The 57671-nt window shown below is 32.5% G+C and carries 51 protein-coding genes and 1 pseudogene (2 of these 52 cut by a window edge); 35 read left to right on the top strand and 17 right to left on the bottom strand.

Features of this window, described 5'->3' with window-relative positions; genetic code table 11:
- The 8 genes from ACF91D_RS16845 to ACF91D_RS16810 form a co-directional block, all read left to right on the top strand.
- Positions 1–423, top strand: partial view of a nitrate reductase subunit alpha gene (locus ACF91D_RS16845; RefSeq protein WP_107526750.1) — the end only. The gene continues 3261 nt to the left of window position 1, outside the view; the window shows 423 of its 3684 coding nt (coding positions 3262–3684); its start codon lies beyond the left edge, outside the window; its stop codon occupies positions 421–423.
- The gene (narH, locus tag ACF91D_RS16840) at positions 413–1981 is read left to right on the top strand and encodes a nitrate reductase subunit beta (RefSeq protein ID WP_107526751.1); all 1569 of its coding nucleotides are present in this window, start codon (positions 413–415) and stop codon (positions 1979–1981) included. Before ACF91D_RS16845 ends, narH begins: the two co-directional genes overlap by 11 nt.
- Positions 1974–2546, top strand: coding sequence for a nitrate reductase molybdenum cofactor assembly chaperone (narJ, locus tag ACF91D_RS16835; RefSeq protein WP_182475613.1), 573 nt, complete (start codon positions 1974–1976; stop codon positions 2544–2546). Before narH ends, narJ begins: the two co-directional genes overlap by 8 nt.
- The gene (gene narI, locus ACF91D_RS16830) at positions 2547–3224 is read left to right on the top strand and encodes a respiratory nitrate reductase subunit gamma (RefSeq protein WP_042739280.1); all 678 of its coding nucleotides are present in this window, start codon (positions 2547–2549) and stop codon (positions 3222–3224) included.
- A 14-nt stretch (positions 3225–3238) separates the two neighbouring features.
- Positions 3239–3691 (top strand): nitrate respiration regulation accessory nitrate sensor NreA, encoded by a 453-nt coding sequence (gene nreA, locus ACF91D_RS16825; RefSeq protein WP_042739281.1) that lies wholly within the window; start codon positions 3239–3241, stop codon positions 3689–3691.
- Between the two features lie 9 nt (positions 3692–3700).
- The gene (locus ACF91D_RS16820) at positions 3701–4735 is read left to right on the top strand and encodes a sensor histidine kinase (RefSeq protein ID WP_232155403.1); all 1035 of its coding nucleotides are present in this window, start codon (positions 3701–3703) and stop codon (positions 4733–4735) included.
- Between the two features lie 20 nt (positions 4736–4755).
- Positions 4756–5409 (top strand): nitrate respiration regulation response regulator NreC, encoded by a 654-nt coding sequence (gene nreC / locus ACF91D_RS16815; RefSeq protein ID WP_042739282.1) that lies wholly within the window; start codon positions 4756–4758, stop codon positions 5407–5409.
- 327 nt (positions 5410–5736) lie between these two features.
- On the top strand, positions 5737–6900 hold the full coding sequence (locus tag ACF91D_RS16810) for a nitrate/nitrite transporter (protein WP_107526753.1): 1164 nt from the start codon (positions 5737–5739) through the stop codon (positions 6898–6900).
- A gap of 177 nt (positions 6901–7077) precedes the next feature.
- Here the strand turns inward: ACF91D_RS16810 and ACF91D_RS16805 are convergent, their stop codons facing one another.
- The 3 genes from ACF91D_RS16805 to ACF91D_RS16795 form a co-directional block, all read right to left on the bottom strand.
- Positions 7078–7512, bottom strand: a complete 435-nt coding sequence (locus tag ACF91D_RS16805; protein ID WP_107526754.1) for an Hsp20/alpha crystallin family protein — start codon at positions 7510–7512, stop codon at positions 7078–7080.
- A gap of 35 nt (positions 7513–7547) precedes the next feature.
- Positions 7548–7928 (bottom strand): Hsp20/alpha crystallin family protein, encoded by a 381-nt coding sequence (locus tag ACF91D_RS16800; RefSeq protein ID WP_042739285.1) that lies wholly within the window; start codon positions 7926–7928, stop codon positions 7548–7550.
- 246 nt (positions 7929–8174) lie between these two features.
- Positions 8175–8615 carry a MarR family winged helix-turn-helix transcriptional regulator gene (locus ACF91D_RS16795; RefSeq protein ID WP_042739286.1) on the bottom strand — a complete coding sequence of 147 codons (441 nt, stop codon included), beginning with the start codon at positions 8613–8615 and terminating at the stop codon, positions 8175–8177.
- A gap of 362 nt (positions 8616–8977) precedes the next feature.
- Here ACF91D_RS16795 and ACF91D_RS16790 point away from each other — a divergent pair, with 362 nt between their 5' ends.
- On the top strand, positions 8978–9334 hold the full coding sequence (locus ACF91D_RS16790; RefSeq protein ID WP_042739287.1) for a DUF3139 domain-containing protein: 357 nt from the start codon (positions 8978–8980) through the stop codon (positions 9332–9334).
- Positions 9335–9758: 424 nt separating this feature from the next.
- Positions 9759–11033 carry a cation:dicarboxylate symporter family transporter gene (locus tag ACF91D_RS16785; protein WP_107528011.1) on the top strand — a complete coding sequence of 425 codons (1275 nt, stop codon included), beginning with the start codon at positions 9759–9761 and terminating at the stop codon, positions 11031–11033.
- A 679-nt stretch (positions 11034–11712) separates the two neighbouring features.
- Here the strand turns inward: ACF91D_RS16785 and ACF91D_RS16780 are convergent.
- Both ACF91D_RS16780 and rsp read right to left on the bottom strand, forming a co-directional pair.
- A complete protein-coding gene (locus tag ACF91D_RS16780) occupies positions 11713–12060 on the bottom strand; it encodes a DUF4889 domain-containing protein (protein ID WP_107528120.1) in 348 nt (115 codons plus the stop codon).
- 145 nt (positions 12061–12205) lie between these two features.
- Positions 12206–14302 carry an AraC family transcriptional regulator Rsp gene (gene rsp, locus ACF91D_RS16775; protein WP_119624448.1) on the bottom strand — a complete coding sequence of 699 codons (2097 nt, stop codon included), beginning with the start codon at positions 14300–14302 and terminating at the stop codon, positions 12206–12208.
- A 399-nt stretch (positions 14303–14701) separates the two neighbouring features.
- On the opposite strand from rsp, the gene ACF91D_RS16770 reads away from it, so the two are divergent.
- Entirely contained in the window at positions 14702–16144 is a 1443-nt protein-coding gene (locus ACF91D_RS16770; protein ID WP_107527713.1) for a sucrose-specific PTS transporter subunit IIBC, read from the top strand.
- Positions 16145–16288: 144 nt separating this feature from the next.
- Here the strand turns inward: ACF91D_RS16770 and ACF91D_RS16765 are convergent, their stop codons facing one another.
- On the bottom strand, positions 16289–17227 hold the full coding sequence (locus ACF91D_RS16765; protein ID WP_107527712.1) for a magnesium transporter CorA family protein: 939 nt from the start codon (positions 17225–17227) through the stop codon (positions 16289–16291).
- Between the two features lie 76 nt (positions 17228–17303).
- Positions 17304–17915, bottom strand: a complete 612-nt coding sequence (locus ACF91D_RS16760; RefSeq protein WP_107512727.1) for a TetR/AcrR family transcriptional regulator — start codon at positions 17913–17915, stop codon at positions 17304–17306.
- A gap of 151 nt (positions 17916–18066) precedes the next feature.
- On the opposite strand from ACF91D_RS16760, the gene ACF91D_RS16755 reads away from it, so the two are divergent.
- The 5 genes from ACF91D_RS16755 (at position 18067) to ACF91D_RS16735 (ending at position 24965) form a co-directional block, all read left to right on the top strand.
- Positions 18067–19353, top strand: coding sequence for a YhgE/Pip domain-containing protein (locus tag ACF91D_RS16755; protein WP_119624449.1), 1287 nt, complete (start codon positions 18067–18069; stop codon positions 19351–19353).
- A gap of 670 nt (positions 19354–20023) precedes the next feature.
- Positions 20024–20803: an SDR family NAD(P)-dependent oxidoreductase gene (locus tag ACF91D_RS16750; protein WP_107527565.1), complete on the top strand. Its 780-nt coding sequence runs from the start codon at positions 20024–20026 to the stop codon at positions 20801–20803.
- Between the two features lie 183 nt (positions 20804–20986).
- On the top strand, positions 20987–22003 hold the full coding sequence (locus tag ACF91D_RS16745; protein WP_107589260.1) for an MsnO8 family LLM class oxidoreductase: 1017 nt from the start codon (positions 20987–20989) through the stop codon (positions 22001–22003).
- Complete coding sequence (locus ACF91D_RS16740) at positions 22000–23328, top strand: LLM class flavin-dependent oxidoreductase (RefSeq protein ID WP_107527567.1); 1329 nt, start codon at positions 22000–22002, stop codon at positions 23326–23328. Before ACF91D_RS16745 ends, ACF91D_RS16740 begins: the two co-directional genes overlap by 4 nt.
- A 149-nt stretch (positions 23329–23477) precedes the next feature.
- Positions 23478–24965 (top strand): Na+/H+ antiporter NhaC family protein, encoded by a 1488-nt coding sequence (locus ACF91D_RS16735; RefSeq protein ID WP_107527568.1) that lies wholly within the window; start codon positions 23478–23480, stop codon positions 24963–24965.
- Positions 24966–25057: 92 nt separating this feature from the next.
- On the opposite strand, the gene ACF91D_RS16730 is transcribed toward ACF91D_RS16735, so the two are convergent.
- Positions 25058–25825, bottom strand: a complete 768-nt coding sequence (locus ACF91D_RS16730) for a DeoR/GlpR family DNA-binding transcription regulator (protein WP_107512733.1) — start codon at positions 25823–25825, stop codon at positions 25058–25060.
- A 176-nt stretch (positions 25826–26001) separates the two neighbouring features.
- Between ACF91D_RS16730 and ACF91D_RS16725 the strand changes: the two genes are divergently transcribed.
- The 4 genes from ACF91D_RS16725 to rpiB are packed head-to-tail and all read left to right on the top strand — an operon-like array spanning position 26002 to position 29246.
- Entirely contained in the window at positions 26002–27084 is a 1083-nt protein-coding gene (locus ACF91D_RS16725) for an MDR/zinc-dependent alcohol dehydrogenase-like family protein (RefSeq protein ID WP_107527569.1), read from the top strand.
- A gap of 42 nt (positions 27085–27126) precedes the next feature.
- The gene (locus ACF91D_RS16720) at positions 27127–28125 is read left to right on the top strand and encodes a dihydroxyacetone kinase subunit DhaK (protein WP_107527570.1); all 999 of its coding nucleotides are present in this window, start codon (positions 27127–27129) and stop codon (positions 28123–28125) included.
- 13 nt (positions 28126–28138) lie between these two features.
- Positions 28139–28774 (top strand): dihydroxyacetone kinase subunit DhaL, encoded by a 636-nt coding sequence (dhaL, locus tag ACF91D_RS16715; protein WP_107527571.1) that lies wholly within the window; start codon positions 28139–28141, stop codon positions 28772–28774.
- 25 nt (positions 28775–28799) lie between these two features.
- Positions 28800–29246, top strand: a complete 447-nt coding sequence (rpiB, locus tag ACF91D_RS16710; protein ID WP_042739303.1) for a ribose 5-phosphate isomerase B — start codon at positions 28800–28802, stop codon at positions 29244–29246.
- Between the two features lie 69 nt (positions 29247–29315).
- On the opposite strand, the pseudogene ACF91D_RS16705 reads toward rpiB, so the two are convergent.
- Positions 29316–29808, bottom strand: a pseudogene (locus ACF91D_RS16705) (transposase); the annotation flags it as partial.
- A gap of 296 nt (positions 29809–30104) precedes the next feature.
- On the opposite strand from ACF91D_RS16705, the gene ACF91D_RS16700 reads away from it, so the two are divergent.
- The 5 genes from ACF91D_RS16700 (at position 30105) to ACF91D_RS16680 (ending at position 34465) form a co-directional block, all read left to right on the top strand.
- On the top strand, positions 30105–30518 hold the full coding sequence (locus tag ACF91D_RS16700; RefSeq protein ID WP_107512738.1) for a DUF2871 domain-containing protein: 414 nt from the start codon (positions 30105–30107) through the stop codon (positions 30516–30518).
- Between the two features lie 195 nt (positions 30519–30713).
- A complete protein-coding gene (locus tag ACF91D_RS16695) occupies positions 30714–31745 on the top strand; it encodes an NAD(P)/FAD-dependent oxidoreductase (protein WP_107527408.1) in 1032 nt (343 codons plus the stop codon).
- 51 nt (positions 31746–31796) lie between these two features.
- The gene (locus tag ACF91D_RS16690; protein ID WP_107512740.1) at positions 31797–32198 is read left to right on the top strand and encodes a GNAT family N-acetyltransferase; all 402 of its coding nucleotides are present in this window, start codon (positions 31797–31799) and stop codon (positions 32196–32198) included.
- A 436-nt stretch (positions 32199–32634) separates the two neighbouring features.
- The gene (locus ACF91D_RS16685) at positions 32635–34110 is read left to right on the top strand and encodes a catalase (RefSeq protein WP_107527409.1); all 1476 of its coding nucleotides are present in this window, start codon (positions 32635–32637) and stop codon (positions 34108–34110) included.
- A 22-nt stretch (positions 34111–34132) separates the two neighbouring features.
- Positions 34133–34465 carry a hypothetical protein gene (locus ACF91D_RS16680; RefSeq protein WP_107527410.1) on the top strand — a complete coding sequence of 111 codons (333 nt, stop codon included), beginning with the start codon at positions 34133–34135 and terminating at the stop codon, positions 34463–34465.
- Positions 34466–34923: 458 nt separating this feature from the next.
- Here the strand turns inward: ACF91D_RS16680 and glcP are convergent, their stop codons facing one another.
- The gene (gene glcP / locus ACF91D_RS16675) at positions 34924–36288 is read right to left on the bottom strand and encodes a glucose transporter GlcP (protein ID WP_107527412.1); all 1365 of its coding nucleotides are present in this window, start codon (positions 36286–36288) and stop codon (positions 34924–34926) included.
- A gap of 666 nt (positions 36289–36954) precedes the next feature.
- Complete coding sequence (locus ACF91D_RS16670) at positions 36955–37944, bottom strand: acrylyl-CoA reductase family protein (RefSeq protein WP_042739310.1); 990 nt, start codon at positions 37942–37944, stop codon at positions 36955–36957.
- A 284-nt stretch (positions 37945–38228) separates the two neighbouring features.
- Between ACF91D_RS16670 and ACF91D_RS16665 the strand changes: the two genes are divergently transcribed.
- The 3 genes from ACF91D_RS16665 (at position 38229) to ACF91D_RS16655 (ending at position 40389) form a co-directional block, all read left to right on the top strand.
- Positions 38229–38747, top strand: coding sequence for a GNAT family N-acetyltransferase (locus ACF91D_RS16665; RefSeq protein ID WP_107527413.1), 519 nt, complete (start codon positions 38229–38231; stop codon positions 38745–38747).
- A 282-nt stretch (positions 38748–39029) separates the two neighbouring features.
- Positions 39030–39488, top strand: a complete 459-nt coding sequence (locus ACF91D_RS16660) for a hypothetical protein (RefSeq protein ID WP_107527414.1) — start codon at positions 39030–39032, stop codon at positions 39486–39488.
- 97 nt (positions 39489–39585) lie between these two features.
- A complete protein-coding gene (locus ACF91D_RS16655) occupies positions 39586–40389 on the top strand; it encodes a hypothetical protein (protein ID WP_107527415.1) in 804 nt (267 codons plus the stop codon).
- 100 nt (positions 40390–40489) lie between these two features.
- On the opposite strand, the gene ACF91D_RS16650 is transcribed toward ACF91D_RS16655, so the two are convergent.
- Positions 40490–42178, bottom strand: a complete 1689-nt coding sequence (locus ACF91D_RS16650; protein ID WP_107513064.1) for a CDP-glycerol glycerophosphotransferase family protein — start codon at positions 42176–42178, stop codon at positions 40490–40492.
- 306 nt (positions 42179–42484) lie between these two features.
- Between ACF91D_RS16650 and ACF91D_RS16645 the strand changes: the two genes are divergently transcribed.
- Positions 42485–44086 carry an L-lactate permease gene (locus ACF91D_RS16645; protein WP_107527989.1) on the top strand — a complete coding sequence of 534 codons (1602 nt, stop codon included), beginning with the start codon at positions 42485–42487 and terminating at the stop codon, positions 44084–44086.
- 381 nt (positions 44087–44467) lie between these two features.
- Here the strand turns inward: ACF91D_RS16645 and ACF91D_RS16640 are convergent, their stop codons facing one another.
- Positions 44468–45619, bottom strand: coding sequence for a glycosyltransferase family 4 protein (locus ACF91D_RS16640; protein ID WP_119624450.1), 1152 nt, complete (start codon positions 45617–45619; stop codon positions 44468–44470).
- Positions 45620–46146: 527 nt separating this feature from the next.
- On the opposite strand from ACF91D_RS16640, the gene mqo reads away from it, so the two are divergent.
- Positions 46147–47625: a malate dehydrogenase (quinone) gene (mqo, locus tag ACF91D_RS16635; RefSeq protein WP_107512697.1), complete on the top strand. Its 1479-nt coding sequence runs from the start codon at positions 46147–46149 to the stop codon at positions 47623–47625.
- 831 nt (positions 47626–48456) lie between these two features.
- Here mqo and ACF91D_RS16630 read toward each other — a convergent pair.
- Both ACF91D_RS16630 and ACF91D_RS16625 read right to left on the bottom strand, forming a co-directional pair.
- The gene (locus ACF91D_RS16630; RefSeq protein WP_107527758.1) at positions 48457–49842 is read right to left on the bottom strand and encodes a sensor histidine kinase; all 1386 of its coding nucleotides are present in this window, start codon (positions 49840–49842) and stop codon (positions 48457–48459) included.
- Positions 49835–50509 carry a response regulator transcription factor gene (locus ACF91D_RS16625; RefSeq protein WP_107527757.1) on the bottom strand — a complete coding sequence of 225 codons (675 nt, stop codon included), beginning with the start codon at positions 50507–50509 and terminating at the stop codon, positions 49835–49837. Before ACF91D_RS16625 ends, ACF91D_RS16630 begins: the two co-directional genes overlap by 8 nt.
- Before the next feature lie 150 nt (positions 50510–50659).
- On the opposite strand from ACF91D_RS16625, the gene ACF91D_RS16620 reads away from it, so the two are divergent.
- Both ACF91D_RS16620 and ACF91D_RS16615 read left to right on the top strand, forming a co-directional pair.
- On the top strand, positions 50660–51712 hold the full coding sequence (locus ACF91D_RS16620) for an ABC transporter permease (protein ID WP_107527756.1): 1053 nt from the start codon (positions 50660–50662) through the stop codon (positions 51710–51712).
- Complete coding sequence (locus ACF91D_RS16615; protein ID WP_107527755.1) at positions 51712–52380, top strand: ABC transporter ATP-binding protein; 669 nt, start codon at positions 51712–51714, stop codon at positions 52378–52380. Before ACF91D_RS16620 ends, ACF91D_RS16615 begins: the two co-directional genes overlap by 1 nt.
- A gap of 94 nt (positions 52381–52474) precedes the next feature.
- Here the strand turns inward: ACF91D_RS16615 and ACF91D_RS16610 are convergent, their stop codons facing one another.
- Positions 52475–53446 (bottom strand): YdcF family protein, encoded by a 972-nt coding sequence (locus ACF91D_RS16610; protein ID WP_107527754.1) that lies wholly within the window; start codon positions 53444–53446, stop codon positions 52475–52477.
- A 204-nt stretch (positions 53447–53650) separates the two neighbouring features.
- Here ACF91D_RS16610 and tcaR point away from each other — a divergent pair, with 204 nt between their 5' ends.
- From tcaR to tcaB, 3 genes are all read left to right on the top strand, one after another.
- Entirely contained in the window at positions 53651–54115 is a 465-nt protein-coding gene (gene tcaR, locus ACF91D_RS16605; protein ID WP_107527753.1) for a MarR family transcriptional regulator TcaR, read from the top strand.
- A 304-nt stretch (positions 54116–54419) separates the two neighbouring features.
- Complete coding sequence (gene tcaA / locus ACF91D_RS16600; RefSeq protein ID WP_119624451.1) at positions 54420–55811, top strand: membrane-associated protein TcaA; 1392 nt, start codon at positions 54420–54422, stop codon at positions 55809–55811.
- A gap of 292 nt (positions 55812–56103) precedes the next feature.
- Complete coding sequence (gene tcaB / locus ACF91D_RS16595; protein ID WP_107527392.1) at positions 56104–57315, top strand: putative multidrug effflux MFS transporter TcaB; 1212 nt, start codon at positions 56104–56106, stop codon at positions 57313–57315.
- Between the two features lie 187 nt (positions 57316–57502).
- Here tcaB and ACF91D_RS16590 read toward each other — a convergent pair whose 3' ends face one another.
- A protein-coding gene (locus ACF91D_RS16590; protein ID WP_107527393.1) for a TetR/AcrR family transcriptional regulator crosses the window boundary here: on the bottom strand, positions 57503–57671 show its 3' portion. It continues 380 nt past the right edge of the window; the window shows 169 of its 549 coding nt (coding positions 381–549); the start codon falls outside the window, past its right edge; its stop codon occupies positions 57503–57505.

Below are 57671 nucleotides of genomic sequence, written 5' to 3'. Positions count from 1 at the left end.
AATATCCATTCGACTTATCAAGATAATCAACACATGCTGACACTCTTTAGAGGTGGGCCTACTGTTTGGATTTCAAATGAAGATGCTGCGGCACATCATATTGCCGATAATGAGTGGCTAGAAGTATATAACAGAAACGGTGTAGTAACTGCTAGAGCTGTCGTCTCTCACAGAATGCCTAAAGGTACTATGTTTATGTATCATGCACAAGATAAGCATATCGAAACACCCGCTTCACATATTACTGACACTAGAGGTGGATCACATAATGCGCCAACACGTATTCACCTTAAACCAACTCAACTCGTGGGTGGTTATGCTCAAATTAGTTATCACTTTAACTACTATGGACCAATTGGAAACCAAAGAGATGTGTACGTAGCAGTAAGAAAACTTAAGGAGGTTGATTGGCTTGAAGATTAAAGCACAAATTGCAATGGTATTAAATTTAGATAAATGTATTGGTTGTCACACGTGTAGCGTTACTTGTAAAAGTACATGGACCAATCGACCTGGTGCAGAATATATGTGGTTTAACAACGTTGAAACAAAACCAGGTATTGGCTATCCGAAACGCTGGGAAGATCAGGAACAATACAAAGGTGGATGGTACCTAAATAAAAAAGGGAAATTAGAATTAAAATCAGGTAGTAGATGGTCAAAAATTGCATTAGGGAAAATATTTTATAATCCAGATATGCCAGTTATTAAAGATTATTATGAGCCGTGGACATACAATTATGAACATCTTACTAATGCAAAAGCAGGAAATCATTCACCTGTAGCTAAGGCACACTCACTATTATCAGGCAATAAATTAGATTTAGAATGGGGGCCAAACTGGGAAGATGATTTAGCTGGTGGGCATGTTACAGGACCAGAAGATCCCAATATTCAACGTATAGAAGAAGATATTAAGTTTAAATTTGATGAAACATTTATGATGTATTTACCTAGACTTTGTGAACATTGCTTGAACCCAAGTTGTGTGGCATCTTGCCCTTCTGGCGCAATGTATAAACGAGATGAAGATGGCATTGTGCTAGTAGACCAAGAGGAATGTAGAGGTTGGAGATACTGTATGACAGGTTGTCCATATAAGAAGGTTTACTTCAACTGGAAAACAAATAAAGCTGAAAAATGTACATTCTGTTTTCCAAGAATAGAGGCAGGTTTACCAACTGTATGTTCTGAAACATGTACAGGACGTATGCGTTATTTAGGCGTACTACTGTATGATGCCGATAGAGTTGAAGAGGCCGCTAGTGCAGAGAATGAACAGGAGCTATATGAAAAGCAATTGGATTTATTCTTAAATCCATATGACGAAGCGGTAATTGAACAAGCCCAAAAAGATGGTCTTTCAATGGAATGGATCGAAGCAGCACAAAATTCACCTGTCTATAAATTAGCCATTGAATATAAATTAGCATTTCCATTGCACCCTGAATATCGAACAATGCCAATGGTATGGTATTGCCCACCACTGAGTCCGATAATGAGTTACTTTGAAGGTAAACAGGCACAAGCGGGTAATAGAAATCCAGATATGATATTCCCTGCAATTGAAGAAATGCGTTTACCTATTCAATATTTAGCTAGCCTATTTACTGCTGGCGACACTGAACCTGTTAAACTTGCCTTGCAAAAAATGGCAATGATGAGAAGTTATATGCGTTCAGAAATTACAAATAAAGACTTTGATCATTCAAGGTTAACGAGACTAGGTTTAACAGAACGCCAAACTAAAGATATGTATCGTTTGCTAGCTATTGCTAAACATGAAGATAGATTTGTAATTCCGACATCACATAAAGAAGCATATATGGATACGTATCGTGCTCAAGGTAGTCAAGGGTATGGTGGAGAGTACTTCGGTTCAAATTGTGATGGTTGTGGTGTTCCAGTAGCCGTTGAATCTGGAAAATCAGGTCAAGAAATCTATAATGAACAGTTTTATGGGGGAATATTCCGTGATTAACTTTAAGCTATTTGAACAATATCAAACCTTACTTGGTTACCATGCACAGTTGTTAGATTTTCCAAATAAACAAACGTTTAAAAGTGAAACGTTTAAACAAATTGTAGATGAAACACAGCCGTCATATGAGGAACTAAAAGCTTTCAAAGCAGAGATAGAACAATATTCACTCATTGAAGTACAACAATTATATTCAGATACGTTTGATTTTAATAAAAAAGCACCGTTGTATATGACTTATAATAAATTTGATACTCAAAAGGAACGTGGTCAATTACTAGCGAAACTAAAAGTATTATATGAAATGTTTGGTTTAAAGATGGTAGATCAAGAGTTATCGGATTTTCTTCCATTGATGCTTGAATTCTTATCTGTTGCAAATTGGAATGACGATGATCGGGCAATTGATAATATTGAATTTGTCATCATGATTATAGAAGATGGTACGTTTGCAATTTCTGAGCAATTAGCGGAATCGCAAAATCCATACTATTATTTAATACGTTCGTTACGTAAAACGCTTAAGGCTTGTATTGAACTAGAACAGATGAATGAGGTGAAGTAAATGTTGAATCAATTTTTGTGGGTTATCTTACCTTATATCTGTATGGCTACATTTATAATTGGACATATTGCACGTTATAGATTTGATAAATTATCTTGGACTGCAAAATCTAGTGAATTTATTGAAAAAAAACAACTTAAATGGGGAAGTATCTTATTTCATTTAGGTATTGTTCCTGTTATTATGGGTCACTTTGTCGGTTTAGTGATACCAGCATCTTGGTTAGAGGCACTAGGTGTCAATGATCATTTATATCATATAGGTGCAGTGTATATTGGCAGTGTATTTGGTATAATAACGTTGATAGGTATGTTGCTATTAACGGCACGACGACTTTCTATTAAGAACGTTAGAAGGTTAAGCTCTGCATTAGATATAATTGTTAACATTTTCTTATTACTTATTGTATTTATGGGCTGTTACGCAACGATTGTCACTAATGCAGTTACGCCAACTTTTGATTATAGAGAAACAATTTCAATTTGGTTTAGAAATTTATTTGTATTCTCTCCTAATGCCGATTTGATGGTACAAGTACCTATTGCATTCAAAATGCATATTCTATTAGGCTTTGCGATCTTTGCACTTTGGCCGTTTACTAGACTGGTACATGTATGGAGTGTTCCTTTCACATATGCGAGTCGTAGTTATATTGTTTACCGTAAACATAAAGTGTGAATGGAGGAAATAATTTGAATTTAGTCACATTAAATGAACATTTAGATTATCAATCAGCTTTAGATAAGTTAAGGATTGATGAGGACTTTGATTTTGCGGGATTAGCATTTTACGAAAATGAAAAGCAAGTTTCACCAATAAAATGGCACTATGTCTCCGGAAATTTAAATGATCGTTATAAGTTAATTGTACTAAGAAAAGGTAAAGGATTGGCTGGTACAGTCATGAAAACAGGTAAACGTATGATTATTGAAGACGTGAACCATGATGACATTATATTTGAAAAGCATAAGTATCCAATTATTATGAGTGAATCACTGACAGCTATGATAGCTATTCCATTATGGTATGAGCACTATGTTTATGGCGTATTGTTGTTAGGCCAACGTGACAATAAACCTTTACCATTGCAACATAATCAAATTTCTATAATTAATAAATTTGGAATCTTTAAAGAAGAAGATTAGGTGATAACGTTGATTTCAAAAAATAAAGATTCATTAACTCAGTTATTATTTCAGTATTTTAATCACACTAACGAGATGATTGTTTTTGTTGATGCTTCTGGAAGTGTAATTGCAAAGAATGATGCAGCAAAGGAAATCATTGCAGAAGATAATGATTATCAAGGAATGACACATGCGATTTGTAATCGTTGTGACGGCTATACGAATGAATATGATTTACAATCATGTGTAAATTGTTTTTTAGAAGCAAAGGAAATTGGTAATTCTAGCTTTCAAGTATTTATGAAAACAACACATGGGACTATTGAGCCTTTCACAGCGACGTATCAAACTATAGATGAAGCTACAGGAGTCAAAGCATTTACATTACAAAATGTGTCACCACAAATTGAAAGACACGATAAAATGTATCAAAGACAAATGATGCAAAAGACAATACATGCACAAGAAAATGAACGCAAGCGTATTTCACGAGAATTACACGACAGCGTCATTCAAGAAATGATGAATGTGGACATTGAATTGAGATTAATGAAATATCAAAAGGATGTCGATAGCCTAATTCACAATTCGTCAAAGATAGAAGGACTTGTTACCAAATTGATTGATGATATTCGGAATTTATCAGTGGAATTGCGTCCATCTTCTTTAGACGACTTAGGATTAGATGCAGCATTTAAATCATATTTTAAACAAGTCGAAGAAAATTACGGTATACATGTGATTTATCATTGTAATTTATTAACACAACGCTTTGATAATGAAATAGAAACGGTGATATATAGAATTGTGCAAGAAGCTGTGTTTAACGCTATAAAATATGCAGAAATTGATTTCGTGGATGTTGATATAGAGGTCACTGATGAGCGATTAGTAGCTAAAGTCGTCGATAAAGGAAAGGGATTCGACAAATCAGCACAACCTAAAGGCACAGGTTTAGGATTATATGGAATGAATGAACGCGCGGAGTTAATAAATGCGAAAGTTAATATAGATACAGATATTGGGAAGGGAACAAGTGTAACAGTTGAAGTTCCATTATAAGTATATAAGGAGATTTTAAGTTGAGAATTGTAATTGCAGATGATCATGCCGTAGTACGAACTGGATTTTCTATGATTTTAAATTATCAGGAAGATATGGAAGTTGTGGGGACAGCAGCAGATGGGGTGGAAGCATATCAGAAAGTAATGCAACATAAACCAGATGTACTCATCATGGATTTAAGTATGCCACCAGGAGAATCAGGTTTAATAGCTACGAGTAAGATTAGTGACAGTTTTCCTGAAACTAAGATACTCATATTAACGATGTATGATGATGAAGAATATCTCTTTCATGTATTGAGAAACGGCGCGAAAGGTTATATCTTAAAAAATGCGCCAGATGAACAGTTATTACTAGCGGTGAGAACGATTTATCAAGGTGAAACATATATTGATGCAAAATTAACAACTTCATTAGTAAAAGAGTTCGTCAATCATTCAAATAAAGATATTAAAGATAGCACGGATCCATTTTTAATATTATCAAAACGAGAATTGGAAATCTTACCACTTATTGCCAAAGGATATGGAAATAAAGATATTGCTGAAAAGTTATACGTATCTGTAAAGACAGTGGAGGCGCATAAAACGCACATTATGCAAAAGTTAAATTTAAAATCCAAACCAGAATTAGTTGAATATGCAATGAAGAAAAAGTTAATAGACTTTTAATAGTGATACGTTTTAATCTTATGAAAGCCATATAACAATATGATTGTAGTTAATTGTATTGTTGTGTGGCTTTTAATATTGCTTACTAAATTAATGTGATACTCAGGTTGATTCGTATAGGGAATTTATATATTTACTCAAGGGAAATTCCTTATGTTCATTTTTTCACAAAGATTCTAAAATTATAGTTAAAGATATACTACTAGGTTACTCACTAGTACGAGAGTTGATTTGTTATTAGCAATACATGACTAACAAGTAATTGTGTGTAGCATTTTGACTAGAAATTAGACTTTAAATTATTGTTAAGGATGAAGGTGAATATGAATGCGAAAGTCAACGGGTAGTTTTCAATTGGTCTTGCAGACATTAAGTTTAGTGGCTGGATTTATGGCGTGGAGTATCATTGCGCCATTAATGCCGTTTATTAAAGAGGATATACAAATTAGTGGAAGTCAATTATCTATTATATTAGCTATTCCAGTTATTCTAGGTTCTGTTTTAAGGGTGCCTTTTGGTTATTTAACTAATATCATAGGGGCCAAATGGGTATTCTTTAGTAGCTTTATAATTTTATTGTTTCCAATTTACTTCTTAAGTTATGCACAATCACCTATAATGTTGATGGTTGCAGGTTTCTTTTTAGGTGTAGGTGGCGCAGTATTTTCTGTGGGAGTAACTTCAGTACCTAAATATTTTCCAAGAGCTAAAGTAGGATTAGCAAATGGAATTTATGGTATGGGGAATATCGGAACTGCCATTTCTTCTTTTTTAGCCCCTCCTATTGCCGGTATAATTGGCTGGCAATCAACAGTGAGATGTTATCTAGTCATCATCGCAATTTTTGCATTATTAATGTTCTTGTTAGGTGATGCCAATGAACAAAAAATTAAAGTTCCGTTACTACAACAATCTAAAATTTTATTTAAAGATTTGAAATTATATTACATGAGCTTTTGGTATTTTATTACATTCGGAGCATTTGTTGCATTTGGCTTGTTTTTACCAAATTACCTGGTTCAAAATTTTGAGATTTCAAGTGTTGATGCTGGTATTAGATCAGGTATATTTATTGCTTTGGCGACATTTTTACGACCTTTGGGAGGCGTATTAGGTGATAAATGGAATGCAGTTATCCTATTAATTATAGATTTTATTTTTATGATTATAGGTGCATTAATCTTAAGTTTTTCAGCACATATTATTCTATTTACAATAGGGTGTTTGTTAATTAGTCTATGTGCTGGATTAGGGAATGGTTTAGTATTTAAATTAGTGCCATTTTACTTTGCCAAAGAGTCTGGTGCAGCGAATGGTATTGTTTCCATGATGGGAGGCTTAGGTGGATTCTTCCCACCTATTGTCATTGCTTACGTTACATCAATCACTGGTACGAGCCATCTGGCATTTGTATTCTTAGCATTATTTGGTGTGATCGCAATAATAACTATGTATCATATTGTAAAACGTGATAAATTAACTTTTAAATAATAAAAAATAGGCGTCCACAGTGCAATTACATTGTGGACGTCTATTTGATAGGCTGATATATTTAAATCACTGTTCAAGTGATGGATAAGATCAAGAATATTAAATGAATATCGTTACACTTCACACCATCGTCAAATTCACTATAGTGCTACTTATAAAGTACTGTCTATTTAAATGTTAATTAATTTCAATGCGTGTTGCTTTATTTTCTTCAGCAGGTAATTTTGGCAGTGTTACACGTAAAATACCGTTATCATGCGCTGCAGTAATACCTTGTTCATTGACATTGTCAAAGTTAAATTGTCGTTTTAAATCGCTATAACTGCGCTCTTGGTGAATGATTTTGCCAGCTGAGTCTTCATCGGTATTCAATTGAGCTTGTTTTGCTTCAATAGTTAAAATGTTTTTATCGAATGCTAAACTGATATTTTCCTTTTTAATACCTGGTAATTCTGCTTCAATTAGGTAATAATCTTCAAGTTCTGTAACATCAGATTTGATTTGTGCTTGATTTGGGAATTGATCAAATATTTGCTTGCCGAAATCTTTAAATAAGTCGCTAGGGTTTACATCAAAAATTGAATTGTTAAATGGTTTCTTTTCAAAAGCCATGAGCAATCACTCCTTAATTTGTATAAAGTATTATATTAATCAATGTTAATTTGTGTTTTACTTTGTTTCATTGGTAAGTTAACGATTAGCATACCATCTTCCATTGTGGCGTTAATATTTGTAGTATCGATGTGTTTAAAAATAAATTGTCTACTTTGTTTTTTAGTATTTCTTTCACGAATCAAGTACTGTTGTTCATTTTCAGTCGCTTCATTGTCAGAACGCTCTGCTGATATTGTTAAAATGTTGTTGTCGTATTCAATGTTAATATCTTCTTTATTAAAACCAGGGAGTTCTGCGGTAATTGTATAGTTATTACTTTGTTGATAAACATTTACTTTGAAATTTGAATTTCCAAGTAGCATATTATCAAATAAATCAGTTGGTAAATGACGTGTTTGTCTATATTGAATCATCTCTAAAACACCTCTCCTTTAACTTTATGATTACATTATAAAACTATAGTCAAAGAAAGTCAAAGTCAAAGGCTTATACGTTTGAAAATTTTATTATATTGATATTGTAGTAGGTGACTAGAAGGCATTGATTAAATAAATTGAGCGCTGATAGATAAAGTTAAATATAAAAAAGAGGCAACTAAAAGATATAGAACGTCAACGTTAATGCAACTTCCTACTTTTAATCTACCTCGTAAGTATATATTAAATTTCTTTTGTAAAATGTTTATTTACAAATTTTTGTAATGTTTCCTTTAAGTCGATAGCTTCTTCTTTGTCCATATCAAATTCACTAAAGACTTTTTTAGAGATACCTAATAACGGCTCTTTTACGTTTATTCCTTTTTCAGTTAACGCAATTTGTAAATTACGTTCATCATCAAGTTCACGTGTTCTTGTTACGTAACCTTTTTTCTCAAGTTTTTTTAATAAAGGTGTTAGTGTACCTGAATCTAAGAATACACGTTCTCCAAGTGTTTTGATATTAATCTTGTCTTCTACTTCAATTGCGAGTAGAACGATATAACCTGTATAAGTTAAATCAAATTCTTTTAAATATGAAGTATATTTTTTAATTATTTCCTTTGAAGAAACATAGAATAGAAAACAAAGTTGTCTTTCTAGGTTACTATCTTTTTCCTTCATTTAATCACCCCTTTTGAATGTTAACCTTATTATGAAGTGTAGGCGCTGTCAAGGAATGGTTGCGCCCACTTAGTGTTTGAAAATTATTAGATTTCGATAAATATTATAACTTAAAACGTAATGTTTACGACAACACATTTGTTCAAAAGTAAATGATTGTATGCTTTTGATATGTATTTGCTAGTTGCATATATAGTTAATATAAGAAGATTTTGTTACAAAAATACCTTTACTCTTTATAAATTTATTATTATAAGTCATACTATTATCATTGTAGATAATAATATATAAAATACATTAAAACATTACGCTTAACGCTAAGCTATTTTAAATGAAATTGGTTGAACTAAAGGAGAATTAAGATGAAGACATTTTTTAAAATTTTTGGGCTTCTAGTGGTGTCATTGATTATTGCAATTGCATTTTTCTTTGGCTTAAGAACTTATCAAGGTCATAAAAATTTAGAGTTAGTAGATCACTATTTGAAAGAACAAAATTTAACGCAACAAGTTAAATCTGAAAAAACACTCTATAGTGCTAAAAAAGGGTTATACTATAAAGAAGTTAAATTTAAAGATGATCCAGATGTAACTTATGTGGTTCAACCTATCGCTACTTATAAAGGCATTGTGGTTCAAGCTTTTGATTCAGAAACAAAAGAGAATATTAAGCATGCAAAACATAATAAATTCGAGAAAGATTATAAGCCTAAAAAATAATTAATCATTATAAATGTTATTAGCACTATAAGCTAAACAATAATGAATAGGTATCATTTCTAATCATACATTATCGCTGAGCCAGTAGTTATCTTTAACAAGGTAGCTACTGGCTTTTTTTATCTGCGTATGATTTCGCTTACATTATATATGTTACTCAAATATATATAATGGTAAAAGAGAAGTTGGTTTCAACAGGGAGACCTTAACAATAAAGCAAGATTATCGTTAAATGATTATCTTTAAATTTAAATCAATGTAAATCGTACTAGAAGGTCAATTTAAAGGTATGTTACTTATTTACATAAGTTTGGTGTAATTAGTTATATAAAATAGTGATTTGTACTTTATAGCATAAAAATTTTATATCTAATTTATATTTATTTTGCTATAATTATTTTGTCAGAAGAAGGGGAGAAACATCATGGCAATTTTTAGAAAAATAAGTTTACCGATGCAGGTTGTTATCGCATTGGTTTTAGGTGTAATCGTTGGGTTACTACTTTACGGACATGAAGAACTCGTTAATTATATTAAACCATTTGGCGACATCTTCTTGAATTTAATTAAAATGATCGTAATACCTGTCGTTTTCTGTTCCTTAGCTTTATCTATTTCTAATGTAGGTGAATCTAAAACGGTAGGGCGTTATGGAGTTAAAACAATTGTGTATTTTGAAATTATCACAACAGTAGCAATTGGATTAGGGATTGTATTTGCTAATATATTCAAACCTGGTATAGGGTTAGATCCTGATAAACTACCAAAGGGTGACATATCAACTTATGAATCGTCAGCTAAAGCAGCTGAACATTCTACATATGGTAATCATTTTATTGATACGATTGTAAATATTGTTCCAACAAATTTTTTCGAAGCCTTAAACAAAGGTGATTTATTACCAATTATCTTTTTTGCAGTCTTTTTTGGTATTGGATTATCAGTTATAGGTGAAAAAGGACAACCTGTAAAGGATGTATTGAGTGGCACGTTAGATGCAGTTTTTTGGATGATTAATAAAATTCTTAAATTAGCACCATTAGGTGTTTTTGCTTTTATATGTACGACAATAATGACTTTCGGGGCAGCGGCATTATTACCATTACTTAAATTATTGCTTGTCGTTATCGGGTCTATGATTTTCTTTGTAGTGGTTGTGTTAGGTATTGTCGCGAAAATGTGTGGTGTTAATATCTTTTCAATCATGAAGATCTTGAAAAATGAATTAATATTAGCATTTTCAACTTCAAGTTCAGAATCGGTATTACCTATTATTATGCAGAAAATGGAAAGATTTGGTTCACCTAAGGATGTAACATCATTTGTAGTACCTATAGGTTATACATTTAATTTAGATGGTTCTGCATTGTATCAATCTATTGCAGCATTATTTGTGGCGCAAATGTATGGTATCGACATGTCTATCGGGCAACAAATAATGTTGATGGTTACGTTGATGGTAGCATCAAAAGGTATGGCTGGCGTCCCAGGTGTCTCTATCGTAGTGTTAATTACTACATTAACGTCAATGGGCTTACCTGCAGAAGGATTGGCTTTAATAATTGGAATTGACCGTATATTAGATATGGTGCGTACATGTGTAAATGTAATGGGAAATGCTTTATCTACAATTGTTATTGCAAAATGGGAAAATGTATATGACAAGGAAAAAGGACAAGCATATTTAAAATCAATTTAATTTTTATTTCTGACAAAGTTAGTCTGTAGAACATAAAATTTACAGACTAACGAATTAACATATTTAGATTAGCTATGGAGAATTCTCCATAGCTATTTTTATTTAATATTGTTGGCTCGCTTTCCTAGGGGCCAGCTTCAGCCTGTAGTCTTCAGCTCGTCCTGTTCCCTCAGGAGTCTCGCCAACATACTGCTTAATGCTTAAAAAATAGTGTTTTATATTAAAATACAAATGTTAAATTTTTATTGGAATGTAAATCATGAAATACACATTTTTCTTATCTACTGTTTTATGTTCAATATTATAAATTATAGGCTCGCTTTCCTAGGGGCCAGCTTCAGCCTGTAGTCTTCAGCTCGTCCTGTTCCCTCAGGAGTCTCGCCAACATATGTCTTTTAGATGAAGGCTCTAATTTTATTGATAGTACATAACAGGAAGCTAATGCCAATAGAAATAATTGTTTGAAAAAGTTGATTGTTACTAAGGACTCAATTTATTTCTTTAATAATATGAAAAAATAGCCCTTAAATGCAATGTTATTGTCATTTAAGGGCTATTAGGCAACTGATTATATGTCAAAATGAATTAACCAACATTGATTCCCTGATAGTGAATTAAATTTTTTATACACTGTTTTGTGACAATGTTTAGGAATCATCAATGATTTAAAGTTAAAACATTACATTCCTTTCATATCGCCCATATCATGTATTTTCATCATAAGTCCATGAGGTACATCATCATGCTTAACTACTTTCATCTCACTAAAAGCATCGTCACCTTCGGATTTTACTAACTTAACAAAATCACCGTGTTTAGGCGAGAAACCATCTTCCGCTGGTAATTTGATATTTTCCTCTACTTCGTGATCTTTTTCGCTGACAATCTTTTCAGCAGTTGTACTATTTTTCATATAGCCATAATATGTTTCCTTTTGACCGCTAGACATCATCATGATTACTAAAACGACAGCGACGATAATCATGGCTGCACTTAAAATGATTGCAAATCCTTTTTTATTCTTCAAGATAAAAGCTCCTTTTTATTGGTTTCTTTCCTCTGTTATATCTAAAATGTATTGTTTATGCAATCGATACTAAAGAAAAGTTCTATTTTATTCACATATTAATCAATAGTTATATCGTAAAAATGTTGTACTAATAATTATAGCTTTAATTTCTACTAATACAGATATATTTAATTTCATTATGATGTAGTTCAAAAGCAATGGGTTGATTTTTGTATTCAAGTTGCTTGAGTTCGGATTTAGGATAGCTAGATTGTTCTATATAATTCAATAATTTTTTATCAATACCCATAGCGTTTAAAGTGGGTGGTAGTGAAAAATCAATATAGCCATGATTACGATTTAAAGTTTGTATAAATATAGTCAACATTGTGGTGATATCTGGATAAATAAAAGTGAACTTTTTCGGCATTTGCGGTGAAATCGTGTGTTCAGTTGAGTTGAATAATAGTAAATGTGTGCAATATTTATCTTTGACCGCTAATAAATTATTTTCTAAAGCTAAGGGTTTATTTATAAAAGGCTTTAAAAACTGATATAAGTACATCAAGGGCTCATACATATAATGTTTATTCATCAATGACAAGTCACTCGTAGCTGATTTGATTAATTTGTAACCCACACCTGAACCTTGTTTAATCATAATTAACATGTGACACATTAAATCAGAAAGTGCAAGTGGTGCGTGTTCGTCATAGAGTTTGAAACAATGTTTACTTACATGAGCATACACAAATTTTGATTTATGTATGGATGTAATGTCGATGACTTTATTAAAACAATCTAGAAAAGTCATCGTTTGGTCAAATGCGCTTGAATACTTTGTCAGACATTGTCTAGTGTTATCAGATTCAATATCAATAAAATAATAATCATAGGCATAATGTGATAGATAATCGAAGGTCTTAGTGATAGATTTAGTCTGTTTAATCGCGCCTTCAATTGTTATTGCAAGTTTAACCTTTACCTCTAAATTATGAGCGCTTATATAAATATCGTGTATTTCCTTTAAGGAAAGGTGCTCAGTATCAAGTAATAGCAAGAAATAACGCATAAAGCGCTGTCGATAATACTCAGGTTTATAATTAAATACTTGAATAATCATCGACTCAATCATTTTGTATTCAGTAAATGTTTTGATGCGCAATCCTAAACGAACATTCTGCAAAAATAAACTATCAATAAAATCGATGATTGCTAGTAAGTTTAACCGCTCAAGGTTAAAGTAGCCGATATTATTAATAAGCAAATAAACTTCAGCAATATCATGGAAATTAAGCTTTGCTATTAAATTAGATTGCATAACTTCAATTAAATCATCAACATGAATAAATATTGTTGGAAATTTCGTTTTGTCGTTATAAATTAAATGATTTAAATCAATATGATCAGTTTGATTATGTGCTGCTGTAAAAGATGGTAAATGTTCAAAATAAGAAGTAAGGTCCATTTCATCTTTATTAATTAACTGTATGGAGGAGTGATTTGATAACATGAATTTTTTTCTAAGCATATTTGGTGTATCAGCTAAGAAATTTTTGAATTGTTGTGTATAACTCGCATAATGATTAAAACCAAGTGCTTCGGAAATGGTATGTATCGCTTCATTACTTTGGAATAATGGTTTGAATGAAAGGCCTATTTTTAAACTAGACACATAGTGTTTAAAGCTTATCCCTAAATATTTTTTAAATAGAATAGAAATATAAGGTGCAGTAACATAGAATACTGCCGTAATATCTTTGGAAGAAATTGAGTTGGTCGCATTGCTATCTATAAATTTGGTGATGCTGTTTAATAATGCACTCTCAGTGGTAATCTTCGGTAAATATTGAGTGTCAGAATTTACACTTGCCTCATCATTTAATAGCCTTATCAACTCAGTTAAATTACTATATTTAATTGGTTCTTGATGACTCAATTTAGCCACTATGTTTAATATGAAATGCTTAATATAATCTGCAGATTGTATTAATTTGTAGTTGTAATGATAATTAAAAAATGCATCGTCTATCGTATTGAAATGGCATAAAGGAATATTAACTTCAATTAAATGTTCTGCATGCAATATTTCATAAATATCATTATGATTTATTAAAACAAGTGCCTGGTTTAATGTAATATTTTTGCCATTCAATCTCATTTGCAGTTTATGATTTAAAGAAAATAGAAGTTTAAGTTTCCCAAGACAACGTTGAGGACAAGTTGTTAAATAATTATGTATATAAATCGTACTATTCATAATATTGCAACTCCTGCTTAAATATATCGTATAACGCTTAATAGTTATTATTATATAACAAAATGTTTAAAGTTTAAGCGTGTTAATTATAAAATTGTAACAATATTGTGAAGTTAAAATAATTATAGAAAAATTTTTTTATTGAATGAGTGTATTAAATAAACGCTTATAATATACAGTGATTATTCATCCAAAGGCCATTAAAGACTGTCATTTTGCAATTTTTAATTTCATTGATTATAGCGATAAAATACTAAATGGTCTTTGAATTTACTGAAAAACCCTAAATTCTTAATAAAGCGTCACAAAAAAGCTATTGCGTTCTCATCTGAAACCGATTACAATAATAACATCAAACAGGAATTGGAACCGGTTCTATTTTTACGAGGAGGCTTATCAATGAGCTATAAAAAATCTGCTGAAGAGATTTTGACAGCTATAGGTGGAGAAGAAAATATTGATGCGATGGCACACTGTGCGACGCGTTTAAGACTAGTGTTAAAGGATGAAAGCAAGGTTAATGAGCAAGTATTATCTGATATGGATGTCGTGAAAGGGACATTCTCAACAGGTGGACAATACCAAATCATTATTGGTTCAGGGACGGTAAATAAAGTCTTTGCAGAAATGGAGAAATTAACTGGGAAAGAGGCTTCGACTACGGCTGAAGTTAAAGCTGAAGGTTCTAAGAATGCAAATCCATTCCAAAGATTTGTGAAAATGTTATCAGATATATTTGTGCCAATTATTCCTGCCATTGTAGCAGGTGGTCTATTGATGGGGATTAATAATATACTTACGGCACCAGGTATATTTTATGATGAACAGTCATTAATTGATGTACATAATCAGTTTAAAGGTCTAGCAGATATGATAAATATCTTTGCGAATGCACCTTTCACTTTATTACCCATACTGATTGGTTTTAGTGCTGCAAAGCGTTTCGGAGCAAATGCATTCCTAGGTGCAGCATTAGGAATGATCTTAGTGCATCCTGACTTGATGAATGCATATGATTATCCAAAGGCACTTGAACAAGGAAAGACGATTCCACATTGGAACATCTTTGGATTTGAAGTGAAGCAAGTCGGTTATCAAGGGCAAGTATTACCAATGTTAGTTGCGACATATATCTTAGCTAAGATAGAGAAAGGGTTAAGAAAGGTTGTACCTACTGTTCTAGATAATTTATTGACACCATTATTATCTATATTAGTTACAGCATTTTTAACATTTTCATTTGTAGGGCCAATTACACGTACATTGGGTTATTGGTTATCTGATGGATTGACGTGGCTTTATGAATTTGGGGGTGCTATTGGTGGACTTATCTTTGGTTTATTGTATGCGCCAATTGTTATTACGGGTATGCATCACAGCTTTATCGCTATTGAGACACAACTCATTGCTGATAGTGCGAAGACTGGAGGGTCATTTATCTTCCCAATTGCAACAATGTCTAATATTTCCCAAGGTGCAGCAGCTTTAGCAGCATTCTTTATTGTTAAAGAAAACAAGAAATTAAAAGGTGTAGCATCAGCAGCAGGTATTTCTTCGTTACTTGGCATTACTGAACCTGCAATGTTCGGGGTTAATTTAAAGTTGAAATATCCATTTATCGGAGCGATTGTTGGTTCAGGTATTGGTTCAGCTTATATCGCGTTATTTAAAGTTAAAGCGATTGCTTTAGGGACAGCTGGTATTCCAGGATTTATTTCTATAAGTGGGCAACATAGTGGTTGGCTACATTACGGTATCGCGATGATTATTACATTTGTCATTACATTTGCTTTAACGTTTATTCTATCGAAAAGAAATGCATATAAACAAGACTCAAAATAAATTAAAATGCTTATATAAAGTAAGTATTAAATAATAAACGTCAATTGCTATTGAATTTAAATTAGCAATTGACGTTTTCTTTATTGTTATTAAAAATTAGCGTAATGTAACAGTTAAACTGTAGCGTTAATCATTGTCGACACGTTACAGCTTTTGCTTTCTCCATAAGAAGGCACCAACACAAGATACAAATATAAGAGAAATACCAATAATGATAAGCCATGAGACATAGCTATGTTCATTGAGAGGTAAGGGCACATTCATACCAAAGAAACTAAAGACGAGCGTTGGCAAAGTTAAAAAGACTGTAAATAACGTAAGTGTCTTCATCGTGTTGTTCATTTCATTAGAAAGTAGTGATGCATATGATGTGGTAATACTTTCTAAGATGTCTGTGTATAATTCTGTAGTTTCAATGGCTTGATTATTTTCAATTACTAAATCTTCTATTAACTCTTCATCTTCATCAAAACGCTTAATTGCAGGTAGACGGAAAAGCTTTTTAATAATGCCATCATTTCCTTTTAATGCTGCTAAGAAATAGACTAAACTTTTCTCAACTTCCATTAAATTATAAAGTTGTTTATTTGTTACATTGTTTTTAAGTTCACGTTCGATACGTAAACGTGTTTTATTTAATAGTCTTAAATTTCTGTTATAGTGATTGGCAATGGTTAATAATATATTAAGCGCAAAGCGACTATGAAAGTTAAGATTTATGTTATGTCGTTTGAAGTTTTCAAGGAATTCATTTTCGACATTGCATACAGTCATTATCTTCTTATTACCAATAATGATACCCAATGGAATGGTAATAAATGACAAAACTTTTAAGTTTGTGTCATTGACTATTGGGATATCGATAATGATTAGTGAATATCTAGATTCATCATCATATTCTACACGAGCGCTCTCTTCTAAATCTAAAGGATCTCGTAAAAAATCTTCAGGTATATTATATAAGTGCATTAAATTTTCTATTTCATCCCTTGAAGGATCGACAACATTGATCCAAGATGCATTATGGTCTAATGAAGTTTCGATTATCTCTCTAGTTTCTGCGTGTTTATATGCTGTAATCATAATCCTAGTATATCCTTTCTAATAAAATACTTTTTAATATTATCGGACAAATAAATAGATTACAAGTTAAATATTGTTATTCTACAATTTTCTGCTCTTTAGCCATCAGTCTTAAAGGGCCATTAAATATGATTTTGAAAAGGTGATTGACTAATTCAGTAGGTGGCATGCGGTTATCATCTTTAACCCAGTGCTTTATAAATGCAAACATTGCACCTGATGTGTAGCTGAAAAAGTAATCTATTGGAACGTCAGCAATTTTATTATCTATAGAAGAAAATTTTTGCATATTGCCATACATTATATTTGCTATTTTTTCTTCGAGTTGGCTTTTTCTATCGAGGTTGAATATTGCTTTATAAAATTCAATATGGTTATAAATATAATTGACTACTTTGAGTAAAATTTGTTCGGTAAAAACCTTAGCGAAAACTTCAGGTGGTAAATTGTTGTTGATATACTGATCAAGTTTTACTTCATTCGTTAAATCGAACGTGTATTCATCTTCTAAACTCGAAAGCAGTAAATACTTATCTTCATAATGTAAATAAAAGGTACCTCTATTAATATCTGCACGTTGTGTGATGTCTTGGATAGTAATTTTCTCTAATTCCTTTTCGGTGAGTAATTGAATAAATGCAGACTTTATTGCTGCTTTTGTTTTTCTAACGCGTCTATCATTTTCCATAAAAAACCTCCAAGTAAATAGACAATTTTAAACACATTGTTGAGAAATAGACAATGCGATGTATATTGCATATTGTTTCTCTAGTTAAGGTCATTATAATAAACAAAGTATTAATTAAACAACACATTGTATATTTAAGGAGGTAAAACAAATGAATATATTTAAAAATAAACTATTATGGATTGCACCGATTGCAATCATTGTATTATTGATCATACTAGCGACAGCTTTTTATCCTGCATATAATCCGTCACCTAAATCTTTACCAATAGCAATTGTAAATCATGATGAAGGTAATAATATGCAAGGTCAAAATGTGAATGTGGGTAAAAATTTGGAAGATAAATTAACAGATAGTGATTCAGATAAGATTAAATGGGTAAGCGTTGACAGTGAAAAAGAAGCGCGTAAAGGTTTGAAAGAGCAAAAATATTTTGGTGTGGCAGTAATTGAACAAGACTTTTCAAAAAATGCATTATCTAAAACCCAAAAATTAGTAAGTGACAGTAAACAAGCAGAAATAAAAGAGAAGGCAGATAGTGGTGAAATACCACCTGCACAATTACAACAAATGAAAAAGCAAATGGCTAATAAATCAGGATCAACAACTGACGTAAAGCAAGCTAATATCAAAACAATCGTTAACGGTGGAGCTAGTATGCAAGCTGTACAAATTGCGAATAACGTATTAAGTAAAGTTGGAGAAAATGTTAATAGTCAGATTTCACAACAAAGTTTAGAAATTTTAAATAAACAAGATGTTAAAGTATCTGCTAAAGATATTAAAGATGTAACGAATCCAGTATCAATCGATAAAGAAACAATAAATAAAGTTAAATCTCATCAAGCAAATGGTAATGGCCCGTTCTTGATGTTTATGCCAGTATGGATGAGTGCATTAGTCAGCTCTGTATTGTTATTCTATGCTTTTAGAACAAGTAATAATATCAAATTAAGTCAACGTTTGATTGCATCGCTTGCTCAAATGGCTGTAGCAGTAGTTACTGCATTTATTGGTGGTTTCGGTTATATTTATTTCATGTCTGAAGTGCAGGATTTTAACTTTGATGATATAAATAAAATTGCTATATATGTTTCAATTGCTATTATTGCATTTATAGGATTGATCTTAGGAACGATGTCATGGTTAGGAATGAAAGCAATACCAATTTTCTTCTTATTAATGTTCTTTAGTATGCAATTAGTGACATTGCCGAAACAATTCTTACCACAGTTCTATCAAGATTATATTGTAAGTTGGAATCCTTTTACACATTATGCTAATTATTTAAGAGAATTGTTATATATGAACCAATCATTGGAAATGAATTCAACAATGTGGATGTTTATTGGATTTATGATATTTGGTATTGTCTCAATATTAACTGCAACAATGATTAGAAAGCATAGTGATAAACGAACTGAAGTTCCTTCGTAAAATATTAATCATTTAAAAAATCTAGGACATATACTCCAAAAAAAGAGGCGCTCAGATTTATCTGAGTGCCTCTTTTTTTGGAGTATTTTATATTGTTAGCTCGCTTTCCTAGGGGACAGCTTCAGCCTGTAGTCTTCAGCTTGTCCTGATCCCTCAGGAGTCTCGCCAAAATACTGCTTAAAGTACTATGACTTTATATTAATATAATAAAGTGATTTCATTTATCTGAGTGCTTTTTTTATATAGTATTTTATATTGTTGGCTCGCTTTCCTAGGGGACAGCTTCAGCCTGTAGTCTTCAGCTTGTCCTGTTCCCTCAGGAGTCTCGCCAAAATATTGTTTAAAGTACTATGACTTTACATCAAAGTGCTTATGGAAAATAACAACTATTAAGCACTCTAAAGGACAATTGCTATTGGAATAGGAAATTACCATTTTTGTAAAAGTAATAAAAATGGTGATGATATAAATGGAGACTTAAAAATTAATAAGCAATTAACTTCTAAGAAGAGAACCATAACCATATGCGAATTTAGAAATGGCATTAAGCCTAATTTAGGCTTTGATACAGGTAAGGATTGTTGATATTATTTGAAAAAGCGTTTTCATTGTATAGTCATATGACTTAATTTAAACTGTGACTTAATCAACTTAAAATGGAGGGGTCACGATGAGTATTTGGAATCAGTTTGAATTGAAAGATCGTGTTGCCATTATTACTGGTGGAGCTACAGGATTAGGTAAGGCAATGGGACAAGGTATAGCAGAAGCAGGGGCAAATGTTGTAATTGCAGATATTAATTACGAATTAGCGCAACAAACTGCTACAGAATTTGAAAGTAATACAGGTAATGAAGCAATGGCCTGTAAAGTCGATGTCACAAATGTAGAAGATGTTGATAAGATGGTCCAGGATGTTGTAAATCACTTTGGACATATTGATATCTTATTTAATAATGCTGGAATTAATGAGCATGTTAAATTCGAAGATATGCCCTATGAGCGTTGGGTAAAAAATATGGATGTTAATATTAATAGTATGGTGTTAGTATCACAAGCAGTAGGAAAAGTGATGATCAAACAACAAAAAGGATCGATAATCAATACATCCTCAATGTCAGGTATTATTGTAAATACACCACAACCACAAGCGGCATATAACACATCAAAAGGTGCTGTTATTATGTTTACTAAAAGTCTAGCAAGTGAATGGGCTCAACATGGCATACGCGTTAATACAATAGCACCCGGGTATATGAAAACGGAATTAACTAAAGATTATTTTGCCCAAGGTGGAGATATGATTGATACATGGATGAAGTTCACGCCATTAGGTAGACCAGGTGTGCCAGAAGAATTGCAAGGTGCAGCTGTATACTTAGCATCAGATGCGTCATCGTTTGTGACTGGCAGTGTACTAACGATTGATGGGGGCTATACTGCTTTATAAATAAAATGTTAGTAATCATTAAAATAGAGCTAGGAACGTTAAAGACAAGACAACATTATGTTCCTAGTTCATTTTTTAAAAATTAATTCTGACTAAAACGATAAGAATAGTTGACAAACTGTTGAGAGAGGCATAATATATGGTTAAATCATTTTCAGAATATTCTTGTAAGGAGGTCATCAAGTGACTGATATTAGTATTTTGGATCAAAGTCCTTTAGACGATGGTCAGACAGTTAGAGCAGCTATAGAGCGTAGCGTTAAATTAGCGCAACTAGCAGACAATTTAAAATATAAACGGTATTTCGTAGCAGAACATCACAATATGCCGGAAGTTGCTGGTACGAGTCCAGAAATACTTGTGACACACATTTTGAATCAAACAACAACAATTCGTGTTGGCTCAGGTGGTGTCATGTTACAACATTACAGCCCATTTAAAGTGATTGAACAATTTCATTTTATTAGTAATCTTGCGCCAGGACGTGTTGATTTAGGTATAGGTAAAGCGCCTGGTGGATTTCCACTTGCAACAAAGGCTTTGCAAGCAGACTTAAATGAGAATGCATCCTCTTTCGAAGAAAAATTTCATCTTTTAAATCAATTTAATCAGCAAAGTTTCCCACAAGATTCAGAATTTGCACAGCTCACAACTGCTATAAGAAATGAAGAAGTAACTAAACCAGAGGTGTTTTTACTTGGTACAAGTATAAACTCAGCAGAATTAGCGGCTAAAGAACGTGTAGGATTTATTTATGCTTACTTTATTAATTCGAATGATAAAGCTTTAAAAGAAGCTGTCCAAAGCTATAAAGAGATTTATCCTGAAGGGAGAATGATTGTAGCCGTTGCAGCAGTTGTAGCGGAGAATTTAGAACAACTAGAAAAAGTTGAAGCGGGTCGTACGAACTATGCATTACATTTTGAAGATGGTCGAAAGATAACGGTTAATAATCAATCACAGGTTGATCTATTTCGCCAACAATCCACTGAGAAATTTGAAATTGAAGAAAAGCGTATTGATGTCTTTACTGGGGAAGCCCATCAAATTAAGGATGCAATTGCAAAGCTGAATGTTGATGGTGATATCGATGAGTTCATGTTACATATGCCGGTTCATGATGCTCAATTAAGAAAGCAAACAGTAATACAACTTGCGCCTGTTAATAGTGAACAATTAGAGAAAGAAGGGATAATATGACACGACAAAGTATTGATTTTGGAATTATGTTGAATGGACCTGGCAGTCATATGCATGCATGGAAATCATCAGAAGTACCTAGTGATGCTAGTACTAATTTTGATTTTCAATTAAAAATTGCCCGTAAAGCGGAAGACGCGGGGTTTAGCTTTTTATTTGTGGCAGACGGTTTATATATACATGAAAAATCTATACCACATTTTTTAGATCGCCATGAACCATTAACTTTGCTAGCTGCTTTAGCACCGATTACCTCACGTATTGGTTTGGTAGGTACCATTTCAACTTCTTATAGTGAGCCTTATACAGTGGCAAGACAATTGGCAACTATCGATCGTATTAGTCATGGACGTGCTGGCTGGAACATCGTGACCTCTCCATTGGAAGGAAGTGCATCAAATTATTCTAAAGGTGAGCACCCTGAACATGATGTCCGTTACGACATTGCTGAAGAACATATACAAGTCGTACAAGGATTATGGGATTCGTATGAAGATGATGCATTTAAATTTGATGCAGAGCATCATGAATATTTAGATAAGCGTAAGATGCATACACTTGACTATAAAGGAAAGTACTTTCAAGTTAAAGGGCCGCTAAATGCTGGTCGTTCTGAACAAGGTCAGCCTGTAATATTTCAAGCAGGTGCCTCACCAAAAGGTCAAGCATATGCTGCAAAATATGCTGATGCAGTGTTTACATTAGGTGAATCCTTTACACAAGCGAAATACAATTATGATGCAATCAAACAACAAGCAGAAGCATTCGGTAGAGACAAAGAAACAGTTAAAATTTACCCAATATTATCCCCAGTTATCGGTAAGACTCACGAAGAGGTAGAGCAACGATTTTCTGAAATTAAACAATTAGCCACAATCGAAGATGCCTTAGATTATCTAGGTAGATATTACGACCATCATGACTTTACCCAATATGACTTAGATGCACCTTTCCCAGAATTAGGTGATATGGGGCAGAATAGTTTTCGTGCAACAACAGAGGCTATTGCTGCAAGAGCAAAAGCCAATAATCTGACACTAAGAGAAGTTGCATTAGAAGAAACAGCAAAACGCTCGCCATTTACAGGAACATATGATGAAGTAACACGCCTACTTATAGAGTGGTTTGAAGGCGGTGCTGCCGATGGTTTTATCTTTGGTCCGCACATTTACGGTCCGATATATGATGATTTTATCAATGAAATCTTACCTCGGTTAGAACAACAAGGATATTACCACCAAGGTTATAAAGGCAAGACTTTACGAGAAAATATTGGTGTACCTTATAAAGAAAATAGATATTCAAAGCAAACGATAGGGCATTAAATTTATAATCTCAGATATAAAACTGAGATTGATTTAACGATAAGTAGCACTATGTATTTTAGTGTGCATAACTAGAACATAGTTTAGAAATGCTTTATTAATGGACAAAGGAATTGTTATAAAATGTTATTGAAGGAGTGTTGAAACATATGTCTAAATATAATGCAGCATCATATGAATCATTAACACGACATGATCGACGTGATATAGATTCGAATACTGAAGTAAAGACAAAGGTTAAGAAAAACATACAATTACCACACGTATTATTTATGATGTTCTTGATGATGATGTTTGCTTGTTTTTTGACATATGTCATTCCTGCAGGAACGTTTGATAAACATGCTGATGGAACAATTATTCAAGGTACTTATCACGCGATTCATCAGCATGGGATTAACCCTTTTTATGCAGTTACACTTATATTAAATGGAGGTATACAGTCTGCACAAACGGTGACTTTATTATTATTTATTGGTGGAGCAATGGGAGGCATTTTGCAATTAGATTCTGTCAAGACAGTGACAAATTATTTTATACAGCGCTTTGAACATGCGGGACCATTGCCTTTGGTTATTGGACTATTTTCTTTAATGGCATTTATTGGCTTTTTTGTCGGTGGTGACCAAATGATTGTCTTTGTAACATTGGGTGTTATATTGGTTAATCGTTTGAAACTTGATCCGATTACCGCATTAGCAATAACATTTTTACCCTTATATATGGCATTTTCAGTATCACCATCTGGTATGGCCAAAATAGGTCAAATCGTATATCCACATGTTCCGCTTTATTCAGGGTATGGTGGTAGAACTATAATGTATGTGGTGTTTTTAGCTGTAACCTTAGTCTATGTTATTTGGTATGCAAAACGTGTCATCAAAAATGTTGATAACAGTTTGATGACTACAACTGAATGGCAGCTTCAACAATATGACAATACAGAACAACATATTCAACAGCAAGTTACGGCAGGTGTTAGAGATTATCTAGTAGTATCATTGATTATTTTGACGCCTATTATCTTAGCGTTAGGTAACGGTTTGTTAAAATGGTCCGAGCACTATGGTAATGGTGTCTTTATTACAGTATTTGGAGTGAGTTTTGTGATTGCTTACTTAATAAAGGGAAAGTCACCGAGTCAAATGGTTGATGGATTTATAGAAGGTGCCAAGCCTATGTTGGTAGTAGCCTTCGCTATTATAATGGCTAATACAATCAGTGTTATATTAGAAAAAGGTCAAATTCTAAGTACTATTGTTCATGCTTTGACGACACAACTCGATGGCTCTTCTCCTGGCATCGTTTCAGTACTCGTATTCTTAGTGGCAACCGTGTTTAACTTTTTAGTGCCATCAGGATCAGGTTTAATGAGTGTTATGATTCCTATTTTACAACCCGTCACACATACGTTAGGTGTAAATGATCAGATGTTATTAACCGCACTGTCATTTGGAGGGGGATTAGGCAACCTTGTCACACCTACATTGGGTGCCACTGTAGGAGCTATTGCAATTGCAAAAGGTAACTTTGCTTCATGGTTGAAGTTTATGGTGCCACTATTTGTCATATGGATTATTGTAGGGGCAGCATTACTTTATTTCTTTACATTAGTAGGTTGGAGTGGCGGAAGTTAGCCAGCTTATAAATAAAAATTAAAAGGAACAATGATTAACAAGTGTTCTCATTCAATGGGAGTAGTCACTTTGTTAATGTCATTGTTCCTTTTTTAGTTATCTGCAATCGTTAATGTGAATGGCATATCTTGAGTCCATTTATGATCAGGTAATTGATCTGTAATCACTTCATTTATTTCCGTTGCTTTAGCAAATGATAATGTTGAAGAAACATCAAATTTGCTGCTATCGATAAGTGCAATAACATTTTCACTTTCTTGTACCATTTGTTTCTTTAACTGCACTTCTGGTAATGAAAAATCGGTTAATCCATTTTGTAATGTTAGGCCATTTGCAGATAAAAAGAAATAATCAATGTGATACATTTCTAGTATTTGTGAATCTATGTTGCCTGTGATTGCATTTGAGTCTTCAGAGACAAAACCACCTACTACAAGGACTGTTAGATGCGGATTCTCCTTTAATAGCACTGCATTTTCTAAACCATTGGTAATGATGGTAAGCTCCATTGTTGTATCTGCTAATAATTTTGCTAATTCATAAGTGGTAGAACTCGCATCAATCATAATACATTGTTGTGGCTTGATTTTTTTAAGTGCATGTTTACTTATTTTGTACTTTTCAGTATGCTTTTGCGTTAATCGATAAGAAAAGTTCAATTTTGATGAAATATTTTCGGTTACCTTTGCACCACCATGGGTACGTGTTAATTTATTTTCACTTTCTAATCTTCTCAAATCACTTCGAACGGTCGCTTCGGTCACGCTTAAATAATCAGAAAGTTGTCTTACGGTAGCGCGTTTATGTGACTTGATATAGCTATATATATGCTCTCGTCTTTCATCTGCGTACATTTTCAAACTCGCTCACATCCTCTTTAGAATCATAATATATTTTAACACATATTTTATTGAATCCAATAGAAACAACTCAAAACGAAAAGAAACGAAAAAATATTTGTATAAAACGAAAATATATATTAAAATAGCAATTGTAAATGAAAGCGTTTTCTAAAAATTATAGGGAGTTGTTAAGTATGGCTAATAAAAATTACCCAGACAAAATGAAAGCAATTGTAGCATATGCACCTGGAGATTATAAATATGAAACAGTAGATACACCCGTTATTGAAAATGCAAAAGAAATTGTAGTTAAAGTTGAAGCTTGTGGTATTTGTGCAGGAGATATTAAAGCATATGGGGGTGCGCCTAGTTTTTGGGGAGATGAAACACAACCGTCATATATTAAGGCGCCAATGATACCGGGGCATGAATTTATCGCACGTATTGTTGCTAAAGGTGATGAGGTCACTGATTTTGAAATAGGTGATCGTGTTATTTCAGAACAAATTGTACCTTGTTGGGAATGTAGATTCTGTAATCGTGGAGAATATTGGATGTGTGAAAAGCATGACTTATATGGTTTCCAAAATAATGTTAATGGTGGCATGGCTGAATATATGAAATTTACTAAAGAAGCGATTAACTATAAAGTCCCTGAAGATTTACCAATTGAAAAGGCAATACTAATTGAACCTTATGCATGTAGCTTACACGCGGTTCAACGCGCTAACATCAAACTTGGAGATTTCGTTGTTTTATCTGGAGCTGGCACGCTTGGTCTTGGTATGGTTGGTGCTGCTAAAAAGGCAGGCGCAGAAACATTAGTTGTATTAGATATGAAAGAAGACCGTTTAGAGTTAGCTAAACAATTCGGTGCTGATATCGTTATGAATCCAGCAGAAGTCGATGTGGTTAAAGAAATAAAAGAGATGACAGATGGATATGGTTGCGATACTTATATTGAAGCAACTGGCCACCCTAAATCAGTTGAACAAGGGTTAAGTGCTATTAGAAAGTTAGGACGTTTTGTAGAATTTTCAGTATTTGGTGAACCAGTAACAGTAGATTGGAGTATTATTTCTGATCGTAAAGAATTAGATTTAATGGGCAGTCATTTGGGACCATATTGTTATCCGCTTGTTATTGATGGTATTCAAAAAGGTGATTTTCCAACTGAGGGTGTAGTGACGCATCAATTGCCATTAGCATCATTTGAAGAAGGATTTGAATTAATGAAAAAAGGTGACAAATCTTTAAAAGTAGTTCTTGTACCTTAAATATAAATAATCATTACCCCAAGTAAAAAGGAGCGTAAGCATATGAAAAAGATGATTAATAATCCAGATGATGTAATTGATGAATTAGTGGATGGTTATGTTATTGCATATCCAGACTATATTCGTCGTACTGAGGTACATCAACGTGCACTTATTGGTAAAAAACGTAACCCCGATCGTCAAGTAAGTATATTGATTGGTGGAGGTTCAGGTCACGAACCAGGATTCTTAGGCTATGTTGGTGCAGGAATGGCAGATGGTGTTGCTGTAGGAAACATATTTGCATCACCTTCGCCGATACCAATACAGGCAGTGACAAAAGAGATAGATGATGGTCATGGTGTTTTATATATTTATGGTAATTATGCTGGCGATTTGATGAACTTTGAAATGGCGAGTGAAATGACTGAAATTGAAGATGACATTGAGACTGCAGTTGTGATTGGCAATGATGATGTAGCATCGTCTAAAGATATCGATGATCGTAGAGGAATTGCTGGAGAATTATTGGTGTATAAAGCTGCGGGTGCTGCGGCTGATTTCGGCTATGATTTAGATGAAGTGAAACGTATCGCACAGTTAGCAAATGATAATACAAGGTCTATGGGTATCGGGTTAAGTCCATGTTATTTACCACAAACGGGCAAACCTAGTTTCGATTTAGAAGAGAATGAAATGGAAATTGGATTAGGTCATCATGGAGAACCTGGTATTGAAAAAACAACAATAAGAACAGCACAGGAAACTGTACAAGTGATTATGCAAAATATCTTAAAAGAAGGACTATACCAACAAAATGACGAAGTTGTTGTATTGGTCAATGGTTTAGGTGCTACGTCTCAGATGGAATTATATATTATCAATAAAGAGGTAGCTGCAATTTTAAATGAACGAAATATTAAAACATATAAAACTTATATAGGTAACTTTATTACATCGATGGAGATGGGTGGATTTTCAGTTACATTAATGAAAGTTGATGAAACGTTAAAACGCTGTATTTCACATCCTGTTGATTGTCCAAATTTTAAAGAAGTATAAGGGGGTAGAATTCATGACAGTTTCCGGTCAGGCATTTAAGCAATATATTATAAAGCTTACTGAACTATTTGAGAATGAGAAAGATACACTATGTGAACTCGATAGAAAAATCGGTGATGGTGATCATGGTGTCACTATGAATATTGGATATCAAGCAGTCAAACAAGAAATTAATAATGAACTGCAGAGTCAAAATGATATAGCCAAAATTAGTGTTGCAGTAGGCAAGACGTTCTTAGATGCAGTTGGTTCATCAGTTGGTCCACTCTATGCTTCTGGATATTTAAAGGGGGCAGTAGCAGTAAAAAACAAAGACAATTTAGATGATGCTGCATTATATGATTTTTGGATTGCGTTTAGCAAAGGGATTAAGGCCAGAGGGAAGGCTGAAATCGGAGACAAGACGATGATTGATACATTAGAACCATTTTTTAACTCGTTAGAACAATCAAAAAGTAAAGGTGAGCTATTTAAAGTTGGATTTGATAAAGGATTGGTAGCTGCCAAGCAAGGGATGGAAAGTACCAAAGATATTATTTCCAATAAAGGTAGATCAAAGCGTTTAGGTTATCGTTCGCAAGGACATATTGATCCAGGAGCAATGTCTGCTTATCTTATGCTAGAAACGTTTAAGCCATTTGTTGCCTGAAAATTGATACAAGGAGGAATAAACAATGAAAATAGCAATTGGAGCAGACCATAATGGATATGATTTAAAGGAAGCGGTAAAATCACACGTAGAACAATTAGGCCATGAAGTTGAAGATTTTGGTTGTCATCATTGTGCCGAAACGGATTATCCAGATGTGGCATTAGAAGTGGGTAAGAGTATTCAACAAGGTAATAATGAACGAGGTATTTTAATTTGTGGTACTGGTATTGGTGTTGCAATTACTGCTAATAAATTAAATGGTATACGTGCAGCTTTGGCACATGATTACTATTCTGCTGAACGTGCACAGTTAAGCAATAATGCACAAATTCTAACAATGGGTGCACAAATTATTGGTATTGAAGTTGCAAAGAAAAATGTCGAGGCGTATTTGAATGTAAGTTGGGAAGGTGGTTCTCAGCGTAAAGTCGATAAGATTGATGAGATTGAGGCACATGAAAATACGTAATCGAAATAAAATGAAACAAGGTTCCTACTACACATAATTAAAACTTTATGTATCTAAAATATTACTCTTTTAGACTAAAATAAAATCGATGATTTTTACTGTGAAAATGTAAAAATTATCGATTTTTCTATTATTATCAAATTGATTAGCACTTAGTCCTGTTATTTTTCTTATAGTGAAAGCCAGTAATGCTAATCCAAGTTTACGTTTTGCATTTGTTATTCCTCGAAGTGACATGCGAGTGAACTCTAAAAAAGCATTCAAGAATCCAAAAACAGGTTCTACTTCAATTTTTCGTTGACTGTAGATATTTGTGTTTCTGGTGCTGAAAGCTGTCGATTTATTTTAGATTTGAAATATTCCCAATTATAATTCCTCAAAATTGTTTTATTGGGTTTCGAATGATGTTTTATACATTGATTACGTAGTGGACATGCTGAACAATGTCACATTCATATAATTTGAAATCTCTTTTAAAAACATAGCTATCCTTGCGATAAGCGTATCTATTAAATTCAAATTTCTTATAATTAGGATATATAAATTCATCATATTTCCAATTTGTGCGATATCATTTTCTATTGGTAGTGTTAATTGAGACATGTTGTAATATTTATACATATGATGACTTATTTTCCCGTGATAGCACATAATCTGGTTAACTTTTATAAGATGTTAGAAGTTGTTATACATAGGATTATTCTCAAGTACGCTAAGACAATGTACAATGAAATTGAATATAGCCTTATATTGTTTTAAAGATATGAAACATTACGGTAGGACTGTTTGATAAGTTTGTTTAATTGTCACTTTATTTTAATACAACTTATCCTATAATGTATTTAAGGAGGCGTAAAGATGCGCAGAATTTTGTATGCATTTTTAATTTATACTATTTTAGGCTTACTAAGTGGGTTCTATTACAGGGAACTAACGGTAGCACATCATTTCACAGGAGATACACAGTTGGTGGTAGTACATACGCATACCTTAATCTTGGGAATGTTTATGCATCTCGTATTATTACCTATCGAGAAAGTATTTAAATTAAGTAGTTATTATTTATTTAATTGGTTTTTCGTTATATACAATTTAGGTGTATTAGCGACAATAGGAATGATGTTTATGAAAGGTACATACCAAGTTATTGGACTGAAGGTTCCAGAGACATTTGCCGGATATACAGGTATAGGCCATACGACATTAACCGCAGGGTTTATATTATTATTTTTCTTATTAAGGAATGCAATTGTAAAGGATCCACGCGATTAATTTCAAATTTATTTACGTATCATCAAATATTAGCCTAGTTTCTAGATTTTTAATAGAGACTAGGTTTTTTAAATTTTTTTACAATTCGAGTAATATTATAAAAATTTAGAATTACTAATAGTTAGATATTGATAATCATTATCAGTTATAGGATAATAGCATTATTAGTGGAGTAGAAATTGGGAGGAATTTTTAATGGATGACGTGATAATAATTGGTGGAGGACCTGCAGGACTATTTGCGAGTTTTTACTCAGGGTTAAGAGGTATGGACGTAAGAATTATTGATATTCAAGACAAATTAGGTGGTAAGATGCATGTTTATCCTGAAAAAATCATTTGGGATATTGGTGGCTTAGCACCTAAACCATGTTATGAAGTAATACAAGATACGATCAAGCAAGGTTTATATTTTGATCCGAAAGTTAATCTAGAAGAGCGTGTCATAGATATCAGAAAGGTCTCTGAACAACATTTTGAAGTTGAAACCGATAAAGGCAATATATTTGAAGGGAAATCAGTTATTGTTGCGATTGGTGGAGGCATTATAAATCCTAAGCAACTAGACATTAAAGATGCTGAGCGTTATAAATTAACTAATCTTCACTATGTAGTGCAATCATTGAAACGTTTTAAAGATAAGAATATCTTGATTTCAGGAGCAGGTAATTCCGCTTTAGATTGGGCGAATGATTTAAGTGGTTATGCTAAAAGTGTAACGCTTATTTATCGTAAAGCAGATATTAAAGGCTATGAAGCAATGAAAAAGGTTTTAGCAGAACTCAATGTGCGAAAAATGCCTAACACACATATTCATCAACTGATTGGTGATGAAACCCAAACTAGAATAAACAAAGTAGTGCTTGAAGATATTGAAACAAAAGAGAAAATAGAAGAGTCATTTGATGAAGTGATTATTAGTCATGGATTTGATGTAGAGAATACATTGCTTAAACAATCATCTGCACAAGTTGATATGTTTAATGAATATAGAATAAAGGGCTTTGGAAATACATCTACAAGTATAGATGGATTATTTGCTTGTGGCGACATTATTTATCATGATGCTAAAGCACACCTTATTGCAAGCGCATTTAGTGATGCAGCAAATGCAGCAAATTTAGCTAAAGTCTATATAGAACCGGAAGCTAAACCTGAAGGCTTTGTTTCAAGTCATAATGAAGTGTTTAAATCTGCAAACCAAGTAGTTATGAAAAAATATTTATAATCGTTTATTGTATTTAATATAGACGATATAAATATAGAAGGGTGATAATAAGTGGTAGAAGTTAGATATGAACATCCACAAGTTAAAGCGTATTGTGATTTAAGATTAGCAGCAGGAATGAGTGGCAAATCTCTAGAGGCAGCTGAGAAGGGATTACCTAATGCACTTTTCAATGTTACATTATATGATAATGAGCAGTTAATTGGTATGGGTAGAGTTATTGGTGATGGTGGAACAGCATTTCAAATCATCGATGTCGCTGTAGCACAAGCTTATCAAGGACAAGGTCATGGTAGAACTATAATGGAAGAAATAATGTCTTATATCGAATCGATAGCTGAACAAGGTTCTTATGTGAGCTTGATTGCAGATTATCCAGCAGATAAATTATATGAAAAATTTGGATTTATAACGACTGAACCTCGCTCTGGTGGTATGTATATTAAGTATTAAAACATAACAATAGGCTATTTAAATAGTTATTAGCAATAGTGTATTTCACAGGTAACAACTTAGATTAAATATAAGGTTATCTGATTGTTAATTACAAAATGTGACAATTATTTGAATCTCAAAGTAGAATAATCCGAGTTTGAAAATATTATATTAAGGTTTAATAAACGTACAACTTAGTAATCACTATAAGGGTGATTGGCATGGTTGTGCGTTTTTTGTATGGTTGAATATTGACAATGATTGATCAGAAATGAAAATGATGATAAAAAGAAATTATCAATTATAAGTATAAATTATCAATAATTATCGAATAGTTATAGATTTATATCTCAACTCATGTATAATAGTTTATAATAATTATAAATTAGTAATTATTATAAAGAGATATTTAATATCGAATATAAGGCTTGAATAAACAGTTGGAGGTATAAATATGAATAATAAATTAACGGGACTCTTTGGAGCGCCTGTATCTGATAGAGAAAATAGTATGACAGCTGGTCCACGTGGTCCATTAGTAATGCAAGATATTTACTTTTTAGAACAAATGGCCCATTTTGATAGAGAGGTTATTCCTGAAAGACGTATGCATGCCAAAGGGTCAGGTGCTTTTGGAACATTTACAGTAACGAATGATATTACTCAATATACATCTGCTAGTATCTTTTCAGCCGTAGGTAAGCAAACGGAAATGTTTGCAAGATTTTCAACGGTAGCTGGAGAAAGAGGTGCAGGAGACGCCGAGCGTGATATTCGTGGTTTTGCATTAAAGTTCTATACAGATGAAGGAAACTGGGATTTAGTTGGAAATAATACACCAGTGTTCTTCTTTAGAGATCCAAAGTTATTTCCTAGTTTAAATCATGTCGTTAAACGAAATCCAAAAACGAACATGAAAGATCCAGAAGCGAATTGGGATTTTTGGACACTATTACCGGAGGCATTGCATCAAGTTACTATTTTGATGACAGATAGAGGCATACCTAAAGGTTATAGAAATATGCATGGATTTGGTTCACATACATATTCTATGTACAATGCACAAGGTGAACGCGTGTGGGTTAAATTCCATCATCGTTGTCAACAAGGTATTGAAAATTACACTGCAGAAGAAGCGGAACAAGTGATTGCCAAAGATAGAGATTCATCACAACGTGACTTATTTAATAATATTGAGGATGGTAACTATCCAAAATGGAAAATGTACATTCAAGTCATGACGGAAGAACAAGCTAAAAATCATAAAGATAACCCATTTGACTTAACGAAAGTTTGGTATAAAGATGAATATCCACTAATAGAAGTGGGTGAGTTTGAATTAAATAGAAATCCTGAAAACTATTTCCAAGATGTTGAACAAGCTGCTTTTGCGCCAACAAATATAGTGCCTGGTATTGATTTTTCACCAGATAAAATGCTACAAGGTAGACTATTTTCATATGGTGACACGCAACGCTATAGATTAGGTGTTAATCACTGGCAAATTCCAGTGAACCAAGCAAAAGGTGTAGGTGTTGAGAACCTTTGTCCATTTAGTAGAGATGGTCAAATGCGCATATTAGATGACAATCAAGGCAGTAAGACACATTATTATCCAAATAGTAAGGATGCATTAGAAGATCAACCACAGTTTAAGAAACCTGGACTAGCTGTACAAGGCGAAGCTTATGAATATAATCATAGAGAAGACGATGATAATTATTTTGAACAACCTGGAAAATTATTTAGAATATTAAGTGAAGCGGAACAAACTACATTATTTAATAATACTGCAAATGAAATGGCACCAGTAAGTGAAACAATTAAGCATAGACATATTAAACATTGTTATCACGCAGATCCTGCTTATGGTGAAGGCGTTGCACGAGCTATGGATATTGATATTTCAGATGTAGATTTGACCCTATAAAAATAGAAAAGGAGCATATAAAATGATATTAGATAAAGTGAATCCAGCAGATTTATTTCCTACTGAAAAGCAAGGACCTTCCGTATTAGGGAATATGCCTTATCCAGTAAATGGCGAAGTTAAAGTGTTCGAAGCAGCTTATATTGCGACGAATGAAAGATTGATATTGAATGTCGATATGGCAGGCGAATTTTATTATAGAAATATTGGTTATGACGAAGTGCAAGCCATTGATGTCACTGAAGGAACATTAAATATTACATTTAGTGTAGGAACATTTAAGATGAGTGATATGGATGATAAGAGGTTAGCAGATTTCGTCACTTATGTAAAAGAAAAGATTGATAGTAAATAATAAGATCTAAATAATTCACATTTATTATAAGGAAACAATTAAAGAGTAAATGTAAAGATTTGATGATGAAAGCTATAAATAGACATAGCATATTTCCTATAATTCATTATTAAATTCTTATTTTTTGTAGTAATAACATTTAAGAACTGCGTATTGTTTGCGAGACACTTGAGGTAGTAGGGTGATTGTAGAGATCGAGTTTCGACCCAGTCCCCTGGGTAAGCAAGCAATGATAATACTCAGTATTGATATAAATAATAAGCCCATCAAAGATTTTAAATCTTTGATGGGCTTAATGCTGGGTATTTATCTCCCAGTCTTATTTAATATACAATACTATGAAATATTGACAAGGTTATTTGAGTGACCTTTCTATTAACAGTCTAAAACTAACATTTTTTCTCTCATGGCAGTTTGCCAATAGAGCTCATAATAAAATATTTAATGTGCAGAGCATGTTATTTATTTTCCTCAATATGTGCGTTTGTCGCACTTGTTCTTGAACGTAAATCAGCTTCAATTTCTTCTAAACTACGGCCTCTAGTTTCAGGCAGATATTTAACAACAAAGATTAATGCCCCAATACCAATAATTGCAAAGATTAAGAAGACTTGTTCAACAGATAATACTTCAGTCAAAATTGGGAAAAGTTGAGCCACTAATAAACTTCCGATTGACAATACCAATGCTGCAATACCTGTCGCAGCACCACGTGCACGCATAGGGAACAACTCAGGAAGCATAACCCATAATACTGGACCCCAAGTGAAACCAAAGAAAATAATAAATAATGTTAAACATAGGATGATAATCCAAGCTGACGCATGAATACCTATTGTCCAAATCAATATTGCCATGATTAATAATGAAGCGACCATGCCAATGTTACCAATTACTAATAAACGTTTACGATCAACTTTATCGATAATCATAATTGCAATAATAGTAATCAATACGTTAACTGTCCCGATACCAACTGTACCTAAAATTGAAGTAGCATCCCCAAGTCCTGCCTTACTAAAGATTGAAGGAGCGTAATAAATGATTGCGTTTATACCAATGATTTGTTGGAATAAGGCAAATATACTACCTATTATTAGCGTTGGTCTTAACCATGGTGACTTCAATACATTCCATGTACTTTCAGAAATACGATTGATTTCTTTCATATCTGCAATTTCTTTATCTATTTCGCTTTCGCTAAACGTTAATCGCATCACGTCACGCGCAGCTTTTTCACTTTTATGCTCAAGTAACCATCTAGGGCTTTCAGGCATAAATGCAACACCGATTAATAAAATCAATGAAGGTAATACCGCTAAACCTAACATCCATCTCCAACCTTCAATTGGTGTAAATGCATAGTTGATTAAATATGAAGAAAGGATACCAATTGTTATCATTAATTGGTTTAATGAACTAAGTGAACCACGTTGTTCAGTAGGCGCCATTTCAGATAAATATACAGGTACGATGGCAGTAGAACCACCGACAGCTAATCCGATAACTAAACGACCTAATACAAGTATTGGCATTGAAGGTGCTAATGCTAAGATTAATGCCCCAACGATATAGACGATTGCAACAATAAATACAACGCGTCTTCGTCCAAGTCTATCCGACATTGGACCACTGGCACCCGAGCCAAATATCGCACCAACCAACATGGATGATACAACTAATCCTTCTGTAATACTGTTTAATGGTATGTCATCTCTTATAAATAATAATGCACCTGAAATTACTCCCATGTCATAACCATAGAGTAATCCTCCCAAGGCACCTAGGAAAAAGATGAGCTTCTTATTAACTTTAATTCCCATATAGAACCTCCTGATTGTTTTAGACAAAGATAAGTATACGCTTTCATAAAAAGGTTGTAAATATTAAAGAATAAGAATTTTATTTATTGTCAGATATTTATATGCAATTTTAGCCTTATTTGATTTGATTTTAAAAGTGTAAAATAAACAGAGTTATTAATGGTAAGTATTGTGATTTCGTTGAGGGTATTTGTCTAAAATATGTTTATTTTTAGGGAATGGAAAAGCAACTTAATTTAATAAGTTATGATTAATAGTAATGAAGTAATAGGACAGGAGGATTAGAGAAAGTATTATAATGACGCTTTAAATTCAAATTTTTAAATGAATAAGCATAAGTGTTACATTTATAAGTTAGATTGTTGGTTATATTTTTAGCAACGTTCCGTATCTAACTTAGACTAAGTTATGTTTATATCAATATGTGTATGATATAAACATATTCTCATAAACTAGGTAAGCGTCTTGAGTTCGATACTTATTTACTTTATCTAATGATACGTAAACACTATGCACACTTGAAATTTTATACATCAAAAAATAAGACCCCCGCTAATTTAATAAATACATTTAAACTAAATTAACGAGGTGTCTTATATATCAGCTTGTGAATCTTTAAAATATTTAAGGAATTTGCTTTAGTTAAAGCATATAATGAATCAATAACTAAGCTTCAAAATCAATAATGATACGTCCAGAATTTTTATGTTCTAGGACATTATTAATATGTGTTTCAATGTCATCAAACTTAATCGTTTGTTTAATATCATGTAATTGAGCTGGCTTTAAGTCTCTAGCTAATCTTCTCCAAATATGTTTACGTACTTTCATTTCAGTATAAACAGAATCAATACCAATAATGTTTGCACCTCTTAATATGAAAGGAAAGATAGAACTATCAAAGTGATTACCACCAGTCATTCCAATCACAGCTACACTACCATCATAATCTAAGTGTTTGATAAGTTGTGATAGTGTATCTCCACCAATTGGATCAATCACAGCTTGCCATTTACGGCTGCCAAGTGGTTTGTCATCAGTTTTTGTTATACGTGAGATAACTTCTCTTGCACCTAATGCTTTTAATTGTGCTTCTGCGTTGTCTTTTCCTGTACTTGCAATTACTTTATAACCAATCGCATTTAACATCATTACAGATAGTGTACCTACACCGCCTGTAGCGCCACGTACCAATACTTCTTTATTTTCAACAGACAAGCCGTTATGCTCTAATTTTTCAATGGCAAGTCCTGCAGTATAGCCCGCAGTACCATAGATCATTGATTCTTCTAAAGTTAAATCTTTAGGTAATTGAACGATTTGTTCTTCTTTCACACGAGCATATTCACTAAAGCCACCAAAACGACTTGTACCTAAATCATAACCCGTTACGATAACTTCATCACCTGGGTTGAATGCAGGCGTGTCAGATTTTTCAACAACACCAGCTAAATCAATACCTGGAATCATAGGATATGATTGTACAATTTTAGAATTAGCAACTGTAGCTAAAGCATCTTTATAATTGATACCTGAGTATTTGACTTTAATCAATACTTCTCCTTCAGGTAAATCATCTATAGTTAAATTTTTAATTTGATTCGTTACTTTGCCGTCTTGTTCATCGACTACAAAGGCTTTAAATGTTTCAGTCATTGCCTTATGGCACTCCCTTTTATATGTAATTTTTATATGAACAATTAAAAAACACTAACCACTTTATCATGTAATTGAATATTACACAATATGGCTAAATATCAATGTTTTTAGGTAAGCGCTTTTATTTTAAAATTAATTTCTAAACAATATTATTTCAAACTATAACAAATATTTTGTTCCATTAATAGTAAAATAACATGGAAATATTATGATATTTCTTTATTGAAATGTACATTTTGATTTAATATATATAGAAAGAAAATAAAAGAGGGGATAGCACAATGGCATTTCAAATAGAAGCAGTTAAAGAATCAGAGTTAAATATATTAAGAGATATTAGTATCACAACATTTAAAACAACGTTCGAGAATGGTGGATATTCTGAAGATGACTTTAATCAATATTTTGAGGAAGCATATAATATTGAGACATTAACACAAGAATTGAAAAATGAACAATCCTATACTTATTTTTATAAAGAAGATGGGGAAGTTACAGGTTACTTTAAATTAAATATTCTTGAAGCACAAACTGAAGATATGGGTGAAGAATATCTAGAAATACAACGTATTTACTTTTTACCTCATGCTCAAGGTGGCGGAAGAGGTAAAGATATTATCGAATTTGCTGAAAATAAAGCAAAAGAATTAAATAAAACAAAAATTTGGTTAGGTGTGTGGGAATATAATGAACCTGCATTAAAATTTTATACAAAGCATGGTTTAAAAGTGGTTGGAAGACATGAGTTTCAAACAGGTAGTGTAGTTGATTCAGATTTGGTAATGGAGAAAAAGTTGTAAAGCGTTTTCAAAATATAGTATAGTAAAAATACACTAATAATACACTAATAATTTGATTTTACTAAGAACAATCTGGAAAGTTAATTTAATGTAATAGTTAGTTAAACTTTATTTAGTTTATATCATTTTTTTATAAAAATCGGAGAAATTTCCAATAAAAGCGTTTATTTATCTTTTTGTAAGTGAATAACGTTACTATACTCATCGAGATATGCATATTTAATGATGATTATTTACATATCTAGTATGAGTATGAAAACTATTAGGAGGTTTTTCAAAAAAATGAAGAAATTTTTAGCTGGTTTTCTTACTTTATCTTTAGCACTTGCAGCATGTTCAAATGGTAGTGACGAAGGTAGTAAAAAGGACGAAGGTTCTGAAAAGGCAAAAACTGAAGAGAAAGCAAAAGACAAAGCTAAAGACAAAACTGAAGAATCAAAAGATAGTTCGGATAGTAAATCAAGCGATGATAGTTCAAGTAGTTCAGATAGCTCGAATAGTAAATCAAGTGACAGTAGCTCAAGCAAATCGGATGATACATCAAGTAGCCAATCAAGTGACAGTGGTTCAAGTAATTCAAGTGATGATACATCAAGTAGCCAATCAAGTGATAGTGGTTCAAGTAATTCAAGTGATGGCTCATCAAGTAGTCAATCAAGTGACAACGGTTCAAGCAATTCAGGTGACAGTTCAACAAGTAGTCAATCAAGCGATAGTGGCTCAGGTGGTACTGAATCATAATTATAGAATTGTTTAATGAAGTAGTTGGGGCTTATTGGCTCTAACTACTTTATCTTCATCAAAGTGTAAAACAATAAAGCAAAGGTGGTCTTCAATCATGAAAAAACTATTAGCAGGTTTCTTAACTTTATCTCTAGCATTAGCTGCTTGTTCAAATGGCAGTGACGATGGCAGTAAAAATGATGATAGCTCAAAGGATAAGCAATCAACAGACGATAAGTCAAAAGATTCTAAGAGTGATGACAAGAAGAGCAATGATAGCTCTGACAAAGACTCAAATAAAGATTCTGACAAAGATTCAAATAAAGATGGAAATAGTGATAGTGACAGTGACAAAAATGGAGGCGCTTCTGGTTCAGATAGTGCAAGTAATGACTCTGATAGTCAATCAGGGGACAATGCTTCAAACAATGATGATAATGCAAGTGAAAACAGCAATAGTAACGGTGCTGATACAAGTTCAAATGCGAATGGAGATTCTTCAGCATCAACAGATCAAAATGGTGCTTCTTCAAATGGAGCAGCAAATAATAATGCAAATGATTCAGCTGCATCAACAGCTAATTCTAATAATAGTGGATCACAATCACAGTATGTGGCGCCATATCAAGGACAGAATGCAGTACCAGTATCACAAAATATTGCTTCTGGAAATGTAGATTCACAAACAGCTTTACAAAATTTACCGAATTTCCAAAATTCATTAGAGCAAGCTACTGCTGAAATTAATGCACAAAATGGACAAAACAATCCGTATAACGATTATAGTATTGAGGGTAGCGATGGTAATTACAGCTATATCTTTAGTTTCCAAAACCAAGCACAACCGGGAACGTACTCAATTGTAACGGTTGATCAACAAGGTGTAGTGAGAATTGTGGATCCTGCATACCAACAATAATTTGGAAGTAATAAAGTGTGAAACTTTATGTTCCAATCATACAAAAAGATGGTTTCCTTTAACTAAGGGAAACCATCTTTTTGTATGACATAATATTTGATTATGATTTTTTAATCGCTTTCTGAATCAAGTGTGATAATGTTTCGAAAGCGTGATTATCTTTGTTTACAAAGGCATTGTTATGAATTTCGGTCATTTGATAACTAATTAAATCATTTAATAATGCCTTTGAATCGCTATAACGTACTGTTGCAAGTGAATGCATTACATCATCATACACACCACGTTCGTCAACATATTTTGCATGATTTGGCGTATATTGACAAACAACCTTATCAATTGTTAAGGCATCAAAGATGATGGATGAATAGTCTGTTAATACGATATCAGAAACAAGTAATAAATCCTGAATTTCAATATGACTAGGCGCTATGATTGCATTTTCTGGAACATAGTCAGATGTATCTTCAATATGTCCTTTGAAGACAACATTATATTTATTTAACAGACCATCACTAATCGGTAGTAAATCTGCATGATCTCCATTTGCTTTCCAAGTAGGAGCATAGAGTAACATAGGCTTTTCTGGATCTAATTTTAATTCTTTCTTAATAAATGATAAGTAAGGTTGATCACTTTGTTTATCAAGTAAATAGCGAACACGAGGGTAACCGCAATTTAATAAATTTGTCTGTTGCTGTGGGAAAGCCGTTTTAAAGTAGTCGATAATTTCCTCGCAATCACATACAAAGTAATCTTGTTGCAACCATTTGTTGTATTTTCGCGCACGATAATTATAAATATTTAAATTTTGATAGGGTTCTGGACTATCTAAAAATAACCTTTTGATTGGTGTACCGTGCCATAATTGTATGATTGTGCCGTTTGGTTTGAGGTCATCTGGTATATAACTCTCTAATATAACAACTTGGGCCGTTTCGATTAATGATTTTGTATTAGGATCATTTGGCTTAATAAAGTTAGGGCCATTTACATCTTCTGTTACAAAATAAATCGGTAATTTATTAAAGTGCTTTGCAAAATGATTAAATAGATAGCGCGAATTACCTCTAAAGCCATAGTCAAAACCTAAAAAGACGATGTGATTTTGTAACTTTGAACGATCTTTTGTATAGATATAACTTTGGGCATGGTGCTTATTAATGGAATGTTGCTGAATTGGATTGAATATCCAATGTGGTAATTTAAAATTAAACGAATTTAATAATTTATCGGTAAATCTCATATCCTCTGGTGCTAACGTAGCGTTCCCTTTGAAAGGTGCTTTATGCTCATGCAGATACGCTAATTTATTTAAATTGAAAGCTGTGGTGTTTAATGGTTCAAAATGATGCACAATTTCCCACACAGAATCACTTGTCTTAAATCCTTTTTTAAAATCAAATACGACATGACTATCAGTAGCCACATCTTCTTGTAGCAATGATAATAAGGCCAAATCAAATATTTTGGTAATAGTATACTGCTGCAATAGTTTTAAGCTCGTTTCAATATGAAATATTACATTTGGATAATGATTAATATTTTCTATCCAATCATTAAAATTTATCATTGATTTACCAAAATAATGGCAGTCATTTATATATTGTTGATTCACTGTATAGTCAGCAACAATTGTACAAGGCTTGAGTTCAACAGCTTTAAACATATTCTTATATAATTTAATATTTTTGTTTACGACTACAAAATGAGTGTAGCCTTCTTGTAATGACTTATTTAATTGTTGTTCTGATAAGTCCCACGTTTCAAGTTCAAATTGTTTTATCATGTTAAATCCCTCTGCATAAATGTTATTGAGCTTATTTTACCATGTAGCACAAATTAGATAAAATCATCCCCTTAAAAACAAGTAGAAAATAAGTGTTATGGAACAAAATATAAGATGATATGTTGATTTTTAAAGATGCTTTTGCATTGTCTAAAATAGTTGGTAAAAAACTATTTAAAAATTTAAAAAAACAGTTGTATTCATCAAAAGGCATGTTATAATAAACTTGTGAAAAAAATCACAAAAAAAAACTAAAACAACTGCTAGCTAAGTTTTAAACTATAGAGAAAGAAGAAGTGAGTCAAAATGTTTGTAGAAAGTTTTAACCCGTTTAATAACGTTATATTATCAAGTATTATAGCAGCAATTCCTATTGTCTTATTTTTATTATGTTTAACTGTTTTTAAAATGAAAGGTATTTACGCAGCGATTACTACAGTCATAGTGACATTAGTTATTGCAATTGGTTTATTTAAATTACCGATACCTATAGCATCAGGTGCAATGATTGAAGGTGTTTATCAAGGTATTATTCCGATCGGTTATATTGTTATCATGGCAGTATTACTTTATAAAATCACAAATGAGAGTGGGCAATTTAAGACAATTCAAGATAGTATTGCCAATATCTCTCAAGATCAACGTATACAAATCTTACTAATTGCCTTTGCATTTAATGGATTTTTAGAAGGCGCAGCTGGATTTGGTGTTCCAATTGCAATTTGTGCATTACTCTTAACACAACTCGGTTTCCAACCATTAAAAGCAGCAATGTTATGTTTAATTGCGAATGCTTCAGCAGGTGCATTCGGTGCGATTGGTATACCAGTACAAATCATTGATACATTGAATTTATCTGGAAACGTAACAAGTATGCAAGTTTCACAGATTTCTGTATTAACATTGGCTATTGTAAATATGTTTATTCCATTTTTATTAATCTGGATAGTAGATGGTTTTAAAGGTGTCAAAGAAACGTTACCAGCAATTTTAGTTGTTGGCATTAGCTATACAATTACGCAAGCAGCAATTACTGTGTTTATTGGACCAGAATTAGCAGACATTATTCCACCATTAGTTGCGATGGTTGCATTAGCGCTATTTTCTAAAAAATTCCAACCTAAACACATCTTTAGAATTCAAAGTGATGTGGCACCAACTATGCCAACGAAACATAGTGTTAAAGCGATTGCTTATGCGTGGAGTCCATTCTATATTTTAACAATTATCGTTATGATTTGGAGTTCACCGCAATTTAAAGCATTATTCCTTCCTGGAGGTGCATTATCTTCACTTGTTGCCAATATTACAATTCCAGGCACATATAGTGATATAGCAAAGAAAAGTATTATTTTACCATTTAACTTTATTGGTCAAACAGGTACTGCAATCTTACTAGTTATTATCATTACGGTTTTAATGTCTAAAAATGTGCACTTTAAAGATGCAATTCGCCTATTTAAAGTAACATTTTTAGAGTTGTGGTTATCTATTCTTACTATTTGTTTTATTTTAATAATATCTAAAATAATGACATATGCTGGATTAAGTATGGCATTAGGAGAAAGTATTGCGAAGACAGGTGCGATGTTCCCATTATTATCACCAATACTTGGCTGGTTAGGTGTATTTATGACTGGTTCAGTTGTTAACAACAACTCACTCTTTGCACCAATTCAAGCTTCAGTAGCACAGAATATAGGAACAAACGGTGCGTTGTTAGTATCTGCAAATACAGTTGGTGGTGTTGCAGCTAAATTAATTTCACCACAATCCATCGCAATTGCGACAGCTTCTGTTAAAGAGGTAGGTAAAGAATCAGAATTATTGAAAATGACATTGAAATACAGTGTTGCGATGTTAATCTTCATCTGCGTATGGACATATATATTAAATTTATTCTTATAATGAAATGTTAATACTGCAAGTGATTGCCAACGTTTAATAGAACATAAGCATTTATAAATATAGATTAAGAAAACAAAATAAGACCAACGGAATGTTATATTTTGAAAATATACAAGACACTTCGCAAATTCAGTCGTATGGATGAGAATTTAACGAAGTGTCTTGTTTTGTTTTCAAGATTGAATTAATTGGATTAATGATTATGTCTTAAGAGATAAAACCTTATTCACTATAACATTCAAGGTATTAGCATGCTGTTAAAATATAGCATTGGTCACATGACTTACATTAAAGGTTAAAGTTGAATAAACGAATAGTGAAACAAGTATGATTCAGTATTTTATTATAGATTATAGCAAAAACGAACCTATGAAAATAACATTAATGGGAGTTGAGCATTTTTAAGAAATCGTTGTAGATAGCTTGTGGTGCATATTGTTCAACTGTCTTATGAGCATTTTTTAAAATAACGTGCTCTTTAAACTCTTGATTAATTAAACGACGTAATTTATTAGAAAGTGCTTCGATATTACCATGTTCGATTAAATAACCATTGATATTATTTTCAATAATTGAATCTGGACCAGTATTGCCATCAAAACTAACCACAATATTACTTTGATTCATTGCTTCTAAAATCACCATACCGAAACCTTCATTTCTAGAAGGGATAACAGTAATTTCGCTCATAGCCAATTTATTGTTTAGTTCTTGTGTTGACCCTTGTAACTTAATAATATCAGTCATAGCATATGTGTTTATTTGTTTCTGTAAACTACTGCGTTCTTGACCTTCTCCATATATAAAGACTTGATAGCCGAACTGTCGAATTGTATGTTGAATTGGATTGATACTATCGATAAGTAAATCAAATCCCTTTTCATATTCTAGACGACCTGCTGCAGTGATGATTTTTGATTTTGAAGTGTATAGCCTTGGTTCATCAATAATATTAGGAACAACGAATACTGGTGTTTGTAATCTTGATTGGTACTTTTCACGATCAATGGTTGTCAAAGTCGTAACTTTATCTAGGTTTTTGTAAGCAGATATAATTTCAAGTTGATATGGCTCAGGATGAGCATCAAAATTCATGTGTTCCATACCAATAGTCTCTATGTGTGTAGGAACATGCTGGGCTATTAAGATATTAAAACTAGCACGTGTACCTATGATGACGTCTGTATCAACATGCTTTAATGCGTGAATCATTTTTTTCTCAATATAATGTGAAAACTGATTTAGACCAGGTTCAAACTTTGATAATTCCTTCGGTTTAGTAAATGAGGTATATTTATTTATTCGATTGAAAATAATATCCCATAAATTTGATAGTCTAAGTTGATAATTAATTAAGGGTTTAATCTTAATCGACTCATGAAGTTGAAAATAAGGATAATCGTTCGATTTAAATACAGAAATGATTGTCACTTGGTGTCCTTTTTCAGCTAAAGTATTGGCCAATTGTGAAATAGACTTTACTGTACCACCCATTGCATAAACATTATGCATAAAAAAAGTGATTGATTTCATCAGAAAAACCCCCAAAAGTTACTTGTCATAAATTAAAATTAATTATAGCATGAATTACATTTTAAAATGAATTAAGTCGTAGTTGGAAATGAGATTTGTTTATTAGAGGTGGGGGTATGTTGCATTTTTACACTTGAATAGGGTTAATGTTAAAAATTGAGATTATAATCAGTTTGAATTTCAACAAAAATTTCTGTGAATTTAAGCGGATTTAAATAGTGAAGAAGTGCATGATGACAGTGTTTAATGTATTTTTATTCATATTCTTTAGTTTACACTTATCAACAAAAATTGTGTAGAATTTCCGAAATCTCTTTTTTCATTCGACAATTACGTATATAATTAGAAGAGTATGGAAGAGAATATCGTATAGCGATGTTCTTTTTATTATATATAATAACGAAATGTGCTTTTTTATTTTTTATCTATAGAAAACGCTTTATTCAGCTAGTGGAAGTGTTTGTTTTCTAAGTTTTAGAAATAGATAACGTTCTATAATCATATATAAAAGGGGGACTGTGTTTGTTATGAGTACAATACATAGCAAAACAGATGTCATCTTAATTGGTGGCGGAATTATGAGTGCAACATTAGGAACTTTATTAAAAGAACTAGCACCTGAAAAAGAAATTAAGATGTTTGAAAGATTGTCTACACCAGCAGAAGAAAGCACAAATGCATGGAATAATGCGGGCACGGGTCATTCTGCGTTATGCGAATTGAACTATACAAAAGAAAACAAAGATGGATCTATAGATATTGAAAAAGCGATAAAAATAAATGAGCAATTCCAAATTTCAAAACAATTTTGGAGCCATCTCGTTAAAAAGGGTCAACTTGATCATCCAGAATCATTTATCAAACCGGTACCACATATGAGTTTTGTACAAGGTGTTAAGAATGTTGATTTCTTAAAAAGACGTGTTGAACAATTAAATAAAAATGTGTTGTTTAGCAATATGGAAATTACAGATAATAAAGAAAAAATTGCTGAATGGACACCACTTATCATGGAAGGTCGTACGTCACATGTTCCTATGGCAATTACATATGATAAAACAGGTACAGATGTAAATTTCAGTGCGTTGACTAAAAAATTATTCGATAATTTAGCTGATAAACAAGTTGAATTAAATTATAAACATCAAGTTGAAGATTTAAAGCAACGTAAAGATGGTGTATGGGAAGTTAAAGTGAAAGACTTAACTTCAAATGAAGTTAAAATATATGAAAGTGACTTTGTCTTTATAGGTGCAGGTGGAGCAAGTTTACCATTATTACAAAAAACAGGTATAAAAGAATCTAAACATGTCGGCGGCTTCCCTGTAAGTGGCTTATTCTTAGTTTGTAGAGATGAAGCGATTACTAAGAAACACTTAGCGAAGGTTTATGGTAAAGCTTCTGTTGGTGCGCCACCGATGTCAGTGCCACATTTAGATACACGTTATATTGATGGCAAGAGAACACTATTATTTGGACCGTTTGCTGGTTTCTCACCTAAATTCTTAAAGACGGGTTCTAATATGGATTTAATTAAGTCGGTTAAACCAAATAATATTATTACAATGTTATCTGCGGGTGTGAAAGAAATTAATTTAACGAAATATTTAATTTCACAATTAACGTTATCAAATGAAGAACGTATGGAAGATTTAAGAACGTTTGTACCAAATGCCAAAAGTGAAGATTGGGAAGTAGTTGTTGCTGGACAACGTGTTCAAGTGATTAAGGATACAGAATCTGGTAAGGGTACTTTACAATTTGGTACTGAAGTAATCACATCAGAAGATGGATCACTATCAGCATTATTAGGTGCATCGCCAGGTGCGTCTACTGCTGTAGACATAATGTTAGATTTATTGAAACGCTGTTATAAGGATGAATTTTCAAATTGGGAAGGTAAAATTAAAGAAATTATACCTTCATTTGGACAAAGATTATCAGAAAATGAAGCCTTATATCGACAAGTTAATGAAGAAATTAAGCAGAATTTAAAAATTGATTAATAACTATGAGTTTGTCACAGTGTTAATAACAATTGATGGCACTTGTATAGCTGATAATTATATGAGTTTGGGAGATAAATCCTAGAAAAGAGTCTTGGTCAGTAGTCTTTCAGACTAAAATAAAAACGATGATTTTTACATTTTCACAGTAAAAATCATCGTTTTTTCTATTATTTTCAAATTGATTATCACTTAGTGCTATTATTTTTCTTATGTCGTCTTTCATTCTCATGAATGTTGCATCGTGGTCAGTTTTAGTGTAATGATTTCATTTTCTCAATAATTTCTAACTGCTTTTTTATTTATTCTTACGATTAATAATATCTTTGAATTCATTTAACTCGTTATTTATTTCTTGTTTTATCTCAGAGATAATGTCTGTTTCGATTAATTCATTATAAAGTCACTTGATCAATCAATCCATAATTGGATTCACTCTAAAGCGATGAATCGTTCTATAAGAAGGCGTTTGATTTTGTACTAAGAATACGATCAGTTAAAGTGCTTTAGATTCTCTGTCCGGAAGAAATCGATTGATTGCGAGACACCTGAGGGAGCAGGGTGCGTGTCGAGACCAAGGCTCGACCCATCCCCCTAGGTAAGCGAGCAATCACAATACGGCGTATTGATACTGGGTAATTATAACCTAGACTCTTTCGTTTACAATATTGTGGTTTGTTGACGCTCTAACTTTAGTAAGCGCATCAAATATCTTCTACAACAATTAAGGTTTGTTAAGTATTTTCTTCTATAAATATTTGACCTATATTAAAGATTTATAGGAATACGCTCAAAATAAGAAAATTTGTAAGTTTGTATAACATAATTAATTTAATCTGTATGCCTTGTGTTATTACGAGGTAATGAGATGGTAAAACTAGTGCCAAATTGCGGTTTGCTGTCTACCTTAATTGTGCCATCATGCAATTCAATAATCGCTTTAGTTATTGCCATGCCGAGCCCGTTACTATTATCATTACTACGTACTTTAAAGAAACGTTCGAATAGCCTTTCTTGTGTTTCTAGTGACATGCCTTCGCCTTCATCTGTAATAGAACAAATAATCTCATCTTGAGTTGATGTTAAATTAATTTCTATTACGCCATGTTGATGGGAATATTTAATCGCGTTAGTAATGATATTTTGAAATGCTTGATGTAACAAACGTTCATTTCCAACCAATGCAACTGTTGCTAATTCTGTCATAATCATTAATTCCTTTTGATTTGCGGAAAATTGCTCATGACGAATAATATTTTGTAATAAATCCTTTAACTGAATGGTGTCTGTAAAGGTTAAGTGCTCAGCATTATCCAACTCTGATAATAATAGTAGTGCTTTTGTTAGGTCGCTTAAACGTGTTGTAATTTGATGAATTTCATCAATATAGTGATTAGCAGTTTCATGGTCTTTACTATGCTTTAATTGATCCAATAAATGATGGATATGTGTGAGGGGGGTCTTAATCTCATGGGAGACATTTTGCACAAAGTACTGTCTCATATCGTCGAGTTGCTTAAGTGACTGACGCATAGTTTCAAAACGATATTGTAGTGTTCCTAATTCATCATGCCTAGTAATTCGAATCGGTTTACTGAAATCGCCATTCATCAAATATTCAGTTGCTCTTTTGAGTTGTTGTACAGGTTTTATAATGGAATAAGTAGATGTGATGGTGAGAATAATTGATATAAATAGTAACAAGCTAATTAATATAGCTAAAAAAATTCTGAATTCACCAAACGTTTTACCAATATCAGGTCTCATAAAGACCGCTAAATGTTGTTTATGCGATTTGAATTGTACTCCGACAGTATTTTTAGTCGTGTTATCAAAAAATCCTGTCACGATTGGATTATATGGAAGATGTTTAATTCCATGATATGCCTTACCGTCTAAAACTTCCTTAATTGCTTGTGTAGAAACATTATCTGTACGAAAGCTTTCTCCATAAAAATGCTTCTCACCTGAAGACGAAACGGTCATAATTTGATAATTCATTTCTCCTAGATGCTTAAAGTAAGGTTTCAAGTTACTCATATTGGCATCTTGTTGAAAACTTTTTGCATCTTTAAGTGTGCGCATAATTTTAGCATCGTTATTGGCTTTAAGCGTATTATGATAAATAATATTTGTTATGAAAAAACTGATAATAGCACTTAATAGCATGACAACAATCGTATAAATTGCAATTCTAATGTACAGTGATTTAAACATAATCTGTCACCTTATAACCTAAACCGCGAACAGTTTGAATTTTTACGGATGTTTGAAGTTTCTCTAAACGTTTTCTGAGTCTTTTAATATGGACATCCACGGTTCTTTCATCACCCGCATAGTCAAATCCCCATATTCGTTCAATTAAGTCATCCCTATGAAATACCTGTTTAGGGTGAGAAACCAACAGGAATAATAATTGAAATTCTTTATTAGGCAAATACATAGTTTTTGAATTGGCTGTAATTTCTAAATAAGCTTGATTTAAAGTTAAATTGCCAAAAGTTAATTCATTTTGAGCATTGATATTATAACGTTTAAGTACCGCTTTAATTCTAAAGATTAATTCCTTAACTTCAAAGGGTTTCGTAACATAATCGTCAGTTCCGGTTAAATAAGCTTGTTCTTTATCACTCAAGGCATCACGTGCAGTGAGCATGATTACCGGTAATTGATAATCTTCCTTTAAGTGCTGGCATAATTCAAATCCATTCATGCCATCCATCATAATATCAACAATAGCAATGTCGACTTGATTATGCTCTAAATATTTTAGGGCAGATTCAGCATTTTCATGGACTGCTGTATCTATACTTTCATGCTTAACATGTTTAGCTACATAATCTAAGATTTGTGTATCATCATCAACGATTAAACAAGTGGGCATCTTTTATGTCTCCTCCATTAGTTTATTGTAATTATAAACATAACTATAACTACTAAACAAATTTCTAAATATGCACATCAGTTCATATTGAGTTCATATAAGCGTTGTAACTTTATTAATATAACAACGAATAGGGAGTGAATTTTCAATATGAAACTTGCATGGAAAGAAATGAAATATTATAAATTTCGTTATATTTTAATTATGTTTATCATTTTGTTACTTGCAACAATGGTGTTATTTATTAGCGGACTTGCTCAAGGTTTAGCTAGAGAGAATGTGTCACTATTGGATAATATGAAAGCACAAAAATTTGTGATGGAGGACAATAAAAAACCACAATTAGAACAATCCAATATTCAACACCACAAACAACAAGAGATTGAACAAGTCACTAACCAACAACCATTACAACTTGCCTCACAAACATTGAAATTAAATGATGATGAAGAGACAGTTACGATGATTAATTTGTTAGAACAAGACAAACCTCAATTAATTAAAGGTAGTTATCCAACGAAAAATAATGAGATAGCAATTAATGAAAAACTAAAGGCACAAGGTCTGACTATTGGTGATCAAGTGCAATTGAAATCAGGCACAAAGTTAAAAGTTACCGGCGAGATAAACGATACGATGTACGCACACAGCTCAGTTGTAGTGATTTCAAATCAAGGGTTCAACAAATTAAATACAAAGACGAGTACGGTTTATCCATTAATAAATATATCTAAAAAAGACCAACAAGCATTGGAAAAAATATCTGGTATAGCTATTAATGATAAGGCAGATGTTAAAAATGCGATACCAAGTTATCAGGCAGAACAGTCACCATTAAATATGATGGTAATCAGTTTATTTGTTATTTCAGCAATTGTACTTACAGCTTTCTTCTATGTAATGACAATACAAAAGACCGCTGAGATAGGTATATTAAAAGCGATTGGTATAAGCACACGTCATCTCATCAATGCATTATTAGTACAGATTATTGGAACGACAATGGTTAGCACTATTGTTGCGATTGGGATTATTTTACTATTATCTACCATAATGCCAGTGACGATGCCATTTCATATTACATTATTAAATTTATTATTAGTATTTTCGGTATTTATTGTAGTTGCTGTGATAGGAGCATTATTATCTTTAATTAAATTATTTAACGTGGATCCAATAGAAGCTATAGGGGGAAGAGAATAGTGAGTTTAATAGTTAAAGAAGTTCATAAATCATTTGGTAATGGATCATCAGAAACGCGTGTTTTAAAGGGAGTTAATTTTACTGCAAAAAATGGACAATTTATTATATTAAATGGTTCTTCAGGTTCGGGAAAGACAACGTTACTAAATATATTGGGTGGATTATTAACGCAAAGTGCTGGTGAAATTATATACAATGACCAAGCAATGTATAGTGATTTGAAGAAGGCGAGTAGCATGCGTTTACATGATATAGGATTTATCTTTCAATCCTCACATTTGATACCTTATTTAACAGTAGTAGATCAACTAGTCACTGTAGGGGTTGAAGCGGGAATGTCTAAACGAGAAGCAAAGGAAAGGGCACGACAACTATTAACACGTATTGGTTTGCAACATCGGTTAGACGCTTATCCTAATATGTTATCGGGTGGAGAGAAACAAAGAGTTGCAATTATGAGAGCGTTTATGAATCAACCGAAGTTAATTCTAGCTGATGAACCAACTGCTAGTTTAGATGCAAAACGTGCAACAGAAGTAGTTGAAATGATCGCTAATGAAGTTAAGACGCAAGGGTTAATTGGAATAATGATTACACATGATCGACGCTTATTTTCATATGCTGATCAGTTAATCGAATTAGATGAAGGCAAAGTGATTTCAAATTAATCAAAAATAGAGTGTTTGCGTTATTGTGAAATAAATAAGAGGTTGAGACACAATCGTTATTCTAATGTAATAACGATGTCTCAACCTCATTTTTTTACCAAGTTGGAATATGCCATAAAGCCATGATGCAAATAAAGAATAATGAAGCAAAATAGATTGTTAAAATGAATTTATATTGGTACATTAACGCTAAAAAGTCTCTGACTAAGGCGATTTCTAAGAAGTGATAGGGTGTATGACTACCTGCACCAGAGAGTTTTAAGTGGAATTTTTGTCCAAATCTCAGTGCACGTAATATATGGAATTGGCTCGTGATGCAAATGATAGACTTTGACTTATCTTGTATGTTGTTTAATAGTGCGGTTGTGTACTGAATATTTTCAAAGGTACTCGTAGATCGGTCTTCCATAATGATTTGAGATTTAGGTACACCATGATCAACTAGATATCTACTCATTGCTAAGGCTTCGGATATTGGCTCGTCTGGACCTTGACCGCCACTGACAATCATTGTTGCTGTTGGATGTTCATTAAAAATATCGAGCGCTTTATTGAGTCGTTCTGCTAACATTGGTGTAACGCGTTCTGTGAAAATACCAGCTCCCAATATAAGTATTATATCAATTTCTTTGTTAAGCGATACTCTTGAGAAACTTGATGTACATACGGCGTAACATAAAAATGCATAAATAGTACTAAAAGCAATAGCAGCTAGCCAATAAAAGATAGCATTAAACGCAATGGGTATTAAAGAGATATATGCACAAGCAGCAGCAAATAAACCAACTTTATAAATGATTTTTCCAAGACGCTGTAAAAATAAGCGACCTGCAGGAATATGTCTTAAATGATTGTGTCTATAGCAAAGTGTCGCTATACCGATTGCCATAGCTATTAATAAAGCAATGGGGTATGTGTGAGCGCCAATGTTAATTATTATAACGATAAATCCTAATATTACCTGGGTAATAAAAAAATTAAGACGAACGAATAGATTAATATTAAAAGTCATGCCAATGCATATGACAATAATCATAAAGGTTAATAATATAGGGAGTATGTTCATGTGTCACCTCGAATTACAATTGTATATTTAATGTAAGTTATACCGCTTAAATTAGCAAATGTAATTATTATTTTAGACCGAATGTATGGAAAATTTGTAGAAATTAACGATTCTTATGAAAAGGTTTACAATATTAGTTATATAAATGTATATTTGAATAAATTAGAATAAGGGTAATAACAGGGGATACAGAGGTGACGAAAAATGGTAAAAGATATAAATAACCATATTGAATTTATGAAAGAATTTTTAAATGATATTAATACATTATTAGCAAATCTATCTATTAAAATACGTGAAGAATATCATGTCTCTAAAGAACAGGCATATGTTATTAGAATGTTAGAACATGAGAAGGCATTGTCATTGACTGAAATAACTGAGAGACAAGGTGTAAATAAAGCTGCAGTAAGTCGCAGAATAAAGAAACTCATCAATGCTAGATTAGTACAATGGGATAAATCAGAAGAAAGTATGGATCAAAGAATGAAATATATCAAGCTTACGGAATTGGGAAAGCAATTTAATGTTGAAAGCAAGCAAATCATTAGTGATATTGTGGGTAATCTTTCCAGTGATTTGTCAGATGAACAAATAGAACAAGCACGCTATGTTTTAGAAATAATTGATTATAGAATAAAGCAAGTTAATATTGAGAATAACTATTAGTGAAGGCAAATATAATTTAGTTTACTTATGATATATTTTGTAGCGATTGAAGTTTAAGTGACGATTGGCGCTTATTTATAAAGTGACAATCGTTTTATTATACCAGTTTATCACTTCTTTAAGACTAAATACGTATATCAATTTTTACGGATTAAATTTATAATAAAAAAGGATACCTATAGAAATTACTTTTTGGCAATGACATTACAAATAACTAACAATCTATAGAATGATATAGTTTCACGTTGTGTTATGTTAAAATAACGAGATAGTGTAAAAAATTCAGGATTATAGAGGTGATAAAATGCAAAAATGTCCTGAGTGTGGGGGAAATATGCGAGATGGACAAAGAAAATGTCGTCATTGTGGCCATCGAATTAAAGGGCGAGCGAATGATAACGAAATGACGAGAGCAACTAAAGAAAGTAATTCTACATCTAATTTGAAAATACGTAAAATTATACCCTTTGGAATTGCATTTTTTATCATTGTTTTACTTATTATTATTTTCTTTTTGGTTAGGAACTTTAACTCTCCTGAGGCTCAATCTGAAATATTAATCAATGCAATTGAAAATAATGATACGCAAAAGCTTTCTACGTTATTAAGTTCACAAAATAATAGTGTTGATGAAAATGAAGCAACAGCATATATAAAATATATTAAAAAAGAAGTCGGTATGAAGCAATTTGTTAAAGACGTCAATAGCAAGATTACTAAGCTTAATAAGAGTTCGACGAAAGAAGCGGGCTTTGTAACAGCTAAAAATGGTGAGAAGGTATTGCGAATTAGTAAAAATGGACGCCGCTATTTCTTGTTCGACAATATGAGCTTTACTGCACCAACGAAAGAGGCAATTGTTAAGCCGAAAGACGATACTACATATAAATTTAAATCACAAGATAAACAAAAAACTGTAGTAGCTGATAAGAATAAGACGACTTCCTTAGGTAAGTTTATTCCAGGTGATTATGAACTTGATGCTAAAAAGGAAATGGAGAATGGACAATTCAGTGGTCAGTTGAAATTTAACTTTAACAATAGTAATAATGAAACAATTGACGTTACTGAAGACTTTAATGAAGCATACATTCAAGTAGAATTGAATGGAGCTAGTAACATTGATAAAAATACAGTTAAAGTCAAAATAAATGATAAGACCTATAAATACAAAAAGGATAAATCATATGGTCCATATCCAAAAACACAAGAAGTTACGATTTCTGCAGAGGGACAAGCTAAAAAGAAAACATTTAAGTCATCTGCAACAACTGTAAAAACAGATAATCTTCGTGATAATACCCATGTTTCATTGAATTTTGATGAAGATGAAATTGATAAATATGTAAAGAAAAAAGAGAAAGAAGAAAACAGTTTTAGAAATAAGGTTGTTAATTTTTTCGGTAAATATACAACAGCACTCAACAGTGCAAGTAGTCAAAATGATTTCAGCGTAATATCAGATTACTTAAAGAAGAATTCAGCAAACTATAAAGAAACTAAAAAAGATATAGCATCTCAAAATGCTTTATATATTCAACAACCTCAGATTACTGATATCATACGTGTTGGAAAAACATTTTATGTGACAGGTCAAACCTTCAAGGCGAATGGTGAATATGGTAATGTTAACTACGAATTAGAAGGTAGTAAAGATGCTGATGATTTAAAGGTAGTAAATTATAGTGAATCATAGTTGAAAACATACTCAGAATAGTGGTGAAGTTGTCTATAACAATAGGTAACTTCGCTACTATTTTTTATATTACAAGTTTAGAACAAAGTGAATAATTATATACAATCAACTGAAATGAAAACTTTTTTGAATATATTGTAGTAAGGTATTTAAAAAGTTATACGCTAAAGATATAATTAATAGCAATTAACTGTTGAATGGAAATTTGAACTACAACAGTACGACAAAATAATATACTTCAAATAGGCTGTAGAAACATTGGCAGCCTAAATTTATTTATAGGAGCGTTTAAATGGATAAAACACAAGAAACTCAAAAGCAATCTTTATTGTTTATTATCATACTTGGTGCTTTAACAGCCATTGGTGCATTATCTATTGATATGTTCTTACCAGGTTTGCCTCAAATACAGTCAGACTTTAATACGACAACTTCAAATGCACAACTGACACTTTCATTCTTTATGATAGGTTTAGCCTTAGGGAATTTATTTGTTGGACCGATTTCCGATGCCATTGGTAGAAAGCTCCCATTAATGATAGCAATGCTACTTTTTACATTAGCCAGTATTGGTATTATCTTTATTGATAATATTTGGATAATGGTCAGTTTACGATTTGTTCAAGGATTTTGTGGAGGAGCTGCGGCAGTCATTTCACGAGCAATCTCTAGTGATTTGTATAGTGGAAAGCAACTTACTAAATTCTTAGCATTACTCATGTTAGTTAACGGTGTCGCACCAGTCATTGCCCCTGCATTAGGTGGGGTGATCCTATCATTTGCCTCTTGGAGAATGGTGTTTGTCATTCTTACACTATTTGGTATAGCTATGTTGGCGGGCACTGTATTTAAAGTAACGGAATCATTACCAATAGACCATAGAGACAGCCCGCATCTATTAAGTATTTTTAAGAACTTTAAAGATTTACTTGTTACTCCGCGTTTCGTCTTACCTATGTTGATTCAAGGCGTGACCTTTATAATGCTTTTTAGTTACATATCAGCTTCGCCATTCCTAACACAAAAGATTTATGGATTATCAGCTCAACAATTTAGTATTATGTTTGCTTGTGTGGGAATTAGTTTAATTATTTCTAGTCAGGCTACAGGAAAATTAGTAGATTATATTGAACGTTTAGTACTACTGAGAATATTGACTATAGTACAACTGATAGGTGTGGCATGGGTATCCATTACACTATCAATGCATTTGAGTATCTGGTTATTATTTATTGGATTTATTATTCTTGTTGCACCTGTTACCGGTGTGGCTACTTTAGGATTTTCAATTGCAATGGAGGAACGAACAGGCGGTAATGGCAGTGCTTCTAGTCTATTAGGTTTAGTGCAATCATTATTAGGTGGTATTGTCACGCCATTAGTAGGTTTATTTGGAGAAGCAAACTTCATTCCATATGTGAGTATCATTATCATATCTGGTATATTATTGATTATTTTACAAATTTTGAATTATTTTGTATTCAAAGCAAAGCAACCGCAATAATAATTAAGAAACCGAGTATTGTATTCAGATACAGTACTCGGTTCTTTTATGTTGTGTTGTACTTATAAACCATCCAATACTTCTATATAAACTAATTATATAGAAGTATATTGTCATATCTTATGAGCTTAAATTTGAGTTGCTGTAATTTATACAACCTCTTTATACACACGATGTTTGTTTATGATTATCGCCTTAGTTTAATGGCATTAGCCAACAGGATTTGTGCAAGTTCGTCGGGTGATTCTTTACAATCCTCTCTAATCCAATAATAAATAAGTCCGATTTGTCCACCTACTGCATAGATTACAAATTGCTTTTTATTTAAAACATTTGTGTAATTATCCAGTAACTTT

The organism is Staphylococcus sp. 231237_7MaSpsaltlick (genome assembly GCF_043107035.1).
The sequence above is the reverse complement of the archived record's forward strand: the minus strand, read 5'-3'. Positions and strand labels throughout refer to the sequence as shown.

What these genes read in the sequence shown, in the direction of transcription:
- narI (WP_042739280.1), top strand. Translation starts at nt 2,547, where the DNA reads ATGTTGAATCAATTTTTGTGGGTTATCTTACCTTATATCTGTATGGCT.
- ACF91D_RS16810 (WP_107526753.1), top strand. Translation starts at nt 5,737, where the DNA reads ATGCGAAAGTCAACGGGTAGTTTTCAATTGGTCTTGCAGACATTAAGT.
- ACF91D_RS16805 (WP_107526754.1), bottom strand. Translation starts at nt 7,512, where the DNA reads ATGGCTTTTGAAAAGAAACCATTTAACAATTCAATTTTTGATGTAAAC.
- ACF91D_RS16800 (WP_042739285.1), bottom strand. Translation starts at nt 7,928, where the DNA reads ATGATTCAATATAGACAAACACGTCATTTACCAACTGATTTATTTGAT.
- ACF91D_RS16795 (WP_042739286.1), bottom strand. Translation starts at nt 8,615, where the DNA reads ATGAAGGAAAAAGATAGTAACCTAGAAAGACAACTTTGTTTTCTATTC.
- ACF91D_RS16790 (WP_042739287.1), top strand. Translation starts at nt 8,978, where the DNA reads ATGAAGACATTTTTTAAAATTTTTGGGCTTCTAGTGGTGTCATTGATT.
- ACF91D_RS16785 (WP_107528011.1), top strand. Translation starts at nt 9,759, where the DNA reads ATGGCAATTTTTAGAAAAATAAGTTTACCGATGCAGGTTGTTATCGCA.
- rsp (WP_119624448.1), bottom strand. Translation starts at nt 14,302, where the DNA reads ATGAATAGTACGATTTATATACATAATTATTTAACAACTTGTCCTCAA.
- ACF91D_RS16770 (WP_107527713.1), top strand. Translation starts at nt 14,702, where the DNA reads ATGAGCTATAAAAAATCTGCTGAAGAGATTTTGACAGCTATAGGTGGA.
- ACF91D_RS16765 (WP_107527712.1), bottom strand. Translation starts at nt 17,227, where the DNA reads ATGATTACAGCATATAAACACGCAGAAACTAGAGAGATAATCGAAACT.
- ACF91D_RS16760 (WP_107512727.1), bottom strand. Translation starts at nt 17,915, where the DNA reads ATGGAAAATGATAGACGCGTTAGAAAAACAAAAGCAGCAATAAAGTCT.
- ACF91D_RS16755 (WP_119624449.1), top strand. Translation starts at nt 18,067, where the DNA reads ATGAATATATTTAAAAATAAACTATTATGGATTGCACCGATTGCAATC.
- ACF91D_RS16750 (WP_107527565.1), top strand. Translation starts at nt 20,024, where the DNA reads ATGAGTATTTGGAATCAGTTTGAATTGAAAGATCGTGTTGCCATTATT.
- ACF91D_RS16740 (WP_107527567.1), top strand. Translation starts at nt 22,000, where the DNA reads ATGACACGACAAAGTATTGATTTTGGAATTATGTTGAATGGACCTGGC.
- ACF91D_RS16735 (WP_107527568.1), top strand. Translation starts at nt 23,478, where the DNA reads ATGTCTAAATATAATGCAGCATCATATGAATCATTAACACGACATGAT.
- ACF91D_RS16725 (WP_107527569.1), top strand. Translation starts at nt 26,002, where the DNA reads ATGGCTAATAAAAATTACCCAGACAAAATGAAAGCAATTGTAGCATAT.
- ACF91D_RS16720 (WP_107527570.1), top strand. Translation starts at nt 27,127, where the DNA reads ATGAAAAAGATGATTAATAATCCAGATGATGTAATTGATGAATTAGTG.
- dhaL (WP_107527571.1), top strand. Translation starts at nt 28,139, where the DNA reads ATGACAGTTTCCGGTCAGGCATTTAAGCAATATATTATAAAGCTTACT.
- rpiB (WP_042739303.1), top strand. Translation starts at nt 28,800, where the DNA reads ATGAAAATAGCAATTGGAGCAGACCATAATGGATATGATTTAAAGGAA.
- ACF91D_RS16700 (WP_107512738.1), top strand. Translation starts at nt 30,105, where the DNA reads ATGCGCAGAATTTTGTATGCATTTTTAATTTATACTATTTTAGGCTTA.
- ACF91D_RS16695 (WP_107527408.1), top strand. Translation starts at nt 30,714, where the DNA reads ATGGATGACGTGATAATAATTGGTGGAGGACCTGCAGGACTATTTGCG.
- ACF91D_RS16685 (WP_107527409.1), top strand. Translation starts at nt 32,635, where the DNA reads ATGAATAATAAATTAACGGGACTCTTTGGAGCGCCTGTATCTGATAGA.
- ACF91D_RS16680 (WP_107527410.1), top strand. Translation starts at nt 34,133, where the DNA reads ATGATATTAGATAAAGTGAATCCAGCAGATTTATTTCCTACTGAAAAG.
- glcP (WP_107527412.1), bottom strand. Translation starts at nt 36,288, where the DNA reads ATGGGAATTAAAGTTAATAAGAAGCTCATCTTTTTCCTAGGTGCCTTG.
- ACF91D_RS16670 (WP_042739310.1), bottom strand. Translation starts at nt 37,944, where the DNA reads ATGACTGAAACATTTAAAGCCTTTGTAGTCGATGAACAAGACGGCAAA.
- ACF91D_RS16665 (WP_107527413.1), top strand. Translation starts at nt 38,229, where the DNA reads ATGGCATTTCAAATAGAAGCAGTTAAAGAATCAGAGTTAAATATATTA.
- ACF91D_RS16660 (WP_107527414.1), top strand. Translation starts at nt 39,030, where the DNA reads ATGAAGAAATTTTTAGCTGGTTTTCTTACTTTATCTTTAGCACTTGCA.
- ACF91D_RS16655 (WP_107527415.1), top strand. Translation starts at nt 39,586, where the DNA reads ATGAAAAAACTATTAGCAGGTTTCTTAACTTTATCTCTAGCATTAGCT.
- ACF91D_RS16650 (WP_107513064.1), bottom strand. Translation starts at nt 42,178, where the DNA reads ATGATAAAACAATTTGAACTTGAAACGTGGGACTTATCAGAACAACAA.
- ACF91D_RS16645 (WP_107527989.1), top strand. Translation starts at nt 42,485, where the DNA reads ATGTTTGTAGAAAGTTTTAACCCGTTTAATAACGTTATATTATCAAGT.
- ACF91D_RS16640 (WP_119624450.1), bottom strand. Translation starts at nt 45,619, where the DNA reads ATGAAATCAATCACTTTTTTTATGCATAATGTTTATGCAATGGGTGGT.
- mqo (WP_107512697.1), top strand. Translation starts at nt 46,147, where the DNA reads ATGAGTACAATACATAGCAAAACAGATGTCATCTTAATTGGTGGCGGA.
- ACF91D_RS16630 (WP_107527758.1), bottom strand. Translation starts at nt 49,842, where the DNA reads ATGTTTAAATCACTGTACATTAGAATTGCAATTTATACGATTGTTGTC.
- ACF91D_RS16625 (WP_107527757.1), bottom strand. Translation starts at nt 50,509, where the DNA reads ATGCCCACTTGTTTAATCGTTGATGATGATACACAAATCTTAGATTAT.
- ACF91D_RS16620 (WP_107527756.1), top strand. Translation starts at nt 50,660, where the DNA reads ATGAAACTTGCATGGAAAGAAATGAAATATTATAAATTTCGTTATATT.
- ACF91D_RS16610 (WP_107527754.1), bottom strand. Translation starts at nt 53,446, where the DNA reads ATGAACATACTCCCTATATTATTAACCTTTATGATTATTGTCATATGC.
- tcaR (WP_107527753.1), top strand. Translation starts at nt 53,651, where the DNA reads ATGGTAAAAGATATAAATAACCATATTGAATTTATGAAAGAATTTTTA.
- tcaA (WP_119624451.1), top strand. Translation starts at nt 54,420, where the DNA reads ATGCAAAAATGTCCTGAGTGTGGGGGAAATATGCGAGATGGACAAAGA.
- tcaB (WP_107527392.1), top strand. Translation starts at nt 56,104, where the DNA reads ATGGATAAAACACAAGAAACTCAAAAGCAATCTTTATTGTTTATTATC.